We start from the raw sequence: 57671 nt of genomic DNA on the forward strand, positions 1-57671 counted from the left end.
GAATCAGCTATCAGTTACATCTTTTTAGCGATGATGTGTCTAATGGTAAAAAATATTAATTAACTCAAACAGCTTCTAACAAAAGATGAAATAAATGAATATTTCGATAATCACTTAAAAAAGCTAAGTGATTATGATGCGGTTTTCGATTTTGCAAAATATTGCTTAGCTCTCCCATATTATGTATTTGAAAACGAGAAACGAATTGTAGATGTTGTTTATGAAACAAATCTAAACTCGATTATTAAAAATCCAGTTTCTAAAAGAAATTTCGCATTGGTTCCATCCGAATATAAAGTTTTTGCCAAACCTTTATATTATCTAGAATCAAACAAGCAGGCTATAATTAAAACTCATCAGCTAAATGATGAAAGTTTTAAAGTAGAAAAGACAGGATATTGGAGAAGATTAAATATTGATGAAGAAGGGTTTGACAAAAGTGGAAATAAAATCATAGGAAAAACTTGGGTTGAGAGAAACGATATATACTACTCTACACCTAAAGGCGTTACAAAAATTGAGAAAGTTGAAGTTTTTGAAAATGAAAATGCTGGTTATATCTATATTATGAGACAGCCAATTCACGAAGAGAATATTTTTAAAATAGGATTGACCAAAAGAAGTACAGAGCAGCGAGGTAAAGAACTTTCAAATACTAGTTCGGCAGATAAATTCTTCATTATTAATAGCTATCATACTAAAGATTGTATTGAGGCTGAAAAACTAATTCATAAACAATTAGAAGCTTACAGACTAACCTCAAGAAGAGAGTTTTTTAGATGTGATTTGAAATTAATAATGGACACTTGTGAGAAAATTATTACTGACATGAATAAATAAGTACTGCACACAATATTACATTGGTGTTTTAGTCTCTGTTGATTTCTACCGCCTGAGGCGGGTACTCTGCGGCCAGGTTGCCGAACCTAGCTCTACTTCCTGCAGTTCCATAAAGGTAACCTTCTGTTGAGACCGTTTTTATATGGGAGGGCTGTAAGTTCTCTTTGCGTAGAAGCGCAAATGCTCAAATGTTATTTGCAAGAATAGGGAAGATTTCACTACTTTTGATAGTATCAAATGATAGTATCATATGCAGCCGCCCTATCATGTAACGAGCCAAATGCTGACGCTGGTTAGTGAAGTTTCGCATAAAATCGGAGAAGTAAATGCTTCCTTTCTCACGAAACAATCGCCCGAGTTACGAAAAAGAAACAGGATCAGGACAATTCAGGCTTCTCTCTCCGTAGAAGGAAATACGCTTTCTATTGACCAGGTAACTGCCATCGTAGAAAACAAAAGGGTACTCGGTCCTGCCAAAGATATTAAAGAGGTCTCCAACGCAATAGAAGTATATAAGCAATTACATACTTTCCATCCCTTCCGTGAAAAAAGCTTTTTATCCGCTCATAAGATCCTGATGCAGGGTTTAATGATGCATGCAGGGCAATATCGAAAATCCGGCGTAGGAATTATAAAAGGTTCTCAGATCACACATGTAGCACCTCCTGCAGCTAATGTAGCTTTCCTGATGAAAGATCTATTCAATTATCTAAAAAAGAGTAAGGAGTTGATGCTGATTAAAAGCTGCGTATTTCATTACGAAATGGAATTGATTCATCCCTTCTCAGATGGTAATGGAAGAATGGGAAGGCTTTGGCAAACGCTTCTTTTAATGCAGCAATATGCTGTATTTGAATTTTTGCCCTTTGAAACCTTGATCAGTAAACATCAAAAAAAATATTACCAGGCACTTTCCCAATCTGACAAGCAAGGTGAATCAACCATTTTCATTGAATTCATGCTGACTATTTTAAGGGATTCGCTCGATGAATTACTTGCTGAGAGAACAGGGCCTATCTCCAGCGCAGACAGGGTTCACTTATTCCTGTCAACCGGCATCAAAGAATTTACCCGAAAAAACTATATGCACTACTTTAAAGCAATTTCGTCTGCCACTGCCAGTCGCGACATGCTGTTTGCCGTAAAAGAAAATCTCGTTACAAAAATTGGTGACAAGAATAAAACGGTTTATAAAGTAAAATAGGATTATTGGGTTCAACATTTTTTAGTCTTAGTATAGTGTTCTTTCCATGATTGGTCTCCGAGTTGTCTTCCGCCTGAGGCAGAAACGCTGCGGTCAGTGTGCCGAACCCAGGTCTACGTCCCGCAGTTCCATAAAGATAATCATCTGCGGAGACGGAAGGATTTGTGTCTGAACCCTATCCGGTAATAAAAAAACGGTTGAGAAACCCCAACCGTTTATAAATAATTACTTCAGCATCTATCAAAACAATCCAAACAAAGTACTATCCACCTTACTGATAATATCCCCGAAATGTTCATCGGTTTCTGCAAACTTGTTTTTGTCGCAATCAATGATCAGTAAGGGACCTTCTTTATAACTCTCGATCCATTTATTGTAATACTCGTTCAGCCGTTTCAGGTAATCCAGGCGGATATTCTCTTCATACTCCCTGCCCCTTTTCTGGATCTGTGCCACCAGGGTGGGTACGGATGCTTTCAGGTAAATGAGCAGATCGGGTGGCTGCACCATGGTTTTCAGTGTCTGGAAGAACAGGTAGTAGTTATCAAAATCCCTTTTGCTCATCAGGCCCATTTCGTGCAGGTTGGGGGCAAAAATATTGGCGTCTTCGTAAATGGTACGGTCCTGTATCACGGTCTCTGTTCCGTGGTGTATTTCGAGCAACTGGTTCAGGCGGCTGTTCAGAAAGAAGATCTGCAGGTTAAAACTCCAGCGGGGCATATCCTCATAAAAATCCATGAGGTAGGGGTTATGGTCCACATCTTCAAACTGGGGGATCCAGCGATAGTGCTTGCTCAACATTTCCGTTAAAGTGGTCTTACCCGCGCCGATATTACCGGCCACCGCTATGTGTTTTGGTTTTTTTGCCTTTGCCATAAAAATGAAAGTACGAAATACGTATATGAACTAGGAAGTAATGAAGATTTTTTTTTAACGTGTTGAGCTATTATTTAAAAAACACCCTGTAATTCGAAAATTCATGTCGCTCGGACCGCTGGGCCCCGTCCCTGTTATCCCGCCGATGGCGGGACTGCATTGGCCTCTGATCAGATCTGCTGCGCATGATCTGATCTGTCTTCTCCCGCATGAAGCGGGATTGACACCGACCCCAATGAGGCCCGTACACAGGGACTGATTAGTAATATTTTATCAAGCACTCTGTGGCGGCAGTTTTATCTTCTAATCAACAAACTTTGAATTATCAAATAGCACAAGACGTATTTGCTAATCCCTTCAACCTGTAACGAGCAACCTGTAACCAGCTACCAGTAATCGCAACTAGTAATTCATCCCCACCGCCCCTCTCACCAGTTTCAGGGTTTCGGAAGCGCTGGCCCGGGCCTTATCGGCTCCCTGGCGGATGATCTTGCCCAGCAGTGCTTTGTTATGCTGAATATCAGCCGCTTTCTCGCGGATGGGTTTGATAAAGGCGGCCATATCTTCGGCCAGCTGTTTTTTCATGTCGCCATAGCGGATCACGCAGTGTCCGGTGCTGCTGGCATTGAAGTCGTCCTCAAATTTCTGAACGGTATCGGTGCCACTTACCAGGCGCATCAGGGTAAACAGGTTCTGGATATAATCAGGCTTAACGGAATTAGGTTCGGCCGGTCCCTGGTCGGTCTTGGCTTTCATGATTTTCTTGCGGATGTCTTCATCGGTATCTGCGAGGTAAAGGGTGGCCATTTGGTTCTCGCTTTTACTCATTTTGCCGGTGCCATCGAGTCCCATGATCTTGATCAGCTCTCCGCCATAATTGAACGCATAGGGCAGGGGCAATACTTCGCCATAGCGGTAATTAAAACGCTCGGCAAAATTGCGGGCCATTTCCAGGTGTTGTTCCTGGTCTTTGCCAACAGGTACTTTTACGGCACGGTGTATCAAAATATCGGCAGCCTGTAATACGGGATAGGTAAGCAGACCGGCATTCACATTTTCGGGGTGTTGTCTTACTTTTTCTTTAAAAGTCACTGTTTTTTCCAGCTCGCCCTTGTAAGCCAGCATATTCAGGTACAGGTATAATTCAGCGATCTCCGGCACATCGCTCTGGATATAAAGGGCCACTTTGTCGGGGTCCAGTCCGCAGGCAATATTTTCAGCAATTACCCGGTGAACACTGTTCTGTAATTCTTTGGTATCGGGATGGGTGGTGAGGCTATGCCAGTTAGCCACAAAAAAATAGCAGTTATAATCGTCCTGCATGCGCACATAATTACGCATGGCCCCGAAATAATTACCCAGGTGCAGGAACCCGGTAGGGCGTATACCACTTAAAACAACCTCTTTTTCCATGGGTGCGAAGATAATAGTAGTGAGTGGGGAATGGGCAATGGGCAATATATTTTTTTGGGGGACCGATTGGCGGATTTGGATTGGCGGATGACGGATTAGCGGATTTGCTGATTCTTTGGGGTTCTGATTAACGGAGTTCTGAATAGTTCTAATTGGCTAATCGGGGCTAAAGCCCCAACAGGAAATATCCCTATTTTATACATCCACGCTCTGAAGAGCGTGGCAAGTTGTTTTTTGTTTTGTCCCGCTCTTCAGAGCGGGTGAGATATCCTTTTAGAAATCTTTATCCGGGACTTTAGTCCCGCGTAATTCTTTTTAACAAAGGAGTTCTCAACATCTCCCGGACACCTCTGGTTCCCCAATCCGCTAATCAATTCCCCGAACTGGCTGGCACCCGAAAACCTCACATGTGAATGATGATTGACATATTGTAAAGAAGCGTTTTACAACAAGTGTATACGATAAATGCCGAATATGAATTTGTGTAAGGATATTTGTGCCGATTCGCTGATGGCGGATTGACGGATTAGCGGATTCTTTTGGTTCTATAATCCGCTAATCCGCAATTCGCTAATCCGTAAATTCTTCCTTGAGCGAACTCGCTACGATATTATCCTCTCCCATCGAATACCTCAAAGGGGTAGGGCCGTTGCGTGCCGATCTGTTAAAGAAGGAGCTGGAGATCTTCACTTTCGGGGATCTGCTGGATCATTTTCCCAACCGGCATATCGATAAGACCAAAGTGAATAAGATCCGGGAGATCAGTCCGCAAACAGAATATGCCCAGGTAGCCGGCACCCTGATCAGTTATGAAACCGTGGGAGCGGGACGGGCCAAACGCCTGGTAGCACAGCTGCGCGATTCCACAGGCATACTGGAGTTGGCCTGGTTCCAGGGCATTAATTGGGTGGTAAAAGGCTTACATGTGGGCAGTGATTATCTCGTATTTGGTAAAACGGGCTTTTTCAACGGCAAACCCCAGATCGTTCATCCCGAAATAGAACCCTTTATGGCTGCGCAGGCCGGGGGCAAAGCTTTTCTGGAACCGGTATACCCCACTACCGAAAAATTGAAGGCCCGGAGTTTTAATGGTCGGCAACTCGGTAAACTCACTTACACATTGCTTACGCTGCTGCAGCCCAAAGACCTGCCGGAGAATATTCCGCAGGAGATCGTAGATAAGCTGCAACTGATGAACCGTTTCGAAGCCTATCGCAACATGCATTTTCCCGGTTCGGCAGCCCTGGCCGAAGCCGCTATGAAACGATTGAAGTTCGAAGAGCTGTTTATTGCCCAGGTACGTTTGAATCTGGTGCGTTTACAGCGCCACCATACCAGCAAGGGGGTGGTATTTGAGAAAGTGGGCGATCTGTTCAATACCCTCTACTCCCAATACCTGCCTTTTGAATTAACCGGCGCCCAGAAACGGGTGTTGCGCGAGATCAGGACCGATACCGGCCGCGGCCACCAGATGAACCGCCTGCTGCAGGGCGATGTGGGCAGCGGTAAAACCATTGTGGCCCTGCTGAGTATGTTACTGGCGGCAGATAATGGTTACCAGAGCTGTTTAATGGCGCCTACCGAAATTCTGGCCCAACAGCACTATACCGGACTGCGTGAATTACTGAAAGAAATGCCGGTAGAACTGGCTTTACTGACCGGCAGTACCAAAGCCGCCGAACGCAAAAGAATTTTAAAAGGGTTATTGGAAGATACCATCCATTTTGTGGTGGGCACCCATGCGGTGATAGAAGATACGGTACAGTTTCGCAACCTCGGACTCGTGATCGTAGATGAACAACACCGTTTTGGCGTGGCACAGCGGGCCAAATTATGGGAGAAAGCCACCGTACCGCCGCATGTATTGGTGATGACGGCCACCCCCATTCCGCGCACCCTGGCCATGACGGCCTATGGCGACCTGGATTATAGTGTGATGGACGAGCTGCCTCCCGGCAGGCAACCGATCACCACCGTTCACCGTTATGAAACTGCCCGGGCCAATGTGATGGATTTTGTAAGGTCGGAGATAGACAAGGGCCGCCAGGCGTATTTTATCTATCCCCTGATTGAAGAAAGTGAGAAACTGAGTTATGAGGATCTGATGCAGGGGTATGAACAAGTGAAAAGTTTCTTTCCCGAACCCAAATTTTATATCAGCATGGTGCATGGCCGGCAGCCGGCGGAGCAGAAAGAAACCAATATGCAACGTTTTGTGAAGGGTGATACGCAGATTATGGTAAGTACCACTGTGATAGAAGTAGGTGTGAATGTACCCAATGCCTCGGTAATGGTGATAGAAAGTGCCGAGAAATTCGGGCTTTCGCAGTTGCATCAGCTGCGGGGCAGAGTGGGCCGGGGCAGCGAAAAGAGTTTTTGCATTTTATTAACGGGCAGCTCAGCCAGCAAAGAAGCCCGGGAACGTATCAAGACTATGTGCGCCACCAATGATGGCTTTAAGATCGCCGAAAAGGACCTGGAGATCCGTGGTCCGGGCGATATTGAAGGAACCCGCCAGAGCGGTGCCCTCAATTTCAAGATCGCCAGTATTGTAAACGACAAAGCCTTACTGGAACTGGCCCGTGCCGAAGCGGAAAAACTGGTGGAAGAAGATGTGGAGCTCAGTATGGCAAAGAATTTGCAGCTAAAGATTTTCCTGCAATCGCAGAAAAGGAAACATGGGTGGGGGAAGATATCGTGAGGCGTGAGTGGTGAGTGGTGAGTGGTGAGTGGGGAATTGTGAATGGTGAATGTGCGATCAAGCACATCCCATCTCCCCTCTTAGCGCAGCAGAGAGGGGCCGGGGGTGAGTCAAATTCTTAAAACTATCATAACAAACACCCATTTCCGAACCTTACACACGCATGGAACGTATATAAATCGTAACTTTTAAAAAAATAGCTTGGCAGTACTGAAGACGATAGGAAGGATGCTGGTGTGGGTGTTGGTATCAACGAATGCCTTTTCACAGAATTACCTTGAATTTATCGAGAATAAGGGGCAGTGGGATAAAAATATCCGGTACAAAGGGGAGATGACCACGGGTTCTTTTCTGTTACAGGATAATGGTTACAGGGTAGTATTGTATAACAAAGAAGATCTTACCCGGATCGGAGAATCGGTTCATGCGCATGGGATGAAAGAAGCAGGGCAAAAAGAAACCCTGGCTACTGTACAGGTTCCCAAACTGGAGGAGCCGCAACCACTTCGCGGACATGCTTATGAAATGCGTTTCCTCAACGCCAACAAAAATCCACAGATCATACCCGATAAACCGCTGGATGCGTATTCCAATTATTTTATAGGAAACGATCCCGCTAAATGGGCAGCTAACTGCCAGACTTACCAGGCACTCACTTATAAAAATGTATATCCTAATATTGATGTGCGTTATTATACCGCCAATGGGGTGTTGAAATATGACTTCATTGTGCATCCCGGCGGCAACCCGGCCAGTATTGCCATGTATTTTGATGGTGCAGAAAACCTGCGTGTAAAAGAAGGTGCCTTACAGATCAGGACCTCGGTAGAATTGGTGCAGGAAATGGCACCCTATACTTACCAGTTAATTAATAATAGCCGCAAAGAAATTCCCTGCAGTTATGATGTAAAGGGCAATATTGTGCAGTTCAGGTTAGGGGCCGCTTATTCGCGTACCGCTACTTTGGTGATAGACCCTTCGATGGTGTTTTCTACGTTTACAGGAAGTTCGGCTGATAACTGGGGATATACCGCTACTTACGATGCCAGTGGTAATTTTTATGCAGGTGGTATTGTATTTGGCAGAGATGGAACTTTTCCGGTAAGCAATGGCGCTTTTCAGCAGTCATACCAGGGAGGTAATACCCAAACCGGCGAACAGGGTGGTTTTGATATTGCCATCATGAAATTTGATCCTACCGGTGCCAGACGTTTATATGCTACTTATCTCGGTGGTGCTGCCGGTAATGAGCAACCCCATAGTCTGGTAGTAGATGGCGCAGGTAACCTGGTGATAGCGGGAAGAAGTACATCTACTGATTTTCCGGTAAAAGGAGCTTTGCAAACCTATGGACCTTTGGGTGGTGGCTGGGATATTATTGTTACCAAACTGAATGCTACCGGCTCCGCACTCATTGGTTCTGTACGTATTGGTGGCAGGGGAGATGATGGGGTCAATATCCGTCATAAATATACCACACTGGGCGCCGAATCAATTGATAGAAACTACGGGGATGATGCGAGGAGCGAAGTAATATTCGATAATGCCGGTAACGTGTTGTTTGCTTCCTGTACACAGTCGCCTGATTTTCCGGTAACGGCTGTTTCCGGGCAAACCACCCTGGGCGGTGCCAATGCCAAAAACCGTTCGCAGGATGCGGTGATATTAAAATTAACGCCCGACCTCGGACAGGTACTCTTCAGTGTACTCATCGGTGGTAATGATGATGATGCTGCTTTTGTGTTGGCCATCAATCCTTTCTCTAATAATATTTTTGTGGCAGGTGCTACGGCCAGCAGTAATTTTCCGGGTAATAAAACCGGAACCAAATATCCTACCTATCAGGGTGGAATAGCCGATGGTTTTGTAGCCGAGTTCACCAGCAATGGCAACCTCGTTAAAAATGGATTCTTTGGTACTACCGGAACCGATATCATTTACGGCATCCAGTTCGACCGGTTTGGCTTTCCCTATATAGCCGGTACCACTACCGGTACCTGGCCGGTGTTAAATGCCGCTTTCAGTCAGGCTAACGGAAGGCAGTTTATCTCCAAACTGAAACCCGATTTGTCTGATTTTGAATATTCAACCGTATTCGGTACAGGTGCGGCCAATCCTAACTTATCGCCTACGGCCTTCCTGGTAGACCGATGTGAGAATGTATATTTTTCCGGGTGGGGCGGTTCTGTAAATACATCAGATGCATATCCCAGTGCCGGTACCAACGGTTTACCGATCACAAATGATGCTTACCAGAAAGTATCTGACAATAGTGATTTTTACTTTTTTGTATTGGAGAAAAATGCCAAGTCGCAGTTATACGGAAGTTATTTCGGACAACTCGGTGGTTTTGGCGAGCATGTAGATGGGGGGACCAGCCGCTTTGACCGTAATGGAGTGATTTATCAATCCATGTGTGCCAACTGTGGTACGACAAAACCCACAGGAGTCAATCGTTTTCCTACCACACCTGGGGTGTGGTCACCCTATAATGGATCACCAAATTGTAACCTGGCAGCGGTAAAAATTGCGTTTAACCTGGCGGGTATTGGTGCGGGTATTCAGGCTTCTATAAACGGGGTGCCCCGCGATACATCGGGATGTGTACCTATGGCTGTTGATTTCAGAGATACCATTGCCATGGGACAAAAATATATCTGGGATTTTAATGATGGCAGTCCGTTGGTTACTACTACCGTCCCTACTGTTTCGCATACCTTCAATACCGTGGGTTTGTACCGGGTAAAACTGGTATCGGTAGATTCTACCAGTTGTAATATTGCCGATACCGTACAAATTACGATGCGCGTGCGCGATGACCAGGCGACGCTGAATATGAGTGCTGTGAAACTGCCTCCCTGTACTTCGCTGGCCTATGAGTTTACCAATAATTCTACGGCCATCAAACCCTTTACGAACACCAGTTTCCGCTGGGATTTCGGGGATGGAACTACCCAGTTGGCAGGCCTCGGAAAAGTAACACATACCTATAGTACTGCAGGTACTTATAATGTACGGCTGGTATTGCTCGATACGAGTTACTGTAACGGTCCCGACAGTATTACACAGGTGATCAGGATCGCTACCAATGTAAAAGCCCAGTTTGAAACACCTGCCAATGGCTGTACACCTTACAATGCATCCTTTAATAATACATCATTGGGTGGCAGTGCTTTTATCTGGGATTTTGGAGATGGCACCACTTCTACGGTTCATGATCCGGTACATGTGTACAACAGCACAGGTGTTTACCGTGTGCGGTTGATTGCCAATGATGCCAATACCTGTAACCAAACAGATACTTCCGGTTATTTTACCATTACGGTAAACCCGAACCCTTCTGCTTCCTTTACGTACTCGCCCAATCCAACAGAGCCGAATACACCGGTTAGTTATCTCAATGCTTCTATCGGTGCTACCAGATATAAATGGTTGTTTGGCGATAATGATACTTTGTTTACCATTCGGCCGGATACAACCGTACGGCATTTGTTCAATGCTTCCGGTACCTATAACAGCTGTCTGATAGCCTATAACAATGCCGGTTGCAGCGATACTACCTGTTTACCGATTGCTGTAACGATCAATAGCTTACTGGATGTACCCAATGCTTTTTCGCCGAATGGAGATGGGCAGAATGATAAACTGTATGTGCGTGGTTACGGTATAGACCGGATGACATGGACCATCTATAACCGTTGGGGCGCCGTTGTGTACAAAAGCACAGATCCTTATGAGGGATGGGACGGTAGATTTAACGGGAAATTACAGCCGCAGGATGTATATCATTATACCTTAGTGATAGAATTCAGCAGCAAGGAGCGGATGACGAAAAAAGGAGATATTACCTTACTTAGATAGTAGTTATGCATGTGAGAATGAAAATAGTACTCTTGATATTGGCCACGATGGTGGTACGATATGGGTATGCGCAGGACCTGCATTTCTCTCAGTACTTTAATGCCCCCATGCTGGTAAACCCTGCTAATACCGGCTTTAATCCGGATTATGATTTTCGTGTTGGGGGCAATTACCGTAACCAGTGGGCCAATGTAGGCACCCCTTACCGAACCATGAGCGTATGGGGTGATACCAAATTATTTACGGATCGTTTCGAAAACGGATGGTTGGGTGTGGGTGGCTCTTTGCTGAAAGATGTGGCAGGCAGCGGTATCCTTTCTTCCACCGGCGGTTATGCCAGTATTGCGTATCACCAGATGCTGGGGTATAATAGTTTATTAAGCGGTGGCTTCACGCTGGGGTATATGTCTAAGCGGGTCGATATCTCCAAGCTCACTTTCGATAACCAGTGGAACGGCAGTTTCTTCGATATAAGCATTCCGCCCAATGAACCCTTTGCCTATAACAAAGTGAATTATTTTGATCTGCAGATGGGGTTGAACTATGCTTACTTTGCTTCTGAAAATATGTACCTGAATGCGGGTATCAGTGTATCGCATATCAACCGTCCGCGCGAAAGTTTTTTTGATGCTACCGTTTCTGATAACCGCGTAGAACCCCGGTATACGGCTTTTGTGAACAGCAGTTTTAAAGTGCAGGATACCTGGATCGTAAATCCCAACCTCTATGTTAGCAAAATGGGTAATGCCTGGGAAACGGTGGTAGGTTTTAACGCTAACCGCGATTTAACAGGTGACGGCTTAAGCCAGTTTATCATCGGATTATATTACCGTAACAAAGATGCACTGATTCCGATGGTGGGTTACCAGGTAAATGATATGCGCATCACCGTTAATTATGATGCTACCATCTCCAGCCTGAACACCTTTAACGGCACCCGCGGTGCTTACGAAATATCGATTGTAAAAAGTGGTGTATTCCCTTCCAGTGCGGGTAAATCGGTGCGTTGTCCTACGGTTCGTTTTTAAAGAGAACCGTCATTCCGGATCAAACAAATATTGTCTTCTCGGAATGACGGTTGTATAGATCAGATACTCGTGAAATCATCTCCATCACTCTTGATACTGTAATCCTCATCTTCAAAATACTTCCTGTATTTATCATTTACCTCTTTCGGCTGTTTGGTGCCGTTGATATAGAGTTCTCCTTTTTTTACTTCGATCTTGTATCCTTTTTTCCTGTCGATCAAACCGTCTTTTTCGAGCGACTCAGTAAATTCCTTTAACAGTGCGATCTGTTTTTTTGCTTTCTCCATACCTATTTTCGCTTTGGCCATTCCCTCGGCTACTTCTTTTTTGATCTTCTCAACATCAATCTTTGCAGTCAGTTGGGCGGCTTTCATTTCTTCTTTGGCCCTGGCCATTTCTTTTTCGATCTGTTTCATATCCACTTCCTTCATTTTCACCTGGGCTTCACGGAGGGCTTTGTCTACCTCGGCCCTTGTTTTGTCCCAATCCACATTTTTCAAAGCGGTTTTCACTTCCAGGTTGATCTTGTCGAAATCGATCTTTTTCATTTCGGCCAGGGCGGTTTTCATTTCCAGTTCCATTTTGCCGAGATCGATATTGAGGTTCTTATCGAGATTCTGCATGGCATGGTCCAGCTCTTTCATGGCATGATCCAGATCACCCACGGTATATTCTTTTTTAGAACTTGTTTTTTTGCGGGGTTTGATCGTGTCTTCCTGGGTTTGTTCGGCCAGGTATTTTACCTGGTAATGGTTGTTTTCAGCTGTTTTCCAGGAAAGAAAGCAGAGGGCCGTTACCGCAAGGGCAGAAGCCCCCAGCCAGCGTAGTTGTTGTGTTTTCATGTGTACAGGTTTTTATAAACGAATAATTTCGTAGTAAATATACGATGTGATTCGTAATTGAACATTCCGCTCATCATTTTTTTATTTATTTAACAAAAACGGGGTGGAAGAGGCTGATTTTTCCCCCTGACATAAATATGTATTTTCCTGCTCCTTAATTTTTATCTTGCGGGTTCTGAATTGCCAGCTATGAAATACCTGCCCTTAGACCCACAGCTCTTTATCAAAAACCGGAAAAGGTTTGTGAAAGAGATGTTGCCCAACAGCATTGCCATTTTTGTGAGTAATGATGAATACCCCTCCAATGGGGATGCGCTGCATAGTTTTAAACAGAATACAGATCTGGTCTGGTTATCAGGCATTACACAGGAAGATTCGATGCTGGTCCTTTTCCCTGATAATCCCGATCCCAAATACAGGGAAGTACTGGTACTCGTTCGCCCCAATGAGCTGAAAGAAAAATGGGACGGTAAACGGTTACGCGCCAAAGAAGCGGCCGAACTATCCGGCATCAAAACCATTGTATGGCTCGATACCATTGAGGCGCCCCTGCAAACCTGGGTACATCTTGCCGATCATATTTATCTCGATACCAATGAAAACGACCGCAAAGCCAGTCATGTACGCAGTCGCGAATACCGTTTTGTGGATGAAATGAAAGCTGCTTACCCCCTGCATTCTTTTCAAAGGGCTGCCAGGATCATGAAAAAACTGCGCAGCATCAAAACCAAGGAAGAAATTGAAGTGGTACAGCAGGCAATCAATATCACCGAAGTAACTTTCCGCCGTTTACTGCAGTTTATCCAGCCAGGTGTTACCGAATACGAGATTGAAGCCGAGATCTGGCATAGTTTTCTGAGCCAGCGTGCCACTGGGCCGGCTTACGGCAGTATTATTGCCAGTGGCGATAATGCCCGAACCCTGCATTATGTATCCAATAATGCGACCTGCAAAGACGGCGAACTGATACTGATGGATTTTGGCGCTGAATACGGCAACTATTGCGCAGACCTGACCCGCACCGTTCCTGTTAACGGAAAATTCAGCCGCAGGCAGAAAACCGTGTACAATGCCTGTCTGCACCTGCATAATTATGCCAAAAGCATCCTCAAACCCGGGATCTCGATCGTTGATTATACCGAAAAAATAGGAGAGGAAGCCACCCAGCAATTCCTGAAGATCGGTCTGCTGCGCAAATCAGAGGTAAAGAATGAAGACAGGGAAAACCGAGCCTACCGGAAATACCTGTACCACGGCATTTCGCATCATCTTGGCATTGATGTGCACGACCTGGGCACCCGCACCGAACCCATTGAAGCCGGTATGTTATTTACCATCGAGCCCGGCATTTATATCGAAGAGGAACAGATGGGCGTGCGTATCGAGAACAATTTCTGGATCACCAAGAATGGTAATATTGATTTAATGAAAAATATCCCGATCACTGCCGAAGAGATCGAAGCTTTGATGAAAAGAAAATAAACGAATCGCCCCTGCTCCATAACCCGGGTAGTAACCCATCCCCAGGAATGATGGAACAGGGACTTTTACCCCCTTCAACCAGGCATGAAACAGATCCCCAATTTATTTACTTTGCTGAACCTGCTGGCCGGCTGTTTGGCCATTGTATGTATTATGCAGGCAGGTGTTACTATTTCCGTGGATGCCAATGGGGAGAACCTGGTGGTGATACCTGAGAAGATCTGGCTGGCCAGTGTTTTTATTGCAGCGGCTGCGGTAGTTGATTTCCTGGACGGTTTTGTGGCCCGTATACTGGATGTTCCCTCCGAGCTGGGCAAACAGCTGGATTCACTGGCCGATACCGTCAGTTTTGGCGTAGCACCCGGACTCATCGCCTATCAGTTCCTGCGTTTGTGTTATGCACAGCAACCGGACGGATTGGACATCAGTACAGCCTGGTTATTACCCGCCTTTATCCTGCCCTGCGCCGGTGCTTACCGCCTGGCACGTTTTAATATCGATACCGGTCAAAGTCATGGATTTAAAGGAGTGCCGATTCCTGCGGTGGGTATTCTGTTTGCTTCTTTACCCCTGATTTATTGGTATTCCGGCAATGATTTCCTGATCAATACCCTATTGAATAAATGGTTCTGGTATGGGGCTGTATTGCTTTGCAGTTACCTGATGGTATCCCGTTTGCCCATGCTGGCCCTGAAATTTTCGGGGATCACCACCAAAAAACTGGTTCCCTTCCTGATCCTGGCACTGGTGGCACTGGCCAGTGGATTAAGTTTTGGCTGGCTGGCAGTTCCCATCGCATTTATTGCTTACGTAATTCTATCTTTGGCCTTCAAACAACCCGAATAGTATCATGACCTATCATGTTCAGATCAAAGTAATGCCTTTAAAAGACCTGTTAGACCCACAGGGGAAAGCCGTATTGGGTGGATTGCAGAACCTCGGACTGGGTGCTGTAACAGATGTACGTGTAGGAAAACACATCACACTGGATATAGAAGCTGATAGCGAAGCCGCCGCCAAACAGATAGCCGAAGAAGCCAGCAAAAAACTACTGGCCAACCCGGTGATGGAGTTTTATGAGATCGAATTAATCAACTGATATAGTTTGGGGTTAGGAGTTTGGGGTTTGGAGTTGATATAATAAAAACTACCGACTCCAAACTCCAAACTCCAAACTCCAAACTCCAAACTCCCTTGCTCTACCTCGTTCCCACACCACTTGGCAACCTGAAAGATATCACGCTCCGCTCGCTCGAAGTGTTGCAGCAGGTGGATGTGATCCTTTGCGAGGATACGCGCACTTCTTCCCGTTTGCTGAATCATTACCAGATCCAGAAACCGGTTTCGCCTTATCACCAGCATAATGAGCATAAAATCGTACAGCATATTGTTGACCAGCTGCGTGCGGGTAAAACCATGGCACTGATCACCGATGCGGGTACTCCCGGTATTTCGGATCCTGCTTTTTTGCTCGTGCGGGAATGCATTAAACAGGAGGTAAAAGTGGAATGCCTGCCCGGTGCCACGGCTTTTGTACCGGCACTGGTAAACAGCGGTATACCTACCAACCGTTTTGTATTTGAAGGTTTTCTCCCGATCAAAAAAGGAAGGCAGACCCTGCTGAAACAACTGGCAGAAGAAGAGCGTACAATGATCATTTATGAAAGCCCGATGCGGCTCGTAAAATCACTGGAAGAATTCATTACCTATTTTGGTGCCGACAGGCAATGCTGCGTGAGCCGCGAGCTTACCAAACTATTCGAAGAAAACAAACGGGGCAGCCTCCGCGAAGTGGCCGATCATTTCAAAGCCAAGACCGTCAAAGGCGAGATCGTGATCATACTGGCGGGAAAAGAATAAAGGCTTTCTTTTCTTTTTGGCCCATTGGTCATGGTTCTGCACTTTCTAAGCCTAAATTCCTGAAATTTACTCTTCTAAAAACCCCCTCATCACATGAGAAAAAGTATACTGAAATTTTTTTTATTGTCATCAGCCATTTGCCAACTGGGTTTGGTGTTGGCGCAGCCCGATCGCTGGCAGCAGCGGATCAAATACAATATCAATGTAGACGTGGATGTAAACACCAACCGTTTTAAAGGAACGGAGAAACTGGAGTACACCAACAATTCTCCCGACACATTGAATAAAGTGTATTTCCATTTGTACTGGAACGCGTTTCAGCCGGGCAGCAGCATGGATGTGCGCAGCCGTGAACTCGGTAAAACACAGATCTCCGAACCACGCAGAAACAGTGATGGACTGGATTGGGATGCCCGGGTGAAAGACCGGATCAGCAAACTTACCCCGGACCAGATCGGTTACCAGCGGGTGAGCAGCATCAAAGTAAACGGTGTGGAGCAGCAATTGAAAGAGCATGAAACCATTCTGGAAGTTGTTCTCAGCAAACCCATCCTTCCCAAAAGCAAAGTGCAGATGGATGTAGTATTTGAAGCGCAGGTGCCAGTACAGATCCGCCGCAGCGGCCGCGATAATGCAGAAGGGATCCGCTACAGTATGAGCCAGTGGTATCCTAAAATGGTAGAATACGATTACCAGGGCTGGAATGCCAACCCTTATATTGCCCGCGAATTCTACGGTGTATGGGGCGATTTTGATGTGAATATCACCATCGATAAAACCTATATGGTTACCGCAGGAGGCGATCTGCAGAATGCGAATGAAGTAGGATTTGGTTACCAGGCACCCGGCACCGTGGTAAAACCCGCCACCGGAAATACACTCACCTGGAAATGGCAGGCATACAATGTGCATGATTTTATGTGGGCCGCAGATCCGAACTATAAAATGATTACCCGTACGGTGAAAGATGGACCATTGATCCGCGTGGTATACAAAGCCGTGGATTCATTGGAGAGCCGCTGGCAGAAAGTGGCCGATACTACGGCACTCGCTTATCCCATCATGGCCAAAACCTTTGGTGCCTACCCTTATAAAACCTACACATTTATTCAGGGAGGTGATGGTGGTATGGAATATCCGATGGCTACACTACTTAAAAGTGCCAGCGTAGGAACGGCCATACATGAGTGGATGCATAGCTGGTACCAGATGCTGATGGGTACAAATGAATCCCTGTATCCCTGGATGGATGAAGGCTTTACGGATTACGGCAGCACCCGTGTGATGGCTACTTTGCGCAACACCAAAGAGTTCTGGTATACCGGTTCTTACCGTGGTTATTATAACCTGGCCAAAAGTGGTTTTGAAGAACCCGCCAGTACACATTCCGACCATTATAATACCAACTATGCCTATGGCAATGCAGCGTATAGTAAGGGTTCCGTTTTTCTCGCACAGCTCGGGTATATTGTAAGTGATAGTGTACGTGATAAAATCCTCCTGTCTTATTATAACCAATGGCGTTTCAAACATCCGAACCCCAACGATTTTATCCGCGTGGCGGAAAAACAAAGTGGTATGGAGCTCGACTGGTACAAAGAATACTGGATCAACAGTACCAAAACCATTGATTATGCCGTGGGAGATATTGCGGTGAAGGATAACAAGACCATGATCACCATCCGCCGTATTGGTAAAATGCCCATGCCGGTAGAAGTGTTACTGACCTTTAAAGATGGCAGCCAGGAATTACATTATATGCCCCTGAACCTGATGTATGGCGAAAAACCTGCGGAAGGAAAAATCCCGAGAACCGTTCATGAAGAATGGAAATGGACACATCCTGAATATGCATTTGCCACCAGCAGAGGTATACAGGAGATCAAATCCATCGAGATCGACCCCAGCCTGCGTTTGGCAGACGTGAACCGGACAAATAATAAGCTTGTTATACCTGATTAACGGATTTGCGGATGACGGATTCGCGGATTCTTTTTCCCCGAATTAAAAAAGCAGTTCCTTAAGGAGCTGCTTTTTTAATTCGCTAATCCGCAAATTCGTAATCCGTTAATGGTTCCTACTTGGCCGCATGAATCACAAATTTTTCCGCAAAATATTCTTCGGGGAAGATCTTCGAGATCGGCATCATCTTCGGCCGTAATCCGCTTTCAAATATCTCCTGCGCCAGATCGCCGCCTTTTAAACAGATGAGTCCGTGGGGAAGTGTTTTGCTATGGTCTTTTTTCAATAATGGCGCACTCCATTTCCAGAGATCTTTTAAAGGGGCCACTGCCCGTGAAATAGCATAATCAAATTTGCGGTTTTTGATATCTTCTGCCCGGGTATGCTGAATGGTGATATTTTTAATACCGGCTCCCTCGCAAACGGCTTCTACTACTTTCAGTTTTTTGGCGATGCTGTCTACCAGGTGAAATTTCACTTTCGGAAAAAAGATCGCCAGCGGTACCCCGGGAAAACCGCCCCCGCAACCGATATCAATGATCTGGGTGCCCGGCTCAAAATCGGCGATGGCCGCGATACTGAGCGAGTGCAGCACATGGTGCAGGTAAATGCTGTCGATGTCTTTACGCGAGATTACATTGATCTTCGCATTCCATTCGGTATACAAGTCATCCAGTGCCGCAAACTGCGCGATCTGCTGTTCGGTGAAATCGTCAAAATACTTGAGGATCAATCCCAGTTTTTGCGGGGCGCTTTCCATATGGCAGGTAAGGTAAAAATGAAATAAAAGAACATCCAGATATCGAGTAACAGAAACCAGGGCCAGAGATCGGCTTCGTTCAGTTTCTTCATACCCTTGTACAGGATCACGGCCTGTATGATGAGACGTACTCCAAATACGGCCAATGCCATCCACCAGTTAAAAAACAGGATCGATACCACCAGCAAAGGATATAACAGGAATAAACTGAGTGAATATAACCCCAGCAAAAATTTGTGTTTGGGTTTGTAATAGCGGCCAGTGGTATAATGACGGTATTTCTGCGTCATCCAGTCACTCCAACGTTTTTTTGGTTCGCTCACCGTATGCGCTTCCGGATCTATTACTACGGCAGTGTTGGCTGCATTGGCTACCTGGTTGATAAAAAGATCATCATCGCCACTGGGGATCTGGTTAATAGACGAGAAGCCTTTGTTGCGGAGAAACACATTCTTTTTATAACTCAGGTTACGGCCCACACCCATATACGGCGTTCCGGCAAGTGCGTAAGAGAGATATTGAATGGCGGTATGAAAAGTTTCGAAACGGATCAGTTTGTTCAGAATACCCGGACGTTTGTGATAAGCACCATATCCCAGTACGATCTCCGTGTTCTCGTCATAGGCATCCTGCATTTTCTGCATCCAGAATTCAGAGGCAGGCGTACAATCGGCATCGGTCAGTAAAACGATCTCGTATTTGGCACTTTTGATGCCGATGGATAAAGGAAATTTTTTCCCACTGATCATCTTGGCTTCCTGGGTAAGCTGTATATGGTTGATATTCTTGAACGATTTCTGAAACTCTTCAATTACATACCTGCCTTCATCTGTAGAGTTATCATTCACGATCACGATCTCATGGGTGGTCTTATAATCCTGCACCAGTACCCCGGGCAGGTTGCGGGCCAGGTTATCGGCTTCATCGCGTGCGCAGATGATCACCGAAACGGGATGCTCCACATTCACTTCCCTTGCCGGTGGTTTGAAAAAAGCCAGCCGGCTGAAAAAATACAGGTAGTACACAACCTGTATGGCTATAACGGTGCAAAACAGAAAAAATACAATGGTCCAGGTGATGGGTGGTATCATCATCCGGCAAAAATAGCGTTTTGAGGGGTTCGGGGCATGGGAGTGTGGAAAAGAAGGCGCTGTGAGGGCGCACCCTCCATCTACTGCCGCTGTTTCCCTACTTTTGCGCCATGGCTTCATTGGATTTTCAGTTAGAGGTAACCGCGGAAGGTTCCCAAGCAAGGGCGGGAAAGATCAGCACCGATCATGGTGAAATTCTCACCCCCATTTTCATGCCCGTGGGTACCGTAGGTAGTGTAAAAGCAGTTACCCAGCAACAACTCAAAAACGAGATCAACGCACAGATCATACTCGGTAATACCTATCATTTATACCTGCGCCCCGGAACAGAAGTGCTGGAAGCGGCGGGTGGATTACACAAATTCAATGGCTGGGACAGGCCCATCCTCACAGACAGTGGCGGTTACCAGGTATTCTCACTGGCGGCCAACCGAAAGATCAAAGAAGAAGGGGTGATGTTTCAGTCGCATATTGATGGCAGCCGTCATTTGTTCAGTCCTGAATCTGTGATGGATATCCAGCGCAGTATCGGTGCCGATATTATTATGGCATTTGATGAATGTCCGCCTTATCCCATCGACTATGCCTATGCCAAAAAAAGCATGGAGCTCACGCACCGCTGGCTCGATCGCTGTTTTACGAGGCTGGATGAAACGCCCGATAAATATGGCTACACGCAGAACCTGTTTCCCATTGTGCAGGGTAGCACTTACAAAGATCTGCGCAAAGCTTCCTGCGATTATATCTCCTCCAAAAATGCCACCGGTAATGCCATCGGCGGATTAAGTGTGGGCGAGCCGGAAGAAATGATGTACGAGTTTACCGCGCTTTGCGCGGATAACCTGCCCCTGGCCAAACCCCGTTACCTGATGGGTGTGGGTACACCCTGGAATATCCTGGAATGTATTGACCTGGGCATTGATATGTTTGATTGTGTGATGCCCACCCGTAATGGACGGAACGGTATGTTGTTTACCACAGAGGGCGTGATCAATATCCGCAACAAAAAATGGGCCTCCGATTTTTCGCCCATTGATCCGGAATTACCGGTAGAGTCGAGCCAGTTTTATACCAAAGCGTACCTGCGTCATCTGTTTGTGGCCAATGAGATCCTGGGTCTGCAGCTGGCGAGTATCCAGAACCTTTCCTTTTATCTCTGGCTGGTAGGCGAGGCTAGAAAACAGATCCTGGCGGGTAATTTCAGCAGCTGGAAAAAGGGAATGATAGAGCAGGTAAAGCAAAGGTTGTAGGGTTCTTTTTGCAGAGAAATGAAAATGCGTCAGCCAACAAGGCATACGCATGATAGCTGGTTTCCCCCATTTTAACCTTTTATCTGTCACAACCCTGATCCCATTCAATATCACCCCTGTATCTTTGTTCCGATAACACACCATGAAGAAAATCGACTGGTACATACTGAAGAAGTTTCTCACCACTTTCTTTTTTGCCATCTTCCTGTTTACCATCATTGCTGTGGTGGTGGATGTGAGTGAGAAAACGGATGATTTTGTAAAGACGGGTCTGGGTGTGCGAAAGATCATCACTCTTTATTATTTCGGGTTTATTCCGCACATCATTGCATTACTGTTTCCGCTCTTCGTATTTATTGCCGTGATCTTCTTTACCTCCAAAATGGCCAATAAGAGCGAGATCATTGCCATACTGGCCAGTGGCACTACTTACATGCGCTGGTTGCGTCCTTACTGGATCGGGGGCAGTTTCTTATGTGTGCTCTTATGGTTTGCCAACCAGTATGTGGTGCCCAGGGCCAACCAGGTGCGGGGTGCTTTTGAAGCCAGGTATATTGATGGTAATAATTCCTATAATGCGTTGGTGGCCACCAGCAGTAATATTTACCTGCGGGTAGATTCGTTTACGTATGCCGGCATCTATTCTTACGATACACTGGCCAAAAGGGGAGGCCCGGTTTTCTTTTACAAAGTGCAGGATAACCTGGTAACCGAAAATATGCGGGCCGATGGGATTTCCTGGGACACGGCTACCAAAAAATGGCGACTGGAGGGATTACTCGAAAGGAAATTACTTCCCCTGAGCGAGAAGGTAAACGTGGAAATGACCAAGACCATGAATTTTACTTTCAAGCCTTATGATCTGAGCCGGGATAAATACACCAAGGATAAACTTACTTCGCCCGAGCTGGATCGGTTTATCCGCCTGGAAGAGCTACGGGGCTCAGAAGGGTTGAATGAATTAAAAGTAGAACGCTACCGCCGCGATGCTACCTGTATTACCGTATTGTTACTCACACTAATCGGCGCCATTGTGGCCGGCCGAAAAGTAAGGGGCGGCAGTGGGGTGCACCTGGCCGTAGGGTTCATGATTGCGGCGCTCTTCATCATCACCGACAGGTTCTCTACCATCTTTTCTACCAAAGGCGATCTGCCGCCGCTGATAGCTGCCTGGATCCCCAATATGATCTTCGTTTTTGTGGTGGTGTACCTCTACCGCACAGCCCCCAAATAATTTTAGCATACTTTCTACAACCTTGTCGCTATTTGTTTTGTTGTACAAGGCAAGTTGTTTTACCTTTAACGCTTATAAATAAAACATTTGTAATAAGTTATCTAACGTGCTTATTATCAAAGAATAATAAAAAAAATAGCTTAGTCATGGGAATAGTAAAAGAGCGGTTCAAAGCAAAAGCAGAAGCTTCGAATGCAGAGATCAAGGCTTTACTGAAAGAGCATGGAAATAAAAAAGTAGGAGAAGTAACCCTCTCGCAGGTTTACCAGGGAATGCGGGGTATTACCGGCCTGGTAACCGAAACCAGTTTGCTGGATGCACAGGAAGGGATCCGTTTTCGCGGCTATTCTATTCCCGAGCTGCAGGCAAAACTGCCCAAGGCTCCCAATGGCGGCGAACCCCTCCCCGAAGGCCTCTTTTACCTCATGCTGATTGGCGAGTTACCGGCGCAGGAAGATGCTAACCACATTACCAGTGTATGGCAGCGCCGCAGCCATGTACCCAATTATGTGTTTGCCACTATCGATGCACTGCCTATCAGTGCCCATCCCATGACGATGTTTGTGACAGGTGTGATGGCCCTGCAAACCGAAAGCCAGTTCGCCAAAGAATACGCGAAAGGCATGAACAAAAAGGATTACTGGGATGCGATCTACGACGACTCGATGGACCTCATCGCCCGTTTACCCCGTATTGCAGCCTATATCTATCGCCGCAAGTACAAGAACAATGAACATATCCAGCCCAATGGTCTGTTAGACTGGGCAGGCAACCTGGCCCACATGATGGGTTTTGAAGATGAGAGCTTTAAAGAACTGATGCGTTTATACATGACCATCCACGCCGATCATGAAGGCGGTAACGTTTCGGCACATACTACCCACCTGGTAGGTTCTGCACTGAGCGATCCTTTCCTGAGTTATGCGGCCGGTATGAATGGACTGGCAGGTCCTTTACACGGACTGGCCAACCAGGAAGTGATCAAATGGATCTTTGAAATGCAGGAAGAACTGGGAACCGATAACCCTACCAAAGAACAGATTGCTGAGTATGTGCAGAAAACACTGGCATCCGGTAAAGTAGTTCCGGGTTATGGGCATGCGGTATTGCGTAAAACCGATCCCCGCTTTACGGCCCAGATGGAATTCGGTAAAAAACACATGCCCGATGATAAACTGGTAAACACGGTATGGAATATTTACGAAACCGTACCACCCATCCTGCAATCGCTTGGAAAGATTAAAAACCCATGGCCCAATGTTGATGCACATAGCGGTGCCCTGCTGGTTCACTATGGATTGGTTGAATATGAATTTTATACCGTTCTCTTTGCCGTTAGCCGCGCACTGGGTGTACTGGCCAGCCTTTGCTGGGACAGAGCCCTTGGCTTCCCGCTTGAAAGACCCAAATCGGTTACTACCGAAGCCGTTAAATTATGGCTGGAAGGGAAGGAAGAGATATGGGATTGAGATTGTGAATGGTCAATTGTGAATGGTCAATTGTGAATGGTGAGTAGGGAGTAGGGAGTTTTTGGACTGATTGCCAATTGCCAATTGCCAATTGCCTATTGACCATTGACCAATTCACCAAAAAAAGTCCGCCGGAGTACTTGCTTCGGCGGACTTTTTTTATATTAGACGAAAGAGATTTCTATGGCAAAGTCTACCAAAGTTGCGGCAAAGCCGGTAAAGAAAGTGGCAAAAAAAGCAATTGCTAAAAAAGTGGTCGTAAAAAAAGCAATGCTGAAAAAAGCTGCGGTTAAAAAAACAGCTGCCAAAACAGCTAAACCTGCAAAGAAAGAGAATACCATTTCAATTAAGTATGCCGATAAATCTGCCGGGCAACCGGAGCTGGTAAAGATCTTTGATGCCATCAAAAAAATGATGCTGCCTTACGATAAAAAGGGAACGCTCATCCTGCATGCAGCCACCGGCGGTCAGGCTCATCTTGTTAGCCACAAAGCCATTGAGGTGATGGGCCGGAAAAGAACGGAAATGTGGTTGGTATCCCTGCTGGTGCAAAAAGGGTATGTGGGCTTTCATTACCTGCCTATTTATATGAACCCTTCCATGGCGGAAAAATTCAGTCCGGCCTTTATCAAATGTCTGAAAGGTAAAGCCTGTTTCAATATCAAAAAGAATGACCCTCTGATACTGTCAGAAGTACAGAAAGCGATCAAGCTGGGGTATGAAGGGTATCAGAAGCTGGGATGGGTGTAGCAGGGTATGAATATCGAATATTGAATATCGAATGTCGAACAAGGAATGTCGAAATACATTCTCTTTTATTTCGACATTCCTTGTTCGGTGTTCGAAATTTACCTTGCACTATTACTGAAATAATTGTATCGTATAATCCAACAATTCAATGCCCCCACTTTTCCCATGCCCTGGTATCACTATTCTTGTGTTGGGATATTTCTGCTTCAGTTTTTGAACGGTTTCCGGCCAGGCTGTAAGGTTGGCATCTCCCAGAAAACCTTTTGTGGCATTCATTTCCTTGATTAAACAGCCTCCAAAAACTGCATTGTCATCGGGGAAATAACCAATCACATTATCTTTTGTATGGCCTTCACCGAAATATTCGGCATACACTTTTTTGCTGCCGATGGTGAACTGCATCGAGTTGTCAAAAGAACGGAGATGCGAGATAATAGCGGGGTCTTTGGTTTGTAAAAGAGCGATCGTTTTAGAAGAAGCAAATGCCGGGATCTTGTTTTTACGAAAGCTTTCCAAACCGCCTACACAGTCTTCATGAAAATGCGTAGGAACAATGGCTTTAATGTTGCAACCAAGCTGTTTTGAGAAATAGCTGATCAGCTCCTCCGAACTCTTATCGTCAGTAGGCGTATCAAACACCATCGCTTCTTTGTTGTTCACCACCACCATACCGTTACACTCCACTCTGCCAAAACTATTGGTGTTTAAAAAGGAAATGTGCTGGTACACATGTGCGGATAATTTTTTGATATGCAGGTTACTGGATTGGTAAACAAAACCGCTGTCGTTACTGATGTATATGGCATTGCCAACCGGAAAGTGATTAGCTGAGGCCTTGCTGTTTACTATGAAGAATAATGCGGTTAGTGCAAGAATAAAGGAAGTTGGTTTTTGAAAGGGTGGGTGGTTCATTTTGTTAGTAACAAATTGGATTTGTAAAAATGATAAGTGTATAAATGAAGGTATGCATTTAAATGTTGGGTTGAGAATAAGCGGGTTAGAAATAGTTGAAAAATGCGGTTAAAACGGTACTTGTTTAACATGGGAGAGGAGAACTTCATAGGTCGCCGGTTTTTCTATGAGAGTTGCCTTATGCCACATCTTCGCAATTTGCAGGAAGATGCCTAAGTACTAAAGTTGATTCCGGATAAAAAAAGACTGTTTGGATAATTTATCGATAATCTGTAGACAGCTACACTGAAACAGGAATACGAAAGCTGAATGTGCTGCCTTTTCCCGGCTGGCTGCTGACAGAAACAGATCCGCCCATCGCTTCAATAAACTCTCTGCAGATCGCCAGCCCGATACCCGAGCCCTTGGTATCCGTCCGTCCGGGTACCTGAAAATATCTTTCGAATATTCTGCCCAGGTATTGTTCTTCAATACCGGCTCCATGATCTGTTACAGAAAATTGTACCGTATCATTGGTTCGCTGCACATCGAGATACACGGTGGTTCCGGGATTGGAGAATTTGATGGCGTTGGTGAAAAAATTATTGAGCACCCAGCCTGCTTTGTCTGCATCGGCTTTTACTTCCGGCAATTGCTCTGCAATATGTGACTCGATGCTGATGTTTTTTTCTCGTGCCGTACCCGCTACGGCTTTTAGAGAGGTTTCAATGACAGGATATAGATTAACGGAATGGATATCCAGTTGCAATCTGCCGGCTTCCACCTGGCTCATGTTAAGGAGTTCGCTTAAGATCCGTAGCATGCGCTGGTTATCATTTCTTAGTTGACCTACCAGCCCTTTTTGTTCCTCAGACAGATCCCCTACACGTGTATCTTCTAAGAGTTTCAGACTGAAGTCAGAGGAAGCCAGCGGCGTTTTTAATTCATGGCTGACGGTAGCGATAAAATTGGTTTTGGCCACATCCATTTCTTTGAAAGAAGTAATATTCTTCAGTACGATTACTCTGCTCATAGCATCGCCCTGTTGTACATCAACCGTCTCCTTTGTATAATAATTTTCTTTTCCCTCTACCACGATCTTGAAAGGAGAAGAGCTGTCATTTTCCAGCAGGAATTTCAATAGGTCGTTCTTTTCTGTAAGAGCAGACACAGGCTTTCCTATGGTTTCTTCAGCCTTCATTCCTAATAGCTGCAATGCCTGGGCGTTGGCAAATAAAAGCGTACGATTCCGATCAATACCGATACTTGCATCCTTTAAGGAATTGATCACGGCCTCTGCCCGGGCTTTTTCAAAGATCAGTTTATTGAGATTGCTGTTCTCGAATGCTTCCAATCTTTCGGTCATTGTATTGAATGCGTCTGCCAACTGGCCGAATTCATCTTTTTGTTCAAGGTGTATACGGTACCGGTAATTTTTTGCAGAGATTTCTTTAATGGCATCTGTCAGTTTCTGTATCGGCGTTACAACGACCGATGGAAAATTGAATGCAAAAGTGAGGGCGATTAATAAACTGATGGAAGTAACGAGGATAATGATGGTGTAGGCAGTTTCTGCATCTTTCTCAGAATGCTCATTTTTTCTTTCAATGGCCTGCATATTCAGTTGCAGTATCCGGTCTATTCCTGAACGGAGCGCCTGATAGCTGGCCGGATCACCTGGATGATTTTTAAGGGTAGTGAATGCACTTCGGATATTTTTAGTCGCTTCCGCTTCTCCGTTTTCAGTGATATTGTTTTCCTGTGCGCGTAGAAGTTTTTCAAATCTTGGAATAGCCATTAGCGGAAATTCCGGAATGCTATCCAGTTGCCGCTGCATGGCATGACCATACTCAAGGGATTCATAATTATCCCGGAGAATATTTTTAGAAGCGTTGGTCAGGCTGAGCTGGTAATAAATGCTGACACCGCCGGAAAGCACGAGCAGTAGCAGAAGGAAAAGGGTGCCGAACTGGATCTTATTTTTAATACTAAATGCCATGCTATGACAAAATAACGATATCCACCTGGTTCTTTGACAGGGTTTTTAATAACTGGTTGAAGATACTGGTCTTCAGGATCACCTGGAATAGGTTAAAATGCGGTTTCCCGATACAAACAGTGGTGATATGTTTGTCCAGAACAATATCCATAATAACCCTTGCTACATTGTCTTCTTTTACCTGTATCACTTCTGCACCCAGTTCAGTGGCGTTCTTGAAATTGTTGATCAGGTGCCGCTGCGCCGCCAGCGGTATCCGATCAGTTGCTTCTTTCGGTGTCTGCACATACAGCACAAACCAGTGACTGTTATAGTAGGAAGCAAGTCTGGCGGTCTTACGTATCACACGCTGAGCAATTTCGTGGTTAGAAGAGATGCAGGCAAGGAAACGCTCATGCCGGTAGGCATTCTTTTTAGCGGTCACTTCATAATCCACTTTTCTTTCGACCTGCCCGGCTACTTCTTTCAATGCCAGTTCTCTGAGTTGTAATATTTTTTCCGGCTGAAAGAAATTCGTCAACGCCTGTTGCACTTTCGCCGGGTCGTAGATTTTTCCTTCCTTGAGCCGCGTGATCAGTTCATCTGCCGTAAGATCGATATTCACTACTTCGCTGGCGATCTGCAATATTCTGTCGGGTACGCGTTCGTGTACGGTTACACCGGTGATCTCCCGTACTTCTTCATTAATGCTCTCAATATGCTGTATGTTGACAGCGCTGATCACATCAATGCCTGCATCAAGGATATCCAGCACATCCTGCCACCGCTTTTCATTCTTGCTGCCTGGAATATTGGTATGTGCGAGTTCATCCACGACCACTACATCCGGATGCAGGAGCAGGATCGCGGGCACGTCCAGTTCTTCCAGGCGCTTGCCTTTGTAAAATACCTCCCTACGCGGGATCAAAGGTAATCCATCAAGCAACGCATGTGTTTCCTGTCGGTTATGGGTTTCAATATAACCGATGCGGATATTGACACCGGCTGCCAATAATCGGTGTGCTTCCTGCAGCATACGGTAAGTTTTGCCCACACCGGCACTCATACCGATATATATCTTCAGTTTACCTTTTCCTTCTCCGGAAACTTTCTTCAGCCATATATCTGCAGCTTCGTTTGGCATACTAAAAACTGATGGCGATGGCCGTTGATAAAAAAGTATTGCTGCTGACAGTTGTATTGTCTTTGGAAAAAATCGCATCCTTGCTCGATAGTGTCCTGGCCTCCAGTCGCCAGGCGGCATTGCTGGCAACAGCTACATCAAAGTTCGCAGACCATCCCCAGGTACGAAACCCATTCGGTGTTCCCGTTGCAATGATCACACCGTTTTGATCTGCGTAATATTCACCACGCAAGGCTAATGCGGTTTTTGACGAAGTATTGATCTTCACGATCAATACCGGACTATACCAGTAATTCATCCTGCTACTACCTTTGGCCTGCTGCTCCATTCCTGCATCAAGCCCTGCGGTAAGGCCAACTGTATTGCTGAGTTGAAAGATACCGTAGAAATTATGGAAGTAACGCATCTGTCGTGTACTATCGGGTTTATCATTGCCGATAAACGTGCTGCTGTTAAGTGTGATACGCGCATTCGGTTTATAAGTGACCTGTGTACCGAAAGCAGGGGTTGTGTTGTTATCTATACGATGGATCCGTTGCCAGCCATTAAGTACAAGCGCAGCGAGGTACCAGTGGTTGTCTGTGGAGGTATAGGAAAGTCTGGCACCTGCTTCATAATAAGGAGAATTCTCTGCCAGCAGGCTGCGCGTCAGGTTCCAGCAATCCTTTCCAATGGCGCTTTCAAAACCGATATGCGAACCGAAGATGCCCGCATCCAGCCAGAGATTGCTGTTGCGTGACAGCTTAATGCCTGCGTTAGCTTCGTAGATATTTCTAAAAACACCCGGTTCTGCAGCAAGATTGGCGTTCATATACGTGCCAGCTGCCAGTGATAGATTGGCACGAACATTCTGTGTAACATAGGCTGCCTTGATATACCCGAGGTTCAAAGTCATTTCACCTGAACGGTTGTAACTGTATAAAAAACCCGGCCTGGTATGATTAAGCGGGTGATTAAAGTCTTTTACATAATAAACTTCCGCGTAACCGCTGATGGAAAGAGGATTAACGGTGGAATCCTGGGCATCAGCTTTTACCATAAAAGCCATTGATAAAATAAGCAAGAACTGTTTCATCTGTTGATTCATTTGAGTTTGTCTAAAGCAATATTGATACTGAGGACATTGATCTTTTCAATGCCGTTGATCGATTTTTCAGTGTATTGGTTGATGAGGGATAAAATTTTCTCTTTTGAGAGGTTGCGCACTTGTGCAATCCTTGCAGCCTGGATGGCTGCTCCCTGCTGGGAAATATCCGGATCGAGTCCACTGCCACTTGCGGTTAGCATATCAGAAGGTATTTGTGCTTTGGTGATGCCGGGGTTATGTACCAGGAAAGTATCTATACGGTCTTGCACTTCAGCAAGGTAGGAAGGATTCGAGGGGCCTTTGTTACTGCCTGCACTTCCTGCCGCATTGTAACCAGCCGCAGAAGGCCTGCTCCAGAAATAATGATCGGCCGTAAATTTTTGTCCTTCCAGTTGATAACCAACCGTTTTACCATCCACCGCTACGGTTTCGCCCTGCCCTTTGGCGGGTGCAGCCTGTGCGATGGCAAAGATAAGCAACGGATACAAACCGATAAAGAGTACGATGCAGACAACTGTGAGCCGTAGTGCAGGAATAATATGTTGTTTCATTTTTTATTTTTTTAGAACCAGGTGCCGATCACCAGGTCGATTAATTTAATACCGATAAAGGGAACGATCACACCTCCCAGGCCATATATTAACAGGTTACGTCTTAATAGAGCACTTGCGCCTATGGGCTTGTATGTAACGCCGCGTAATGCCAGCGGTATTAACAGGGGGATAATGATAGCGTTAAAGATCACTGCTGAAAGAATGGCACTTTCCGGACTGTGCAGGCGCATAATGTTCATGCCTTGCAACGCAGGAATGGAAGAGATAAAAAGAGCAGGTACAATCGCAAAGTATTTCGCTACATCATTGGCAATAGAAAAAGTAGTTAACGTACCGCGTGTCATCAGAAGCTGCTTGCCTATCTCAACGATCTCGATCAGTTTGGTAGGATCGTTATCCAGGTCCACCATATTGCCAGCTTCCTTAGCTGCCTGTGTACCACTGTTCATGGCTACGCCTACATCAGCCTGCGCAAGTGCCGGCGCATCATTTGTACCGTCTCCCATCATCGCAACCAGTTTGCCGGACTGTTGTTCCTTTCTGATGTAATTCATTTTGTCTTCCGGTTTGGCTTCAGCGATAAAATCATCTACACCGGCTTTGGTGGCAATGTATTTTGCGGTGAGGGGGTTGTCCCCGGTTACCATAACGGTCTTAACTCCCATCCTGCGTAAACGGTCAAAACGTTGCTGAATGCCGGGTTTGATGATATCCTGCAATTCTATTACACCCAGCACTTTTTCATTTTCGCTGACCACGAGTGGTGTTCCGCCGTTTTCTGCAATTGCTTTAACGTTTTTCTCCGTTTCAGGGGGAAAGGGGTTGCCTGCTTTCATTACAATCATGCGTATGGCATCGGCAGCTCCTTTGCGGATTCTGGTCTGTCCGAAATCTATCCCGGAAGTTCTTGTTTCTGCAGTAAAGGCAATAAACCTCGGGTGCTCTGTCTGGTAACTAAGCGGGTTGATGCCAGCCAGTTCAATGATCGATTTCCCTTCAGGTGTTTCATCGGCGAAAGAAGATAGAACAGCAGCTTTGATAAAGTCCTTGTCGTCGATACCAGGTGCGGCATAAAATTTGGTAGCCTTACGATTTCCGATTGTAATTGTACCTGTCTTATCCAGCAGCAGGGTATCTATGTCGCCGGCGGTTTCTACTGCCTTGCCGCTTTTTGTGATCACATTTGCCCTGAGTGCACGGTCCATCCCCGCGATACCGATGGCTGATAGCAGGCCACCGATAGTGGTGGGTATCAAACATACGAACAGGGAAATAAATGCGGCAATAGTGATGGGTGTGTTGGCATAATCACCGAACGGTTTCAGTGTTACACAGACGATGATGAATACCAGTGTAAAGCTGGCAAGTAAAATCGTGAGCGCAATTTCATTGGGCGTTTTCTGACGGCTCGCACCCTCTACCAAAGCAATCATTTTATCGAGGAAAGATTCACCCGGTTCAGTGGTTACACGTACTTTGATCTGATCGGATAATACCTTGGTACCTCCGGTTACAGAAGATTTATCACCGCCTGCTTCCCTGATGACAGGAGCTGATTCACCCGTGATAGCAGATTCATCAATGGTTGCCAATCCCTGTATGATCTCTCCGTCCATGGGAATCACATCTCCGGTTTCGCAAAAAAACACATCCCCTTTGCGTAATTGTGAGGAAGGAACGACCTTGATCTCATCCACGAATATTTCACCCACTACCTGGATCCATTTGGCAGGTGTTTCCTCTCGTGTCTTGCGAAGCGAGTCAGCCTGCGCCTTACCTCTTGCTTCAGCAATCGCTTCCGCGAAATTGGCAAACAGTAGCGTAAGAAATAGGATCACGGTAACGATAACATTATAAACAAGACTGCCCTGGCTGGTTTCGCCGTTCGCGATCCAGATACACACTGCGAACATGATAAGCGTACCGATCCAAACGGTAAACATTACAGGGTTGCGGAACATGGTCTTTGGCTTCAGTTTCCTGAAAGCCTGTTTGAGTGCGGTACCGACCAGTGTTCTATCGAATAATTTTGTATGGTTATTTTCTTTTGACATGTTGTTTCAGGTTTTATTTCATTCCGAAAAATTCAGCGATAGGTCCGAGTGAGAGTGCCGGGAAGAAGCTAAGTGCGGCTACAATAAAGATCACAGCAAATACCATGATGCCGAACGTGCCAGTATCCGTTTTCAGCGTACCTGCGCTTTCCGGTACATATTTTTTCTTCGCCAGAATCCCTGCTATAGCGATTGGTCCGATGATCGGCAGGAAGCGTGAAAGCAGCATAACGATACCGCAGGTAATGTTCCAGAATGGCGTGTTATCTCCCAGTCCTTCAAAACCACTGCCATTGTTGGCTGAGGAAGAAGTATATTCATACAGCATCTCGCTGAAACCGTGGTTGCCTGGATTGTTCAACCAGCCGGTGTATGCTTCTGGGTTATGCGCATATAGATAGGAAGATAAAGCGGTGAACGAAAGTATCAGAAGCGGATGTAGCAGTGCAATGATGGCTGCGATCTTCATTTCTTTCGCCTCAATTTTTTTACCCAGGAATTCAGGCGTTCTTCCCACCATCAGCCCGCTGATGAAAACGGCGATGATGATGAAAATGTAGAAGTTGAGAAATCCCACCCCTACGCCGCCATAGAAGGAATTGATCATCATGCCGAGCATCGTAAACATACCGGATAATGGCGTTAAACTATCGTGCATCGCATTCACGGAACCATTGGATGTTGCTGTTGTAGAGATGGCCCAGAAAGCAGAAGCGGCAGGCCCAAAGCGTACTTCTTTTCCTTCCATGCTTCCCAGCGGTTGTGCAATGTGCATACTGCTAATGGCGCTACTTCCGTTCATCTCCTGGTAAATAGTGGGTATGAGCAGCAGCAAGAAACCTGCCGTCATCACGCCAAAGACCATCCAGGCAAACCGTTTGCGCTTAAGGATAAAACCGAGCGCAAACACCATCGCAATAGGTATCAGGAGAATACTGATGTTCTCAGCGATATTGGTAATATAATTGGGATTCTCCAGCGGGTGCGAAGAGTTTGCCCCAAAAAAACCGCCTCCATTGGTGCCTAATTGTTTGATGGCAACCATCGCTGCCATCGGCCCGCGGGATACATGCACTGTATCGCCCTGCAGGGAAACAAACTGGTCTTTTCCTGCAAACGTCATGGGGGTGCCGTTGAACAGTAGAATTACGGCTAACACTATAGACAAGGGAAGCAACACACGGGTACAACTCCTGACAAAAAACTGATAAAAATTACCCAGCTTGTCTGTTGTTTTTTCCTTCATTGCGAAGAAAACAACTGCACACGCAGCCATTCCTGCGGCTGCACTGATGAACTGGAATAACATCAGTATCAACTGCCCGAGATAAGAAACGCCGCTCTCGCCGCTGTAATGCTGCAGATTGGTGTTGCTCACAAAACTAACGGTGGTATTAAAAGCAAGATCGGCTGTCATAGAAGGATTACCATCCGGGTTTAGTGGCAGCCAGGACATATTCATCAACACGAACATGGCGAAAAGAAACCATACCAGGTTAATGGTCAATAGCGCGGCAAGGTGCTGTTTCCAGTTCATGTCACGCGTTGGGTCAATACCCGAAAAACGATAGATCGTTTTATCCAGCGGATTAAAAAGTAAGTCGGGCCAGGTCTGTTCGCCACTGTATACTTTACCGATATATCTTCCCAGCGGGATGGCAAGTACAATGGTAAGGACAAACATCAGGACGACGCCAAGAATTTCTGCATTCATCGGGTTAAAATTTTTCAGGTTTAACAAGTACGTAGCACAGGTACACAAAGACCAGGATGGCTACTGCAAAGAGGTAGGTCATAGTATCAGATTTTTTCGAACCATTGAATAAATTTGAAAAAGAGTGCAAAGGCGATGATGCCAATAAACACGAGGATCAGTGTTAGCATATTGAATTGTTTGGCAGGGTATAGCCAAAAGGATGCCTGGTGTCGGCAAAAAATGGAAAATAAGGGAAACCCTTACCGGGTAAGGGTTTCAGGAAAGTGCAATTAATTTATGGCCCTCCCCGGATAAGAAAAACCCTTCCATTTTGGAAGGGTCGTTTTCATATCGGAAGGGTTAGTGTATGCCGAATTCTTCGATCTTACGGTAAAGGGTAGTAAGTCCGATGCCAAGCAGTTCTGCTGTTTGGGTCTTGTTCCCCTTTGTATATGCCAGCACTTTGCGGATATGCTGCTGTTCTACATCGGCAAGCGATAAAGAGACGGCTTTGTTTTTTTGCTGGATATCGAAAGGCAGTTGCTCCGGTCCTATCTCGGTTCCATCAGAAAGAACGGCCGCTCTCTCCAATACGTTTTTAAGTTCCCTGATATTACCTTTCCAGGCATGTTGTTTCAACAATGCGAGTGCAGATTTCTGTAGATGCAAAACAGGTAGTTGTTCTTTCGAGGCATACTTGCGAAGGAAATGCTCGCTTAAAACAGCGATATCTTCTATTCTCTCGCATAACCGGGGAAGTGAAATGGTAAAACCGTTGATCCGGTAAAAAAGATCTTCCCTGAAATGTCCCTGTTCAATTTCTTGTTCCAGGTTGCGGTTGGTGGCTGCAATAATTCTGACATTAACGCGTGTTGCTTTTTCATCGCCCAGGCGGATAAACTCGCGGGTTTCCAGCACACGCAGCAGCTTTGCCTGCAGTTCGATATTCATTTCACCTATCTCATCCAGAAAAAGTGTGCCGTTGTCGGCTAATTGAATGATTCCTCTCTTATCTTTTGTGGCACCCGTATAGGCACCGGCCTTATGGCCGAACAGTTCTCCCTCTAACAAATCCCTTGTAAAAGCGCTACAGTTAATAGCCACAAATGGTTTGCCGTTTCTTTTACTGCCCGCGTGGATTGCCCCGGCAAATACCTCTTTGCCCGTACCGGTTTCACCCAGCAATAAGACATTGGCATCGGTTGAAGCCACTTTCTTCGCAAGTTCAACTGCCTGCCTGATAGCCGGGCTGTCACCGATGATCTCTTCGAAACAGTAACCGCTATCACTTTTAACTTCAACAGCTTTTTTCCGTGCTGTGCGTACCCTGTCTGCTGCCTGGTGCAAGAGCGGAATAATGCGGTCGTTATCATTTCCTTTTGTGATATAATCAAAAGCACCGTTCTTGATAGCCTGTACGCCATCGGCAATATTACCATAAGCTGTAAGCAGGATACATTCAGTTAAGGGAAACCGGATCTTCACTTCTTTCACAAATTCTACCCCATTGCCATCCGGAAGTTTTACATCACATAAGAGGATATCGACTACCTTATGCTGTAGTGCCTGCATCCCAGCTTTCAGTGTACCGGCTTCTTCTACCGTAAACCCTTCCAATCCCACCAGTCTTGAAAGTAGTTTGCGTAAAGGTTCTTCATCGTCGATTATAAGGACAGTTGCAGGCATACGTAAACAAAACTAAGGAATTACCAATAAACACAAGGTTGCCAGCGGATCAACGAATCACCAGGGAGTAGCCGCTAACACCCGGATCATGCCCACTCAAAGAAACGGCCACCCCGGCGATAAGTAAAAATGAGTGAGGAGCACTCAGTAGGTCGGAGGGGCTTCTGTGAGAGCTAATGTGTGCCCATGTCTTCGCAGTTTAGCCATAAGAAAGACACCTAAGTTATCCTGCCGTGTCTTTCAAGTGCCCTTCAAGTGCCCTTCAAATGCCCTTCTGGTTCAGTTCTGGTTCAGTTCCTATCCAATTTCTGTTCGCGCTTACAGCTTTCGCAGCGTAAAGAAAAGACGAAGAAAGAACGAACAAAACAAGGAAGAAAAAGGAAGTGTCTTGTACAGAAAAAGCTTTAAAAATGCAATGTGTTCGGAACATTATATATTTTGCTACCCGGGGCTGAAAGCCCCAACAAGACATATTTTTATCCTTCGCATCCACGCTCTGAAGAGCGTGGCAAATTCTTTTTTTCTTTTTCCCGCTCTTCACAGTAGGTGAGGTATCATCTAAAAAATCTTTATCCGGGACTTTAGTCCGGATGTAGGCTCCCCTTAAATTGGCCAGTAAAATTAGAAGACAAGAATAGCATTTATCCAGATACCTCCAATATAACCTGATTCGATGCCTGTAGTTTTTGATACTTACAGTTCCTTTCAGATTTTTGATACCCAATTTTGAGGTGACGGCACTTTCAGGTATATGTGGACATAAAAAAAGCACTGATTTACAGTGCCTTTAAAGTGGAGTGTATCGGGGTCGAACCGACGACCTTCCCGCCGTTGGCGGGACGCTCTTGCTGAACTTGAGATATTGGAAATAAAAAAGTCTCACAAAACTGTGAGACTTTAGTGGAGAGTATCGGGGTCGAACCGACGACCTCTTGCATGCCATGCAAGCGCTCTAGCCAACTGAGCTAACCCCCCATAAATATGTTGAACCAAAGACCTTCCCGCCGTTGGCGGGACGCTCTAGCCAACTGAGCTAACCCCCCATGGGAGTGCAAATGTAAGTGCTGGGGGCTTCCAACAAAAATTTTTCTCTGAAATACGGTGAACAGGCCCGTGGCGCTGGTGGTAGGCCATTTTCTGCCAATGATTTTGCCGGATTTGCGCCAGCATATTGTTAGAAAACAAGGGATAAACCGGCTAATTTTTGGTTGATCAGGGTTAGTTCCTCATTGGTCAGACTGATCTCACTCGTTTTCGCATTTTGTGTGGCCTGTTCGGCATTACGGGCGCCTACCAGGGCAAGGGTAATGCCGGGTTGCCGTATGGTCCAGGCAATTACCAGCTGCGCCAGCGAAGCTTTTTTATCAGCTGCAAGCGGGCGTAATTCATCGAGAAAAACATTGATCCTTTTGATATTTTCATCCGTGTAAAAACGATTGCCTTCGCGGGTATCGCCTTCATTAAACTGGTGGCCGGGTTTGATCTTGCCGGTCAGTAATCCCCGTTGCAAAGGACTGTAGGCGATCACCGCTTTTTTGTGTTCGATGCAATAAGGAACAATTTCTTTCTCAATATCCCTGAACACCATGCTGTATGGTGACTGGCTGGAAGCCAGTGACAAAACCGTTTCAGCGGTCTTTAGCTGGTCGACTGTGTAATTACAGACCCCTGCCGCGCGGATCTTTCCCTGCTGCTGCAGTTGCAGAACAGCTTCCATGGTTTCTTCAATGGGTGTGGTAGGGTCTGACCAGTGAATCTGAAAGAGGTCTATATAATCCGTTCCTAATCTGCGCAGACAGTTTTCACATTCTTCGATCACACTTTCTTTGCCTGCATAACGATATACCTTAATGGGATTGCCATTATTGTCGATACTATCAATAAAGAACTGTCCTTTGGCCAGGTCCCAGCGCAAACCAAATTTGGTGAATACCTGTACCTTATCTCTGGATAATACTTTCAGCGCATCGCCCACGATCTCTTCGCTCAGTCCCTGCCCGTAAGCCGGGGCCGTGTCTATAGAAGTAACGCCCAATTCATAAGAAGCCAGGATCGCTTCCAACGCTTCTTTTCTATCCGCCCCGCCCCACATCCATCCCCCAATGGCCCATGCCCCGAATGTGATGGCCGATGCCTGTATCCCCGATTGTCCGATCTCCCTGTATTCCATATTGCTGAATTTAACTGTATTAAAGAATGGTATAAAATTACCAAAAGTTAATAATAATCTGATAGGTTAGTGTGAGTGATTACAATAATGTTTTAGATTTAAGGAGCCATGTGCGGATCAATGAAGGTTCATTGCATTCACTCATCCACTCATGCACTCATTCACTCATTGAACATCGCTTGCCATGTCAGACACTCCTCGTCTCAACACCAAAGGTGTTACACAAAATTCTTTTGATGCCATCGTTGTGGGATCGGGCATCAGTGGTGGCTGGTCTGCCAAGGAACTCTGCGACAAGGGATTAAAAACCTTACTGCTTGAAAGAGGTAAGGATGTGGTGCATATTAGAGATTATCCCACCGCCACTAAAAATCCCTGGGAGTTTCCCCATCGCGGCGAAATGCCACCGCCTGTTGCGCAGAAAGATCCCGTGGTAAACCGTTGTTATGCCTATGGTGAAGCCACCGATCATTTTTTTGTCAAAGACCATGAGCATCCCTATGTGCAGGAAAAACCCTTTGACTGGATCCGCGGATATCAGGTAGGAGGTAAATCTTTGTTATGGGCAAGGCAAACACAGCGCTGGAGTAAATATGATTTCGAGGGTCCGGGCAGGGATGGTTTTGCCGTTGACTGGCCCATCCGTTACGAAGATCTTGCACCCTGGTACACACATGTAGAAAGATTTGCAGGTATCAGTGGAAACAAAGACGGGGTAGAAACTTTACCCGATGGTGATTTTTTACCCGCCTGGGAAATGAATTGTGTAGAAAAAGAAATGCAGAAGAAGCTCCTGGCACAGTACAAAGACCGTTATGTGGTGCAGGGCCGTTGTGCACACCTGACTCAGCCCAGAGATATTCATATACAACAGGGCAGAACCCAGTGCCAGGCAAGAAGTTTGTGCGAAAGAGGTTGCCCGTTCGGGGGTTATTTCAGTTCCAATTCTTCTACCATACCCTGGGCGCAAAAAACAGGTAACCTTACCCTACGAACAGACTCTGTAGTACATTCCATTATTTACGACGAGGCAAAACAAAAAGCCATCGGGGTTCGGGTAATTGATGCACAGACAAATAAAGCCACAGAATATTTTGCCAAGATCATTTTTGTGAATGCGGCTTGTTTAAATACCAATCTCATCCTGCTCAACTCAACATCCAATCGTTTCCCTACCGGCCTGGGTAATGATAACGGCTTGCTAGGTAAATACATAGCTTTTCATAATTACCGCGGCTCTTTAACCGCTTCATACGATGGGCCGAAGGATAAATATTATTATGGCCGCCGTCCCACAGCCGTGATGATGCCTAATTTCCGCAACGTGTACAAACAGGAAATGGATTTTCTCCGTGGTTACATGGTGCATTTCAGTGCCAGCAGGGGAAGGGCCTGGGCCGATGGCATTGGCGGCGAGTACAAAGATGCCATGACCGAGGCCGGCGATTGGGGTATCTATATGATGATGCAGGGAGAAACGATCCCCAAAGAATCGAACCATGTTCGGTTAAGTAAAGACCAGCAGGATGCCTGGGGTATTCCGCAATTGGTTACTTCTGTAGGGTATGATGATAATGATGAGAAACTGCTCAAAGACTTTCTGGAGCAGGGCAAAGAAATGCTGGAAAAAACCGGCTGTACCAATATCCATGCAAGAGACAGTAAACAGGCTCCTGGACTGGATATCCACGAAATGGGTGGGGTGCGTATGGGCCGCGATCCCAAAACCTCGATGCTGAATGCATGGAACCAGTTACACCAGTGTAAAAATGTATTTGTTACCGATGGTGCCTGCATGACTTCTACCAGTACGCAGAATCCTTCCCTCACGTTCATGGCCATCACGGCAAGGGCAGCGAATCATGCGGTGGAGGAGTTGAAGGGCGGAAGAATTTAAAATTAGAAATTAGAAATTAAAAGTTTGGAGTTTGGAGTTTGGAGTTTGGAGTTTGGAGTTTGGAAAGGAAAATTGAAAAGTAAGATATAAAACAAACAATAGAAGTAACGAGATTTAATAAAGATAAAATCCGTTAATCCGCCATCCGTTAATCCGATAATCAAAAAAAAATGTCTGCAGATTCTACCAACCTCAACAACAAAGCCAGGGCACAAAATACGTTTGATGCCATTGTAGTGGGCTCGGGTATCAGTGGTGGCTGGGCCGCCAAGGAGTTGACTGAAAAAGGGTTAAAAGTACTGATGCTGGAACGTGGCAGGAATTATGAACATATCAAAGACTATTCAACCGCACCCAAAGATCCGTGGGAATTTACACACAGGGGTAGAACTACGGCGGAGCAAAGAAAAAAATATCCGGTAATCCATCGTGGATGGGCGGCCAGCGAACCGGTAATGGCTTCCTGGGTGAATGAAGAAGATTCCCCGTATACAGAAGTAAAACCCTTTACCTGGTGGCGCAGTTACCAATTGGGTGGTCGTTCTATTTTGTGGGGCAGACAGAGCTACCGCCTGAGTGACCTGGATTTTGAAGCCAATGCAAAAGAAGGCGTTGGGGTTGACTGGCCCATCCGTTACAAAGACATTGCTCCCTGGTATGATCATGTAGAGAAATTTGCGGGTATCAGCGGGTCCAATGAAGGATTGGCGCATTTGCCGGATGGACAGTTTCTGCCACCAATGGATCTGAACTGTGTAGAGAAAGATGTGGCGGCACGTATCAAAGCGCAATACAAGGGAGCGCGTCATTTATTCATTGGGCGGGTGGCCAATTTAACAGCGCCTATTGAGGGCCGTACCCAATGCCAGTTCCGTAACCGTTGCTGGGAAGGTTGTCCGTTTGGTGGTTATTTCAGCACACAATCTTCTACGCTGCCTGCGGCGATGAAAACAGGTAACCTGACGGTTCGTCCTTTTTCGATCGTTACCAAACTGATCTATGATAAGGATACACAAAAAGCGAAAGGGGTAGAAGTACTAGATGCAGAAACAAACCAGACTTACGAGTATTATTCCAAAATCGTTTTTCTGAATGCATCTGCATTAAACTCTACCTGGGTTCTATTCAATACCGCCACCGATATCTGGCCCGAAGGATTGGGTAGCAGCAGTGGCGAACTGGGCCATAATGTAATGGATCATCACTATAATCTCGGTGCATCGGGCCAGGTAACGGGTTATGAAGACAAATATTATTTCGGCAGAAGGGCTAATGGATTTTATATTCCCCGTTTCGCGAATATCGGTGATGATAAACGAGACTTTCTGCGTGGTTTTGGTTACCAGGGAGGTGCCAGTAGAGCTGGCTGGGGTAGGGAAGTAGCGGAACTGAATATCGGCGGCGAATTCAAAGATGCGTTAACAGAACCCGGTGGATGGTCGATTGGCGCTACGGGTTTTGGAGAAATCCTTCCTTACCACGAGAATAAGATCACCCTCGATAAAAATAAAAAAGACAAATGGGGATTACCTGTGTTGTCGATGGACTGTGAACTGAAAGACAATGAAAAGAAAATGCGCAAAGCCATTGTGGAAGAACTGAAAGCGATGTTTGAAGCATCCGGTGTTACCAATGTAAGAACCTGGGATAACGGGCATGCCATTGGTCACGGCATCCATGAAATGGGTACGGCCCGCATGGGAAGAGATGCCAAAACTTCTGTGCTGAACGCGAACAACCAGGTATGGGACGCTAAAAATGTATTTGTAACAGATGGCGCTGCCATGACATCTTCGGCCTGCCAGAATCCATCACTTACCTATATGGCGCTTACTGCAAGAGCAGCTAATTTTGCTGTGGAGGAGTTGAAGAAAGGAAGTTTATAATATTCCCGCCACAGGGGTAGATACTGCATCTGTGGCATTTTTTTTGAAAGATCAGTTCACTCTCTTTCCCAGAATTTTAAGACTTCTTTCCACGCCATCCAGTAGGGCAATATTGGGCAGGGTGGCCCATTCTTCAAAGCCCATCGCCTTGAAAAGTTTCATACTGGGATCGTTGTGCGAAAAAATAAAACCAAGCAGGGTGTTGATTCCCAGTGTTTTTGCCTGGTCTATGATGTGGTGTAAAATCTTTTTACCAATGCCCTTGCCTCTTTGGGCGGGATCGAGATAGAGACTGATTTCTGCCGTGGCGGCATAGGCGGGTCTGCCGTAGAATGACTGGAAACTGACCCAACCCACCATATCATTGTTCTCATCTTCAACTATCCACAAAGGTCTTGTTTGGGGATTGTGCTCGTGAAACCAGTGCAGGCGGCTCTCTGGTGTTACCGGCTCGGTATCGGCCGTAACCATTCTTGTATGAACCGTGGAATTATAAATGTCTACGATTCTGTCAAGGTCTTCCAGAGAGGCGTTTCTGTAAAACAAGGTAGACATACAACAGTTTTAACTTGTGTGATAAACAGACAAGCGCATCGTTGGTTGTTATTCTATATAAAGTTAGCTTGTTGAGTTATAAAAATCTCCCTGATATTCGGGATTTTTTGTCGCTCATGGCCGCTGGGCCCCGTCCCTGTTCCCGGGCTGCTTTTTCTTCTGCTCCCGCTTTGCAGCGGGATGCTACGCATCATTTTGTCTGCCTTCGCCTTCGCTCGGCACCGAACAAAAAAAGGCCCGTCCACAGGGACTGACTAGTAATTTTTCATCAAGCACCCCTAATGGGAAACTTTTATTTTTCTAACAATAGGAATATTGAAATACCTATTAGCGCAACACATTTAAAGTTAATGTCTTTAACTATTGTAACCATTGGCAGTCTCCTAATCTACCAGCCTCCCTGCAATCCTTCCTGTAATGCTTTTTTGTATTTTTTCAGGTCGAAGGAATAGAGATAGGGTGCTTTGTGTGCGCCACCTTTACGGGTTTCTTTCAGGCGTTTGATGAATCCGAAGGAGAGGATGCGACGCTGAAAATTTCTCCGGTCCAGTTGTTTATCGAGAATGGTCTCGTATAATTTCTGGATCTCAGGCATGGTAAATTTAGTTGGTAAGAGGTTATAGCCGATAGGTTCATGATTCAATTGCAAACGCAGAGTTTCCAAAGCTTTGTCAAGGATCTCTTTGTGATCCATGAACAGTTCCCGGATCGTATGCAGGTCATGCCACTCGCAGGCAACCGAACTCTGATCGGGTTCAGGAATAACTACGGCAAAATCTACCAACGCATAATACCCCACAGTGATGAAACGTTGCAATAACCAGTTGTCTTTCTCAACGCTGATGCCATCTTTTTTGAGCATATTCAGGTGAAATTTCTTATCGGCTCTTTTGGGATGACCGAATACCTGGAACTGGCGCAGGAAAATATCCTGAATACCGGTTCTTTCGCGCAATACACGGGTGGCGGCTTCTTCAATATCTTCGTCTTTGTAGATGAATCCGCCCGGCAGTGCCCAGGCATCGGCACTTTTCATTTTCAGCAGCAGTACTTTCAGTTCGTTCTCATGAAATCCGAAAATGACACAATCCAGTGATAATGAGGGCATAAACAATTTACCACCCTTTAGTATCGTGTCTTTGATCGAGGTTTCCTGTTTCATATACCGGCTAAAATTAGGGAAAACTACCTGTTTTGATTGGGATATTCCGGTTTAATCCCTATTATTGTGTCATAACGACGCAATGATATGAAAAACATCCGCCTCAATCCCGTACTGCTATTACTGGCAGCCTTATCCATTTTGCTTGTAACACTTTCCTGGCGTGCTTTTCCAGGTAACGCATCTGCCGCATCTACACCGGCTTTCCGCGACCTGAACAAGAATGGGAAAATGGATCCTTATGAAGATGTGAAACAACCTATCCCGGTTCGTGTAAAAGACCTGTTACAACAAATGACCCTGGAAGAAAAAGCAGGAACCCTGTTCATCAACGGTGCCAAAATTGCACCTGATGGATCATTGAATGATTTTACCGGTACCGGATTTTTCGCCCGTATTCCCATCGCTACCCAGTTAATGGATGGGAAAAAGATGAACCATATTAACCTGTGGGAAGTGCCTGATGTAAAAGCACTGGCTACCTGGTACAACAATGTGCAGAAGCATGCGGAACAAAGCAGGCTCGGCATTCCCGTAACGATTGCTTCTGATCCCAGGAATGCATTCAGTCAGAATATTTTTGCCATGGCAGCCAACGGTTTCTCTCTCTGGTGCGAACCATTGGGGCTTGCAGCCATCGGCGATGAGGCACTCACCAGAAAATTTGCCGATATCGTTCGCCAGGAATATGTGTCGGTTGGTATACGCGAAGCCCTGCATCCTATGGCCGATCTGGCTACTGAACCCCGCTGGCCACGTATCAGCGGAACTTTTGGGGAAGATGCACAACTTTCTGCCCGCATGACCAAAGCTTATGTAGAAGGCTTACAGGGCACAACATTAAGCAGTAATAGTGTAGCGGCTATGACCAAACATTTTTCGGGTGGTGGTCCGCAGAAAGAAGGCCTGGATCCGCATTTTGAATTTCAGAAAGGACAGATCTATCCCGGTAAGAATTTCAATTATCACCTGCTCCCTTTTGAAGCCGCCTTCAATGCCAATACGGCCGCCATCATGCCTTATTATGGTATTCCGGTTGATCAGTCGAACGAAAATGTGGCTTTCTCTTTCAACAAAGCCATGATCACAGACCTGCTGCGGAAAAAATACAAATACGACGGAGTGGTTTGCACAGACTGGGGATTGATCAACGATGCCAATATGGGTTCTTTTGTATGGCCTGCCCGCGCCTGGGGTGTTGAAAAATTAACACCGGAAGAACGCGTGTTGAAAGTACTGAATGCCGGTGTTGACCAGTTTGGCGGAGAGAGCTCGCCGGAGCTGGTGATCAAACTGGTGAAAGAAGGTAAACTGACCGAAGCGAGGATCGATGAATCTGTTACGAGGTTACTTCGTCAGAAATTTCAATTGGGATTGTTTGATAACCCTTATGTGGATGTGGAGCAGGCTGTGAAAACGGTAGGCCGTGCAGACTTTATCAAAGCAGGAAATGAATCACAACGCAGGGCGATGGTATTGCTGAAAAATACGCCTGTGGTAAAAGGGAATACTTTGCCACTCACTAATCCGAAACTGAAAATTTTTGCCGGAAACATGGATCCGAAAGTAGTGGGTAAATACGGTATCGTGGTAAGTAAAGCTTCGGAAGCGGATATTGCTATCCTTCGTGTACAAACCCCCTGGGTGCCGGTAGAAACACCCAATTTCATGGCCCGTATGTTCCATCATGGCGATCTGGACTTTAAGCAGAAAGAACGTGATAGTATTCTGCAGATCATGCAGATCGTTCCGAGCATCGTTAATATTTACCTGGATCGTCCGGCTGTATTTCCCGAGATCAATGCCAAAGCCAAAGCGGTACTGGCCGATTTTGGTGCCAGTGATGAAGCGGTGATGGATGTGATCTTCGGTAAAGCCAGGCCCGGTGGTAAACTGCCTTTTGAACTGCCCTCATCGATGGATGCGGTTCGCAAGCAGAAAGAAGATCTGCCTTATGATTCAAAAGATCCTTTGTACAAATTCGGATTCGGCCTGACCTATAAATAACTCATTTACCAACATCCTTGCTGTATCAAAAAGCGATGTTACTCAAACCAGCAAAATGAATACACGTAGAAACTTCCTGCGAAATACCGCGGCCATGACCCTCGGCGGCCTGTTACTGAACAAAGAATTGTTAGCGAAGGCTTTATTGGAAAAGAATGCTTTGCCCGGTGTGGGTCTCCAGTTGTTTACCCTGTTCGGGGTGCTGGATGAAGATGTGCCCGGCAACCTGAAAAAGATCGCGGATATCGGTTATACCGAGATCGAATCTGCCTTCAGTAAAAAAGGTGGTTTTTATGGCATGTCGGCCAAAGAATTTGCCCGCACCCTGAACGGCATGGGCATGCATTGGCGTTCGCACCATGTATTGGGAGCGCCTTTTAAATTACCAACCGGTGCCAAAATGCCCGCGGGTGCCGATGGAAAACCGATGGTGATCCCGCCCATGAAAAATCTGCGCGATAATTACCAGGAACTGGTTGACCAGGCAGCAGAAGGGGGCGTAGAATACCTGGTATGTGCCAATACGCCGATTGGTTCGCTGGATGAGATCAAATCTTCGATTGAGGTACTGAACAAATCGGCTGAAGCTGCTAAAAAAGCGGGTCTCTTATTTGCATACCATAATCATGATGCGGAATTCAGAACCGTGGATGGGGTGGTGCCGTATGATCTGATCCTGTCGCAGACAGATAAGAACCTCGTGAAAATGGAACTGGACTTGGGCTGGACACTAAAAGCTGGTAAAGACCCTGTGGCCCTATTCAAACAGCATCCCGGCCGTTTTCATCTCTGGCATGTGAAAGACATGGATGCCGGCTTCGAAAAGATCCTGGAAGTGGGAACGGGCAGTTTTGATTTCAAGCGCATTTTTGCCCATGCCAAAGAATCGGGTATGCAATATTACTTTGTAGAGCAGGATGGGGCTCCTAAGCCATTTGAGAACATCGGCACCAGTTACCGCAATATTCAATCGATCCTGAAATAATATTCCGCAAGCAAGACTCCATACCCCTGGAGTGAAAGACCCGGTCAGCAATGGCGGGTCTTTTTAATTTATGACTTTCGTCAGCTGTCATACAGCTAATTTTTTCTACATTCACGCTTCTACTGCAGACCAATAGAATTGGTCTGTTTCACATCAAAACCATTGTTATGAAAAAATTATTCAGCATCGGGCTTCTCCTGTTGCTCGCTTATCCAGGTTTCTCACAAAATACCTATACAGCCAAAGCAAAAGCGCTGATGGCCAAAATGACGCTGGAAGAAAAGATCGGCCAGCTTAACCTGATCATACCCGGCGGTGCCGCTGTTACCGGATCGGTGGTGAGTAATGATGTAGAAAACAAGATCAAAAAAGGACAGGTGGGTGGTTTGTTCGGGATCACTTCACCGGAAAAAGTGCGTAAGGCGCAGGACCTGGCGGTGAAAGGCTCGCGTTTGGGTATACCCATGATCTTTGGACTGGATGTGATACATGGTCATAAAACTATTTTCCCGATTCCATTGGGATTATCTGCTTCCTGGGATATGGGACTGATAGAACAGTCTGCTGCCATCGCTGCGAAAGAAGCCACGGCCGATGGATTGAACTGGGCTTTCTCACCCATGGTAGATATTGCCCGGGATGCGCGTTGGGGAAGGATCTCGGAAGGTTCCGGCGAAGACCCTTATCTGGGCGGTCAGATCGCGAAGGCAATGGTGCGTGGATACCAGGGCGCTGATCTTACAAAAAATAATACACTGATGGCCTGTGTAAAACACTTTGCCTTATATGGGGCAGCAGAAGCGGGTCGCGAATACAATACCGTGGATATGAGCCGTATGCAGATGTATGAATATTACCTGCCACCTTACAAAGCGGCTGTAGATGCCGGTGCGGGTAGTATCATGAGCTCTTTTAACGTGATCGATGGAATACCTGCCACAGGAAATAAATGGTTGCTCACAGACCTGCTGCGCAAAGAATGGGGTTTTACCGGTTTTGTGGTGTCTGATTATACTTCGCTGAATGAAATGACGAATCATGGCCTGGGTGATCTGCAAACAGTTTCTGCACTGGCATTAAAAGCCGGACTGGATATGGATATGGTGGGAGAAGGGCTACTCACTACATTGAACAAATCGCTGAAAGAAGGAAAAGTAACCCTCGCAGATATAGACAAAGCCTGTCTGCGCATTCTGGAAGCCAAATATAAATTAGGTCTCTTTGATGATCCTTACCGGTATATTGATGAAGCCAGACCTGCCAAAGATATTCTGACCGCTGAAAACCGAAGTGCTGCCAGAAAAATGGCAGCGCATAGCATGGTGTTGCTAAAGAATGATAACCAGGTGTTACCGCTTAAAAAATCGGGTACGATCGCATTGGTTGGTCCGTTGGCCGATAACCGTAGAAATATGCTGGGTACCTGGGTGGTAGCCGGCGACTGGAAACAATCGGTAAGCGTATTGGAAGGGATCAAAAATGTAGCTGGTAACAGTGTTAATATCATTACTGCCAAAGGAGCCAATATTACGGATGATACGGCTATGTTTCTCAAAAGAGTGAATGCATTGGGTGTAGAAGCAGAGATAGATGCCAGATCTCCTCAGCAAATGATCGATGAAGCGGTTGCGGCAGCCAACAAGGCAGATGTGGTAGTGGCTGTGGTGGGTGAGTCTTCCAATATGTCTGGTGAATCTTCCAGTCGTGCTGATATCAGTTTACCTGCCAGTCAGCAGGCATTGTTGAAAGCGCTTCACAAAACCGGCAAACCATTGGTAGTAGTGCTGATCAACGGAAGACCCTTAACCCTGGTATGGGAAAACGAACATGCCACTGCTATCCTCGAAGCATGGGCACCCGGTACAGAAGCCGGTAATGCGGTGGCCGATGTATTATTCGGAAATTACAATCCTTCCGGAAAATTATCAGCAACATTTCCACGCAGTGTGGGACAGATTCCGATTTACTACAATCACAAGAATACAGGTCGCCCGTTTGATGGAACCGGTTTCGCTAAATTCAAATCCAATTACCTGGACGAATCCAATGATCCCCTGTATCCATTTGGGTATGGATTGAGTTATACAAAGTTTGATTATAGTCCGGTTAAACTGAGTAAGACATCTTTAAAAGGAGAAGAGAAATTGACCGCTACAGTTACGTTGACCAACAGCGGAAAATATGCCGGTGAGGAAGTAGTACAGTTATATATTACAGATCCGGTGGCTAGTATCAGCCGTTCTGTGAAAGACCTCAAAGGTTTTCAGAAACTGGCTTTACAGCCCGGTGAATCGAAAGAAGTCAGTTTTGTGATCACTACCGAAGAACTCAAATTCTTTAATAGTGACCTGAAAAAAGTATGGGAGCCGGGTAAATTCATTATTCATCTGGGTACCAGTTCAGCTAATGTGAAGTCTGCGGAAGTAGTTTGGAATAAATAGTAGATAAAAGCAGGAAACGTCATTTTGGAGAGACCGGTGAGAGACGGTTTCTCCAAAATGACGTTTTTTTTCAATAAGCGCCAACCGAATCCAGCACTTTTACTTCTTTCCATAAATGTTTACAGGTGTCTACAAACTGTAAATGGATGGGATCCGTTTGGTAGGCATCCTGTGCCGCTTTATCAGGAAAAATAGCCAGCCAGGAAAACTGGTAACTGGTATCAATTACATCCCTGTTGGTAGAAGCGGGTATGCCAATATGAAATTGCTGGATACACGGCACTTTGCTCAATGCTTTCAAACCGGCCAATAAAGCATCATGGTCTTCCTGTTTTTCAGGAAACGCCAACCAGAAGTATACATGGTGGATAAAGAGGTCTTGTGATAACATAGATGGGAATTTCTTTGGTTATGGAAAAGGATTACAACTGTATGGATATAAAATTAGCAAACCTTTTTAACCCGTTTATTTTTTATTCTCCAATGCAAATGCTACATAACTATCTCCCGAAGGTTTGCCCAGTTTGCCGCCACCACAGGCGATCACTACATACTGTTTGCCATTCTTTTCATACACAGCTGGTGTGGCAAAACCGGAAACGGGCAGGTTGTACTCCCACAATAATTTACCGGTGCGTTTATTGAATGCACGGAAAGTATGATCGCTGGTAGCGGCTATGAATAATAATCCGCCGGCCGTAACCGCCGCGCCGCCATAATTTTCTGTTCCGGAATGAATGCCCCTGGCTTTTAATTCGGGATAATCACCCAGTGTTGTTTTCCATTCCACTGCACCTGTGTTCAGGTTAATGGCCTGTAGAGTACCCCATGGCGTATCAATGGCCGGGTAACCTTCTTTGGTGAGGAATTTATTATACCCGGTAGAAGTGTAAGGCATTTTATGATAGGGATCTTCTGCTCTTGCAGGCCGTACAAATGGTTTGTTCTGGCTCTTTTTCTGCTCCATAATGAAAGAACTGAGGGCTTCTTTTTCTGTTTCGCTCAATTGCGTAAACGCTGGCATCATTCTTCTGCCGGTACTAAGCAGTGTTTTAAAAGAATCAACCGTATATTTTTCGGGTATGCCTAACAGGGTAGGGTTGTTGCCACTGCCTTGTCTTTCAGCGCCGTGGCAGGACATACAAGTAGTGGCATATAATCGTTTACCGGCTTCCAGGTTGGTCTCTTTGTTTTGCCCATTATTTTTCGCCTCTACCATGGTTAAGATCCAGGCCATTTCACTGGCATTCACATAGAGCAATCCGGTTGTAGCATCATAGGCAGGACCGCCCCATTCTGCACCGCCATCAAAACCTGGGAAAATGATCGTGCCTTGTTTGGAAGGGGGACTGAACAAATGATCATGTTGGGTAGCGGCCCATCTTTTTTTAATATCCTGGTAAGAAGAATCGGGTACGATATGATTCAATTCTTTTTCGGTGAGTAATTGTCTGACAAAAGGTTTGGGAAAACTGGGAATGGGTTGCGTGGCCCATGGTTTTTCGCCTGCAAGATCTGATACAGTTGGTACCGGTGTTTCAATAATAGGATAGACAGGTTTGCCTGTTTTCCGATCGAGTAAAAAGATGAAACCGGATTTGGTTACCTGTGCAATGGCGTCTATATTTCTCCCGTCTTTGTTGAGGTTCACCATCACAGGTGCAGTGGGCGGGTCTCTATCCCAGAGATCATGGTGCACGGTTTGAAAATGCCAGATGCGTTTACCGGTTGCCGCATCCAGTGCCAGTACAGAATTGGCGTATAGGTTTTGCCCGGTTCTTTTGCCTCCATAAAAATCATAGGAAGCCGATCCAATGGGAGCAAACACAATTCCTTTTTCTTCATCCATACTAAAGCCCGACCAGGCATTGGCTCCGCCCATGTGTTTCCAGGCTTCTTTATCGTCCCATGCATCATATCCTTCTTCGCCCGGTTGTGGAATGGTATGGAAGATCCATTTCAGTTGGCCGCTATGCACATCATAGGCACGGATATGTCCCGGAGCGGCGGTGGCTCCTTCGTCAACCCTGGTGCCGATAATGATCAGGTCTTTATAAATAATACCGGGTGTGGTAGAAGCCACGTACAGGTCTTTTGCATCCATCTCCAGATCATTGTGCAGATCCAGTTTCCCATCTGTGCCAAAGCTGTTCACGGGTTTACCGGTACCTGCATCAATACAGTAAAGGTGTGAACCGGCTGCATAAAAAATGCGTGCCTCTTTTCCCTGCTTACTATAATAGGTTACACCTCTGCAAACATTCATCGAAAAATACCCCTTTCCCTGCACACTGGTAACTGTGTCAACGGGGTCAAATACCCATTGTTGTTTTCCGGTTGCGGCATCGAGGGCAAATAATTTCAGTTTGGGAGATACGCCATAGAGTATACCATTCACTACAATCGGATTCACCTGTATCTGTGTTCTTTCTCCGGCATCGCCGGTATGGTATTCCCAGGCGGGCTGTAGTTGAGCCACATTGCTGGTGTCTATTTCTGTGAGCGTTGAGTAATGCGTTCCCGCTTTATTGCCCCCGTATACCGGCCATTCGGTTGGGGTAGTCTGACAGGCAGTAACTATCACCAATAAGATGGTTATGGATAACCAATAAGGCCGGTGGTATGTCATGTAGATGAATTAAGAGAGATGAACAGTAAGTAGACGCTGTGAAACTCTGTCACTCGGCCTCTGTGTTGAAAAGGCTTATGACTTTGTATGATTCAGTTGTTAAGCGAATTTCTCAACACAGAAATCGCAGAGAAACAGAGGAACACAGAGATTTTTCTGTAACATAATGATCCCGGATAATAAAGTGGTAGCAACTTCATTATCCGGGATCAGGAGGTTTATTGCTTATTCAATAATCCGCTCAATAATTTTTCCGGATTCTTTGTTCTTGAGGATGAGTTTTTTAGTGCCGTAATGCGTCATTTCTTCTTTTACGAGGTAATGGTCTGCATCGTATTCTACCAGGTGGCTTTCTTTGCTCAGGCCGGTTTTACCTCTCCAGATATCCAGTTTCACAGGCTCCCAGATTTTAGTTTTGGCCGAGCGATAAGCGGCATCCAGAATGGCATTCACCACATAGCCATCATAAAAAGTTTCTTTGGGATCTACTCCTTTTTCCATGGCATTGAACATATCCATGAACATGTGGTTGTATCCCAGTTCATTCAGTTCATCTCCCACCGGGAATAACCAGCCGGTATTGCTTTCCGCTTTTTCGGCAATATAATCCCCGCCTTTACCGGTAGTAAACATATCAAAACCTGTACGCAAAAAACTGTTGATCCAGATAGTGCCTTCGGTTCCCATCACTTCATCGCGCAGGTCAAGTCCGCCGCGGAAGGTCCAGCTTACTTCAAACTGTCCGATGGCTCCGTTCTCGTATTTCACCAAACCAATGGCATGGTCTTCTGCATCGATCGGTTTTACCTGTGTATCTGCCCAGCACATGACTTCTACCGGTTTAATGTCTTTGCCGATATAACTCCGGGTGATCTCCACGCAGTGGCAACCCAGGTCCAGGATACAACCGCCACCGGCCTGCTCAATATCCCAGAACCAGTCGCTGTGCGGGCCAGGGTGTGTTTCCCTTGATTTGGCCCAGAGAATCCTTCCCAGTGCGCCTTCTTTTACACTCTGGCTGGCTTTAATGAATTTGGGTGTATATACCAGGTCTTCGAGGTAACCGTTAAAAATACCGGCTTCTTCTACCGCCAGTAACATGCGTTTGGCTTCTTCTGCATTCCGGCCCAGCGGTTTGGTGGTCATCACTGCTTTTTTATGTTTGCAGCACATCATCACCGCTGCTTCATGCAGGTTATTGGGTAACGCGATACAGACAATATCCACATCCGGGTGCGAAATGGCTTCTTCCATATTCGTGGTCCAGTGTTCGCAATGATAATCTGCTGCAAACTTTTTGGCACTTTCTTCCCTGCGGGCATAGATACTGAATACCTTATCCCTGCTTCTGTAACCTTGTAAGGAATCTGCATAAAAACGTCCGATGAATCCGGAACCTAACATAGCAATTCGTTTCATAATGGGGTGTTATTTGGTGAGTTGTGAATAGTCAATGGTGAATAGTCAATAGTCAAAAATTAAAAGTTAAAAGTTAACAGTTAACAGTGCATAGGTACTTTAGTTATTGCTATCTCTACTGATTTTTAATTGCTAATTGTTAATTTCTAATTAACCTGCTCTGTTGTTTTCTTTTCTTTAAAGAATACGATAAAATAAATCAATACCCCTAAAGCAATATAAGCCGGTACCATCCAGATGCTTTGCCAGTTGTGGGTATTGTCTGCGCCTTTGTATTGGTCTACAGTGTAACCTGAGAACCAGGTGCCGATGAACATACCAATGCCGTAAGTGGCAAAGGTAAACAGGCCCTGTGCGGCATTTTTGATCTTTTCGCCGGCTTTCTTTTCAGTGTACATATAACCGGTTACAAAGAAGAAATCGTAACAGATACCATGCAGGATAATTCCGCCGTACAACATCCAGTTGGCAGTTTCGGGATTGCCATAGGCAAAACAGATATACCGCAGTATCCAGGCGGTCATACCCATCAGTAACATTTTCTTTACACCGATACGGTTAAAGAGGAAGGGGATAGCAAGAATAAATACCGCTTCCGACACCTGCCCCAATGTCATTTTACTGGCCGCATTTTCAAAACCGATCTCATTCAGGAAGGGGTTGGCAAAACCATAATAAAAAGACAACGGAATACATACCAGGATGGCTGCAATAAAGAAAATGAGATAAGGTCTTTCTTTAAACAGCACAAAAGCTTCGGTACCCAAGGCACCCGATGCATCGGTGGTTTGGGCCTTGGGTGGCGTGTTGGGTAGTACAAAACTCAATAACCCCAATCCCGCAGAAACAGCTGCTGCCATATAGAAGGTGGAGGATGTTTTTTCAATGCCCAGCTGTCCGATCAATACACCTGCTACAATCCAGCCCAATGTACCAAATACCCTGATCCAGGGGAATTGTTTGCCGGGATCGGTCATCTGCGAAAAAGCCACACTATTACTTAAGGCAATGGTAGGCATATACAGCAGCGAGTAAACCAGTATCACCCAGTAAAATGTATTACTGTGTTCAATAGTGGTAGCCAGATAAAGCAGCAGGGCACCCACCAGGTGTAACACCCCCATGATTTTCTGCGCTGCAAAAAAACGGTCGGCGATCAGTCCTACAAAAAAAGGAGAGATCATGGTGGCAATGGCCAATGCACTATAGGTGGCACCTATCTCAATGCCGGTAGCATGCAGGTGCTCAACCATATAAGTGCCCATGGTTACATACCAGGCGCCCCAGATGAAATATTCGAAAAACATCATCGAGGCCAGTAAGGAGCCGGTTTTTGCTTTCATAAGCAGCGTTGTTTTGGTTTTCTTTCGTTAGATTTAGACCACGGTTTGTGGAGGTTGAATGTAAGAATAATTAGGAATTAATAAGTAGCAAGCCGTAATTATTTCTTGACCTCCGCCAGCTGTTCACGATTGTTTCTGATCAACTATTTGTCATGAAAAAGCGATTGCTTTCTTTTTTGTCACTCTGTTTGTTCTCTGCTGTTGTGGCTGGGCAGACAGACAGCACTTACGCCGAAAAACTCGGTTATCCCAAAGGAACCAAACTGCTGATCCTGCACGTGGATGATGTGGGTATGTCGTTCGACTCGAATGAGGGCGCCATTAATGCCATCACCAAAGGTGCAGCCAGTTCCTTAAGTATCATGATGCCCTGCCCCTGGGTGCCGGCTTTTGTGCAGTATATGAAAGCGCATCCAGGTCTGGATGCAGGCCTGCACCTCACATTAACTGCCGAATGGAAGGGGTATCGCTGGGGACCTTTATCCGGGAAAAACACTACGCCCGGTCTGGTGGATACAGAAGGGGTATTGTGGCCCTCGGTAGCAGATGTGGTGCAACATGCCACCGGCGATGAAGTGGAAAAGGAAATCAAAGCACAATTGGAAAGAGCCAGATCGATGGGTTTTGAACCTACCCATTTTGATACCCATATGGGCACATTGCTCGCTACTCCTGAATTTGCCATGCGGTATGTGAAACTGGGTATCGAGAATAAAATTCCGGTCATGGTGCCTGCCGGACATGCTACCCTGATCAAAACCCAGATGAATGCACCCGATGCGCAGATCCAGCAGATGCGTATGATTGGTAAAATGCTCTGGAATGCAGGCCTGCCGGTGCTGGATGACCTGCATAACGATAGTTATGGCTGGCCTATTTCCGCAGAAATGAAAACGGACGACCAAAAACTGCAGGCTTACAAAACAAAGAAATACATTGAGGGTGTTAGATCACTGAAACCAGGATTAACCATGATGATCATGCACTGTACCGCCACTTCGGAAGTTTTTCCGCATATATCCGATTCAGGTCCGGTGCGCAGAGGAGATATGCTGGCTATGATGGATCCCGCTTTGAAAAAAGCGATCCAGGAAGAAAAGATCATCATCACCACCTGGCGTGAAATGATGGAACGCAGAAAACAAATCAAATAAATCATCAACCGATTAAACATAAAAAATGAAAAAAATACATACTGTCATTTGCCTCCTTTCGTTTTCCCTGCTGTTCATCTCCTTTACAACAGTGAAAAAGACTCCTCGTATTCTGGTATATGCCAAAACAAAGGGGTTTCACCATGCTTCTATTCCTGCCGGACTGGCGGCCATCCAGCAACTGGGTGCTGAGAACGGGTTTGCGGTAGATACGACCACCGATTCCAGTTATTTCGTTCCCAAAACATTGAAGAAATATGCTGCGGTTGTGTTTATGAGTACAACAGGTAATATCCTCAATGCAGAACAACAGACTGCTTTTGAAAAGTATATTCAATCTGGCCGTGGTTTTGTAGGGGTGCATGCTGCAACCGATACGGAATATGACTGGCCCTGGTATAATCAACTGGTAGGTGCTTATTTTAAAAGTCACCCCAAACAGCAGGAAGCAGTGTTGAATATTGTAGATGATACCCATATTTCCACCAAACATCTCCCTAAAACATGGAAGCGTTTTGATGAGTGGTATAATTTCAAAAGCATACAGCCCAACCTGAATATACTCATCACCATTGATGAAAAAAGTTATACGGGTGGAGCCAATGGCGATACCCATCCCATGGCCTGGTACCATGATTTTGATGGGGGGCGTTCTTTTTATACGGAGTTCGGGCATACAGATGCATCATTCAAAGAGCCATTATTTCTGCAGCATCTGCTGGGCGGAATCCGGTATGCGATGAATAAATAATAAACAAAACAAGCTCTCAGTAGAAACCGATAACCATGAAAAAAATCCATAAAATACATTATCCGTTGTTGGCTGTCATGTTGACGGCGATGTTTGCCGGATGCAATAACCCTTCCTCAGAAACTCAGGCTGCTGTCACAGATAGCTCCACTAACTGGGCCATGCTCGCTTTCGAAAAAGCAGATAGTGCCAATCCTGTATTAACACCCGGCACCAGCCAGTTCCAGGACCCCATCTGGAAAAAGAAAGTGGCCTGGGAAGAAAAAGATGTGTTCAATCCGGCTATCGTAGTGAAAGATGGCAAAGTGTTCATGTTATACCGTGCGCAGGATAAAATTGGTTTGCCGGGCGGTACGTCTCGTATCGGACTGGCCAGCAGCACCGATGGATTACATTTCACCCGTAATGCCGAACCCGTATTTTTTCCGGAAAATGATGCTTTCAAAAAATATGAATGGCAGGGTGGTTGCGAAGACCCGCGTATTGTGGAGGATGAACAGGGTGTGTATTATATGACCTATACTGCCTTTGATGGTAAAGTGGCCCGCTTACTGGTAGCTACTTCCAAAGACCTACTGCACTGGACCAAATACGGCTCTGTATTTGCCGATGCCATGAATGGTAAGTACCTGGATCAATGGTCCAAATCGGGCAGCATTGTTTCACGATACGAGAATGGAAAAATCATTGCTACCAAAATCAATGGAAAATACTGGATGTACTGGGGCGATCAGTATATCTGGGCCGCTACTTCGGATGACCTGCTCAAATGGACACCGGTAGAAATGCAGGCAGGCGAAAAAGCACCGATCCCATTAAGGGGTGAGGCATTAAAAATGCCGGATCTCAAAATCGTAGTAACCACCCGCGCTAAAAAATTTGATAGTGATCTGGTGGAGTCTGGTCCGCCTGCAATGATAACCGATAAAGGTATTTTATTGATCTATAACAGTCGTAATATTCCTTCCATCGGCGATACCAGTCTGGCAGAAGGCACTTACGCGGTAGGACAGGTATTGATCGATAAAAATGACCCCACCAAAGTGATCAAGCGATTAGACAATTATTTCATGAAACCTGACAAACCCTACGAGCTCACTGGTCAGGTAAACCGGGTTTGTTTTGTAGAAGGCCTTGCGCAGTTTCAGAACAAGTGGTTCCTGTATTATGGGACAGCGGATTCGAAGATTGCAGTGGCGGTGAGGAAGTAATTAGAAATTGGACTTGGAATAGGCAAAGATCTCTGATTTTTATTCATTATATTTTTTGAAAATGTTTCCCGATTTCAGACAGAACATAATTGATGTCTTCAAATACCCATTTGTTTTCGAATCGAACAACAGCGATACCTAAGTTATTAAGATGAAGGGTTCTTTTGTTGTCCTAATCCAAGCCTTCCTCCCCAAAATGATCTTTGCCATCCAACTCAGCAACCAGTTTTTCTTCAGGGCAATAAAAATCAACAGTATAATTCTCAATGCTGTGCTGCCGCCTTAATTTTTCGGCCACCAAGTTGTTTTTGTTTTAACTGCATCCACAATACTACCTCAGCAGAAGTA

General features: G+C 45.8%; 43 protein-coding genes, 1 tRNA gene and 1 pseudogene. 22 read left to right on the forward strand and 23 right to left on the reverse strand.

All coding sequences use genetic code 11. From position 1 onward, the window contains the following. Positions 1-276 precede the first annotated feature (276 nt). Both AC1RNB_RS07620 and AC1RNB_RS07625 read left to right on the forward strand, forming a co-directional pair. Positions 277-840, forward strand: coding sequence for a GIY-YIG nuclease family protein (locus tag AC1RNB_RS07620; RefSeq protein ID WP_493082072.1), 564 nt, complete (start codon positions 277-279; stop codon positions 838-840). A 250-nt stretch (positions 841-1090) separates the two neighbouring features. Beyond that, positions 1091-2044 (forward strand): Fic family protein, encoded by a 954-nt coding sequence (locus AC1RNB_RS07625; protein ID WP_493082073.1) that lies wholly within the window; start codon positions 1091-1093, stop codon positions 2042-2044. A 240-nt stretch (positions 2045-2284) separates the two neighbouring features. Here AC1RNB_RS07625 and AC1RNB_RS07630 read toward each other — a convergent pair whose 3' ends face one another. Together AC1RNB_RS07630 and trpS are read right to left on the reverse strand one after the other, a co-directional pair. Further along, on the reverse strand, positions 2285-2920 hold the full coding sequence (locus tag AC1RNB_RS07630) for a deoxynucleoside kinase (RefSeq protein ID WP_493082074.1): 636 nt from the start codon (positions 2918-2920) through the stop codon (positions 2285-2287). Between the two features lie 402 nt (positions 2921-3322). Beyond that, on the reverse strand, positions 3323-4333 hold the full coding sequence (trpS, locus tag AC1RNB_RS07635; RefSeq protein WP_493082075.1) for a tryptophan--tRNA ligase: 1011 nt from the start codon (positions 4331-4333) through the stop codon (positions 3323-3325). Positions 4334-4922: 589 nt separating this feature from the next. Here trpS and recG point away from each other — a divergent pair. The 3 genes from recG (at position 4923) to AC1RNB_RS07650 (ending at position 11923) form a co-directional block, all read left to right on the forward strand. Then, positions 4923-7034 carry an ATP-dependent DNA helicase RecG gene (gene recG, locus AC1RNB_RS07640; RefSeq protein WP_493082076.1) on the forward strand — a complete coding sequence of 704 codons (2112 nt, stop codon included), beginning with the start codon at positions 4923-4925 and terminating at the stop codon, positions 7032-7034. Positions 7035-7235: 201 nt separating this feature from the next. After that, positions 7236-10895 carry a DUF7948 domain-containing protein gene (locus AC1RNB_RS07645; protein ID WP_493082077.1) on the forward strand — a complete coding sequence of 1220 codons (3660 nt, stop codon included), beginning with the start codon at positions 7236-7238 and terminating at the stop codon, positions 10893-10895. A gap of 17 nt (positions 10896-10912) precedes the next feature. After that, positions 10913-11923 carry a PorP/SprF family type IX secretion system membrane protein gene (locus AC1RNB_RS07650; protein ID WP_493082078.1) on the forward strand — a complete coding sequence of 337 codons (1011 nt, stop codon included), beginning with the start codon at positions 10913-10915 and terminating at the stop codon, positions 11921-11923. Positions 11924-11982: 59 nt separating this feature from the next. Here the strand turns inward: AC1RNB_RS07650 and AC1RNB_RS07655 are convergent, their stop codons facing one another. Then, entirely contained in the window at positions 11983-12765 is a 783-nt protein-coding gene (locus AC1RNB_RS07655; protein ID WP_493082079.1) for a hypothetical protein, read from the reverse strand. A gap of 189 nt (positions 12766-12954) precedes the next feature. On the opposite strand from AC1RNB_RS07655, the gene AC1RNB_RS07660 reads away from it, so the two are divergent. From AC1RNB_RS07660 to AC1RNB_RS07680, 5 genes are all read left to right on the forward strand, one after another. Further along, complete coding sequence (locus tag AC1RNB_RS07660; protein WP_493082080.1) at positions 12955-14247, forward strand: aminopeptidase P family protein; 1293 nt, start codon at positions 12955-12957, stop codon at positions 14245-14247. An 84-nt stretch (positions 14248-14331) separates the two neighbouring features. Continuing rightward, entirely contained in the window at positions 14332-15093 is a 762-nt protein-coding gene (locus tag AC1RNB_RS07665; protein WP_493082081.1) for a CDP-alcohol phosphatidyltransferase family protein, read from the forward strand. Between the two features lie 4 nt (positions 15094-15097). Beyond that, positions 15098-15346, forward strand: a complete 249-nt coding sequence (gene purS / locus AC1RNB_RS07670; protein ID WP_493082082.1) for a phosphoribosylformylglycinamidine synthase subunit PurS — start codon at positions 15098-15100, stop codon at positions 15344-15346. A gap of 95 nt (positions 15347-15441) precedes the next feature. Further along, positions 15442-16107 (forward strand): 16S rRNA (cytidine(1402)-2'-O)-methyltransferase, encoded by a 666-nt coding sequence (gene rsmI, locus AC1RNB_RS07675; protein ID WP_493082083.1) that lies wholly within the window; start codon positions 15442-15444, stop codon positions 16105-16107. A gap of 93 nt (positions 16108-16200) precedes the next feature. Continuing rightward, positions 16201-18069, forward strand: coding sequence for a M1 family metallopeptidase (locus AC1RNB_RS07680; RefSeq protein WP_493082084.1), 1869 nt, complete (start codon positions 16201-16203; stop codon positions 18067-18069). A 115-nt stretch (positions 18070-18184) separates the two neighbouring features. On the opposite strand, the gene rsmG is transcribed toward AC1RNB_RS07680, so the two are convergent. Both rsmG and AC1RNB_RS07690 read right to left on the reverse strand, forming a co-directional pair. Further along, complete coding sequence (rsmG, locus tag AC1RNB_RS07685) at positions 18185-18829, reverse strand: 16S rRNA (guanine(527)-N(7))-methyltransferase RsmG (protein ID WP_493082085.1); 645 nt, start codon at positions 18827-18829, stop codon at positions 18185-18187. Next, complete coding sequence (locus AC1RNB_RS07690) at positions 18799-19923, reverse strand: glycosyltransferase (protein ID WP_493082086.1); 1125 nt, start codon at positions 19921-19923, stop codon at positions 18799-18801. Before AC1RNB_RS07690 ends, rsmG begins: the two co-directional genes overlap by 31 nt. Positions 19924-20030: 107 nt before the next feature. On the opposite strand from AC1RNB_RS07690, the gene tgt reads away from it, so the two are divergent. The 4 genes from tgt to AC1RNB_RS07710 all read left to right on the forward strand — a co-directional run bounded on the left by tgt (position 20031) and on the right by AC1RNB_RS07710 (position 24623). Then, positions 20031-21170, forward strand: coding sequence for a tRNA guanosine(34) transglycosylase Tgt (gene tgt, locus AC1RNB_RS07695; RefSeq protein WP_493082087.1), 1140 nt, complete (start codon positions 20031-20033; stop codon positions 21168-21170). Between the two features lie 142 nt (positions 21171-21312). Beyond that, the gene (locus tag AC1RNB_RS07700; protein WP_493082088.1) at positions 21313-22404 is read left to right on the forward strand and encodes an LptF/LptG family permease; all 1092 of its coding nucleotides are present in this window, start codon (positions 21313-21315) and stop codon (positions 22402-22404) included. 146 nt (positions 22405-22550) lie between these two features. Continuing rightward, on the forward strand, positions 22551-23873 hold the full coding sequence (locus tag AC1RNB_RS07705) for a citrate (Si)-synthase, eukaryotic (RefSeq protein WP_493082089.1): 1323 nt from the start codon (positions 22551-22553) through the stop codon (positions 23871-23873). A 183-nt stretch (positions 23874-24056) separates the two neighbouring features. Further along, positions 24057-24623: a hypothetical protein gene (locus tag AC1RNB_RS07710; RefSeq protein WP_493082090.1), complete on the forward strand. Its 567-nt coding sequence runs from the start codon at positions 24057-24059 to the stop codon at positions 24621-24623. Between the two features lie 111 nt (positions 24624-24734). Here AC1RNB_RS07710 and bla read toward each other — a convergent pair whose 3' ends face one another. The 11 genes from bla to AC1RNB_RS07765 all read right to left on the reverse strand — a co-directional run bounded on the left by bla (position 24735) and on the right by AC1RNB_RS07765 (position 37883). Further along, positions 24735-25535 (reverse strand): subclass B1 metallo-beta-lactamase, encoded by an 801-nt coding sequence (gene bla / locus AC1RNB_RS07715; protein ID WP_493082091.1) that lies wholly within the window; start codon positions 25533-25535, stop codon positions 24735-24737. Between the two features lie 280 nt (positions 25536-25815). Beyond that, positions 25816-27513, reverse strand: a complete 1698-nt coding sequence (locus tag AC1RNB_RS07720) for an ATP-binding protein (protein WP_493082092.1) — start codon at positions 27511-27513, stop codon at positions 25816-25818. Between the two features lies 1 nt (position 27514). Beyond that, a complete protein-coding gene (locus AC1RNB_RS07725; protein WP_493082093.1) occupies positions 27515-28636 on the reverse strand; it encodes a sensor protein KdpD in 1122 nt (373 codons plus the stop codon). A 1-nt stretch (position 28637) separates the two neighbouring features. Further along, the gene (locus AC1RNB_RS07730) at positions 28638-29711 is read right to left on the reverse strand and encodes a porin (protein ID WP_493082094.1); all 1074 of its coding nucleotides are present in this window, start codon (positions 29709-29711) and stop codon (positions 28638-28640) included. Positions 29712-29719: 8 nt separating this feature from the next. Continuing rightward, positions 29720-30274, reverse strand: coding sequence for a K(+)-transporting ATPase subunit C (locus AC1RNB_RS07735; protein ID WP_493082095.1), 555 nt, complete (start codon positions 30272-30274; stop codon positions 29720-29722). An 11-nt stretch (positions 30275-30285) separates the two neighbouring features. After that, a complete protein-coding gene (gene kdpB / locus AC1RNB_RS07740) occupies positions 30286-32331 on the reverse strand; it encodes a potassium-transporting ATPase subunit KdpB (RefSeq protein ID WP_493082096.1) in 2046 nt (681 codons plus the stop codon). Between the two features lie 13 nt (positions 32332-32344). Further along, positions 32345-34045, reverse strand: a complete 1701-nt coding sequence (gene kdpA, locus AC1RNB_RS07745) for a potassium-transporting ATPase subunit KdpA (protein WP_493082097.1) — start codon at positions 34043-34045, stop codon at positions 32345-32347. A gap of 4 nt (positions 34046-34049) precedes the next feature. Beyond that, positions 34050-34127, reverse strand: coding sequence for a potassium-transporting ATPase subunit F (locus AC1RNB_RS07750; protein ID WP_493082329.1), 78 nt, complete (start codon positions 34125-34127; stop codon positions 34050-34052). A 260-nt stretch (positions 34128-34387) separates the two neighbouring features. Further along, the gene (locus AC1RNB_RS07755) at positions 34388-35713 is read right to left on the reverse strand and encodes a sigma-54-dependent transcriptional regulator (protein ID WP_493082098.1); all 1326 of its coding nucleotides are present in this window, start codon (positions 35711-35713) and stop codon (positions 34388-34390) included. Positions 35714-36614: 901 nt separating this feature from the next. Then, positions 36615-36688: transfer RNA gene (locus AC1RNB_RS07760), tRNA-Ala, on the reverse strand. Between the two features lie 199 nt (positions 36689-36887). Continuing rightward, entirely contained in the window at positions 36888-37883 is a 996-nt protein-coding gene (locus AC1RNB_RS07765) for an aldo/keto reductase (protein ID WP_493082099.1), read from the reverse strand. Positions 37884-38067: 184 nt separating this feature from the next. On the opposite strand from AC1RNB_RS07765, the gene AC1RNB_RS07770 reads away from it, so the two are divergent. Continuing rightward, entirely contained in the window at positions 38068-39780 is a 1713-nt protein-coding gene (locus AC1RNB_RS07770; protein ID WP_493082100.1) for a GMC oxidoreductase, read from the forward strand. A 170-nt stretch (positions 39781-39950) separates the two neighbouring features. Next, positions 39951-41666: a GMC oxidoreductase gene (locus AC1RNB_RS07775; protein ID WP_493082101.1), complete on the forward strand. Its 1716-nt coding sequence runs from the start codon at positions 39951-39953 to the stop codon at positions 41664-41666. Positions 41667-41717: 51 nt separating this feature from the next. Here AC1RNB_RS07775 and AC1RNB_RS07780 read toward each other — a convergent pair whose 3' ends face one another. Continuing rightward, the gene (locus AC1RNB_RS07780) at positions 41718-42221 is read right to left on the reverse strand and encodes a GNAT family N-acetyltransferase (protein WP_493082102.1); all 504 of its coding nucleotides are present in this window, start codon (positions 42219-42221) and stop codon (positions 41718-41720) included. Positions 42222-42609: 388 nt separating this feature from the next. Further along, positions 42610-43383 (reverse strand): NUDIX hydrolase, encoded by a 774-nt coding sequence (locus AC1RNB_RS07785; RefSeq protein WP_493082103.1) that lies wholly within the window; start codon positions 43381-43383, stop codon positions 42610-42612. Positions 43384-43470: 87 nt separating this feature from the next. On the opposite strand from AC1RNB_RS07785, the gene AC1RNB_RS07790 reads away from it, so the two are divergent. From AC1RNB_RS07790 to bglX, 3 genes are all read left to right on the forward strand, one after another. After that, positions 43471-45390 carry a glycoside hydrolase family 3 protein gene (locus tag AC1RNB_RS07790; RefSeq protein ID WP_493082104.1) on the forward strand — a complete coding sequence of 640 codons (1920 nt, stop codon included), beginning with the start codon at positions 43471-43473 and terminating at the stop codon, positions 45388-45390. A gap of 55 nt (positions 45391-45445) precedes the next feature. Then, positions 45446-46375: a sugar phosphate isomerase/epimerase family protein gene (locus AC1RNB_RS07795; protein WP_493082105.1), complete on the forward strand. Its 930-nt coding sequence runs from the start codon at positions 45446-45448 to the stop codon at positions 46373-46375. Between the two features lie 167 nt (positions 46376-46542). Next, on the forward strand, positions 46543-48816 hold the full coding sequence (gene bglX, locus AC1RNB_RS07800) for a beta-glucosidase BglX (protein ID WP_493082106.1): 2274 nt from the start codon (positions 46543-46545) through the stop codon (positions 48814-48816). Positions 48817-48886: 70 nt separating this feature from the next. On the opposite strand, the gene AC1RNB_RS07805 is transcribed toward bglX, so the two are convergent. The 4 genes from AC1RNB_RS07805 to AC1RNB_RS07820 all read right to left on the reverse strand — a co-directional run bounded on the left by AC1RNB_RS07805 (position 48887) and on the right by AC1RNB_RS07820 (position 54207). Further along, entirely contained in the window at positions 48887-49207 is a 321-nt protein-coding gene (locus AC1RNB_RS07805; protein WP_493082107.1) for a Dabb family protein, read from the reverse strand. A gap of 75 nt (positions 49208-49282) precedes the next feature. Next, positions 49283-51445, reverse strand: coding sequence for an outer membrane protein assembly factor BamB family protein (locus tag AC1RNB_RS07810; protein WP_493082108.1), 2163 nt, complete (start codon positions 51443-51445; stop codon positions 49283-49285). Between the two features lie 225 nt (positions 51446-51670). After that, positions 51671-52864 (reverse strand): Gfo/Idh/MocA family protein, encoded by a 1194-nt coding sequence (locus AC1RNB_RS07815; protein ID WP_493082109.1) that lies wholly within the window; start codon positions 52862-52864, stop codon positions 51671-51673. Between the two features lie 146 nt (positions 52865-53010). Next, positions 53011-54207 carry a nucleoside permease gene (locus AC1RNB_RS07820; RefSeq protein WP_493082110.1) on the reverse strand — a complete coding sequence of 399 codons (1197 nt, stop codon included), beginning with the start codon at positions 54205-54207 and terminating at the stop codon, positions 53011-53013. Between the two features lie 152 nt (positions 54208-54359). Here AC1RNB_RS07820 and AC1RNB_RS07825 point away from each other — a divergent pair, with 152 nt between their 5' ends. From AC1RNB_RS07825 to AC1RNB_RS07835, 3 genes are read left to right on the forward strand one after another with little or no spacing between them, the layout of a single operon-like run. Next, positions 54360-55361 (forward strand): polysaccharide deacetylase family protein, encoded by a 1002-nt coding sequence (locus AC1RNB_RS07825; RefSeq protein WP_493082111.1) that lies wholly within the window; start codon positions 54360-54362, stop codon positions 55359-55361. A gap of 25 nt (positions 55362-55386) precedes the next feature. Further along, on the forward strand, positions 55387-56112 hold the full coding sequence (locus AC1RNB_RS07830; RefSeq protein ID WP_493082112.1) for a ThuA domain-containing protein: 726 nt from the start codon (positions 55387-55389) through the stop codon (positions 56110-56112). Positions 56113-56147: 35 nt separating this feature from the next. After that, complete coding sequence (locus AC1RNB_RS07835) at positions 56148-57323, forward strand: glycoside hydrolase family 130 protein (RefSeq protein ID WP_493082113.1); 1176 nt, start codon at positions 56148-56150, stop codon at positions 57321-57323. A 46-nt stretch (positions 57324-57369) separates the two neighbouring features. Here AC1RNB_RS07835 and AC1RNB_RS07840 read toward each other — a convergent pair. Further along, positions 57370-57621, reverse strand: a pseudogene (locus AC1RNB_RS07840) (endonuclease domain-containing protein). Between the last annotated feature and the right edge of the window lie 50 nt (positions 57622-57671).

Source organism: Sediminibacterium sp. GW821-FHT12F12 (genome assembly GCF_058806635.1).

Coding starts and splice junctions, on each gene's coding strand:
- AC1RNB_RS07625 (WP_493082073.1), top strand. CDS start 1,091: ATGCAGCCGCCCTATCATGTAACGAGCCAAATGCTGACGCTGGTTAGT.
- AC1RNB_RS07630 (WP_493082074.1), bottom strand. CDS start 2,920: ATGGCAAAGGCAAAAAAACCAAAACACATAGCGGTGGCCGGTAATATC.
- trpS (WP_493082075.1), bottom strand. CDS start 4,333: ATGGAAAAAGAGGTTGTTTTAAGTGGTATACGCCCTACCGGGTTCCTG.
- AC1RNB_RS07650 (WP_493082078.1), top strand. CDS start 10,913: ATGAAAATAGTACTCTTGATATTGGCCACGATGGTGGTACGATATGGG.
- AC1RNB_RS07655 (WP_493082079.1), bottom strand. CDS start 12,765: ATGAAAACACAACAACTACGCTGGCTGGGGGCTTCTGCCCTTGCGGTA.
- AC1RNB_RS07660 (WP_493082080.1), top strand. CDS start 12,955: ATGAAATACCTGCCCTTAGACCCACAGCTCTTTATCAAAAACCGGAAA.
- AC1RNB_RS07665 (WP_493082081.1), top strand. CDS start 14,332: ATGAAACAGATCCCCAATTTATTTACTTTGCTGAACCTGCTGGCCGGC.
- purS (WP_493082082.1), top strand. CDS start 15,098: ATGACCTATCATGTTCAGATCAAAGTAATGCCTTTAAAAGACCTGTTA.
- AC1RNB_RS07680 (WP_493082084.1), top strand. CDS start 16,201: ATGAGAAAAAGTATACTGAAATTTTTTTTATTGTCATCAGCCATTTGC.
- rsmG (WP_493082085.1), bottom strand. CDS start 18,829: ATGGAAAGCGCCCCGCAAAAACTGGGATTGATCCTCAAGTATTTTGAC.
- AC1RNB_RS07690 (WP_493082086.1), bottom strand. CDS start 19,923: ATGATGATACCACCCATCACCTGGACCATTGTATTTTTTCTGTTTTGC.
- tgt (WP_493082087.1), top strand. CDS start 20,031: ATGGCTTCATTGGATTTTCAGTTAGAGGTAACCGCGGAAGGTTCCCAA.
- AC1RNB_RS07700 (WP_493082088.1), top strand. CDS start 21,313: ATGAAGAAAATCGACTGGTACATACTGAAGAAGTTTCTCACCACTTTC.
- AC1RNB_RS07705 (WP_493082089.1), top strand. CDS start 22,551: ATGGGAATAGTAAAAGAGCGGTTCAAAGCAAAAGCAGAAGCTTCGAAT.
- AC1RNB_RS07710 (WP_493082090.1), top strand. CDS start 24,057: ATGGCAAAGTCTACCAAAGTTGCGGCAAAGCCGGTAAAGAAAGTGGCA.
- bla (WP_493082091.1), bottom strand. CDS start 25,535: ATGAACCACCCACCCTTTCAAAAACCAACTTCCTTTATTCTTGCACTA.
- AC1RNB_RS07720 (WP_493082092.1), bottom strand. CDS start 27,513: ATGGCATTTAGTATTAAAAATAAGATCCAGTTCGGCACCCTTTTCCTT.
- AC1RNB_RS07725 (WP_493082093.1), bottom strand. CDS start 28,636: ATGCCAAACGAAGCTGCAGATATATGGCTGAAGAAAGTTTCCGGAGAA.
- AC1RNB_RS07730 (WP_493082094.1), bottom strand. CDS start 29,711: ATGAAACAGTTCTTGCTTATTTTATCAATGGCTTTTATGGTAAAAGCT.
- AC1RNB_RS07735 (WP_493082095.1), bottom strand. CDS start 30,274: ATGAAACAACATATTATTCCTGCACTACGGCTCACAGTTGTCTGCATC.
- kdpB (WP_493082096.1), bottom strand. CDS start 32,331: ATGTCAAAAGAAAATAACCATACAAAATTATTCGATAGAACACTGGTC.
- kdpA (WP_493082097.1), bottom strand. CDS start 34,045: ATGAATGCAGAAATTCTTGGCGTCGTCCTGATGTTTGTCCTTACCATT.
- AC1RNB_RS07750 (WP_493082329.1), bottom strand. CDS start 34,127: ATGACCTACCTCTTTGCAGTAGCCATCCTGGTCTTTGTGTACCTGTGC.
- AC1RNB_RS07755 (WP_493082098.1), bottom strand. CDS start 35,713: ATGCCTGCAACTGTCCTTATAATCGACGATGAAGAACCTTTACGCAAA.
- AC1RNB_RS07765 (WP_493082099.1), bottom strand. CDS start 37,883: ATGGAATACAGGGAGATCGGACAATCGGGGATACAGGCATCGGCCATC.
- AC1RNB_RS07770 (WP_493082100.1), top strand. CDS start 38,068: ATGTCAGACACTCCTCGTCTCAACACCAAAGGTGTTACACAAAATTCT.
- AC1RNB_RS07775 (WP_493082101.1), top strand. CDS start 39,951: ATGTCTGCAGATTCTACCAACCTCAACAACAAAGCCAGGGCACAAAAT.
- AC1RNB_RS07780 (WP_493082102.1), bottom strand. CDS start 42,221: ATGTCTACCTTGTTTTACAGAAACGCCTCTCTGGAAGACCTTGACAGA.
- AC1RNB_RS07785 (WP_493082103.1), bottom strand. CDS start 43,383: ATGAAACAGGAAACCTCGATCAAAGACACGATACTAAAGGGTGGTAAA.
- AC1RNB_RS07790 (WP_493082104.1), top strand. CDS start 43,471: ATGAAAAACATCCGCCTCAATCCCGTACTGCTATTACTGGCAGCCTTA.
- AC1RNB_RS07795 (WP_493082105.1), top strand. CDS start 45,446: ATGAATACACGTAGAAACTTCCTGCGAAATACCGCGGCCATGACCCTC.
- bglX (WP_493082106.1), top strand. CDS start 46,543: ATGAAAAAATTATTCAGCATCGGGCTTCTCCTGTTGCTCGCTTATCCA.
- AC1RNB_RS07805 (WP_493082107.1), bottom strand. CDS start 49,207: ATGTTATCACAAGACCTCTTTATCCACCATGTATACTTCTGGTTGGCG.
- AC1RNB_RS07810 (WP_493082108.1), bottom strand. CDS start 51,445: ATGACATACCACCGGCCTTATTGGTTATCCATAACCATCTTATTGGTG.
- AC1RNB_RS07815 (WP_493082109.1), bottom strand. CDS start 52,864: ATGAAACGAATTGCTATGTTAGGTTCCGGATTCATCGGACGTTTTTAT.
- AC1RNB_RS07820 (WP_493082110.1), bottom strand. CDS start 54,207: ATGAAAGCAAAAACCGGCTCCTTACTGGCCTCGATGATGTTTTTCGAA.
- AC1RNB_RS07825 (WP_493082111.1), top strand. CDS start 54,360: ATGAAAAAGCGATTGCTTTCTTTTTTGTCACTCTGTTTGTTCTCTGCT.
- AC1RNB_RS07830 (WP_493082112.1), top strand. CDS start 55,387: ATGAAAAAAATACATACTGTCATTTGCCTCCTTTCGTTTTCCCTGCTG.
- AC1RNB_RS07835 (WP_493082113.1), top strand. CDS start 56,148: ATGAAAAAAATCCATAAAATACATTATCCGTTGTTGGCTGTCATGTTG.